Annotated in this window: 56 protein-coding genes (1 of these 56 running past the window's edge); 34 read left to right on the top strand and 22 right to left on the bottom strand. The window is 71.2% G+C overall.

Going from position 1 to position 57,233, the window contains the following annotated elements:
* The 13 genes from FHX39_RS00280 to FHX39_RS00220 all read left to right on the top strand — a co-directional run.
* Positions 1-643 carry the 3' portion of a nitrilase-related carbon-nitrogen hydrolase gene (locus tag FHX39_RS00280; RefSeq protein WP_183335804.1) on the top strand. It extends 206 nt beyond the left edge of the window, so only the last 643 of its 849 coding nucleotides appear in the window; its start codon lies beyond the left edge, outside the window; the stop codon is at positions 641-643.
* Positions 640-2,076: a dihydropyrimidinase gene (gene hydA, locus FHX39_RS00275; RefSeq protein WP_183335802.1), complete on the top strand. Its 1,437-nt coding sequence runs from the start codon at positions 640-642 to the stop codon at positions 2,074-2,076. Before FHX39_RS00280 ends, hydA begins: the two co-directional genes overlap by 4 nt.
* Positions 2,073-3,089, top strand: coding sequence for a TIGR03842 family LLM class F420-dependent oxidoreductase (locus FHX39_RS00270; protein ID WP_183335800.1), 1,017 nt, complete (start codon positions 2,073-2,075; stop codon positions 3,087-3,089). The genes hydA and FHX39_RS00270 overlap by 4 nt, the downstream gene beginning before the upstream one ends.
* Positions 3,086-3,955, top strand: coding sequence for an ABC transporter permease (locus FHX39_RS00265; RefSeq protein ID WP_183335798.1), 870 nt, complete (start codon positions 3,086-3,088; stop codon positions 3,953-3,955). Before FHX39_RS00270 ends, FHX39_RS00265 begins: the two co-directional genes overlap by 4 nt.
* On the top strand, positions 3,952-4,764 hold the full coding sequence (locus tag FHX39_RS00260) for an ABC transporter ATP-binding protein (protein WP_183335796.1): 813 nt from the start codon (positions 3,952-3,954) through the stop codon (positions 4,762-4,764). The genes FHX39_RS00265 and FHX39_RS00260 overlap by 4 nt, the downstream gene beginning before the upstream one ends.
* Complete coding sequence (locus tag FHX39_RS20775; RefSeq protein WP_198423192.1) at positions 4,761-5,567, top strand: ABC transporter permease; 807 nt, start codon at positions 4,761-4,763, stop codon at positions 5,565-5,567. Before FHX39_RS00260 ends, FHX39_RS20775 begins: the two co-directional genes overlap by 4 nt.
* Before the next feature lie 43 nt (positions 5,568-5,610).
* On the top strand, positions 5,611-6,783 hold the full coding sequence (locus FHX39_RS00250; RefSeq protein ID WP_232530549.1) for an ABC transporter substrate-binding protein: 1,173 nt from the start codon (positions 5,611-5,613) through the stop codon (positions 6,781-6,783).
* An 85-nt stretch (positions 6,784-6,868) separates the two neighbouring features.
* A complete protein-coding gene (locus FHX39_RS00245) occupies positions 6,869-7,630 on the top strand; it encodes an SDR family NAD(P)-dependent oxidoreductase (protein ID WP_183335793.1) in 762 nt (253 codons plus the stop codon).
* A 32-nt stretch (positions 7,631-7,662) separates the two neighbouring features.
* Positions 7,663-7,887 (top strand): ribbon-helix-helix domain-containing protein, encoded by a 225-nt coding sequence (locus tag FHX39_RS00240; RefSeq protein ID WP_183335792.1) that lies wholly within the window; start codon positions 7,663-7,665, stop codon positions 7,885-7,887.
* Positions 7,848-8,231 carry a type II toxin-antitoxin system PemK/MazF family toxin gene (locus tag FHX39_RS00235; protein ID WP_332836584.1) on the top strand — a complete coding sequence of 128 codons (384 nt, stop codon included), beginning with the start codon at positions 7,848-7,850 and terminating at the stop codon, positions 8,229-8,231. Before FHX39_RS00240 ends, FHX39_RS00235 begins: the two co-directional genes overlap by 40 nt.
* 81 nt (positions 8,232-8,312) lie before the next feature.
* Positions 8,313-9,719: a purine-cytosine permease family protein gene (locus FHX39_RS00230; RefSeq protein WP_183335790.1), complete on the top strand. Its 1,407-nt coding sequence runs from the start codon at positions 8,313-8,315 to the stop codon at positions 9,717-9,719.
* Positions 9,716-10,168: a nucleoside deaminase gene (locus FHX39_RS00225; RefSeq protein ID WP_183335789.1), complete on the top strand. Its 453-nt coding sequence runs from the start codon at positions 9,716-9,718 to the stop codon at positions 10,166-10,168. Before FHX39_RS00230 ends, FHX39_RS00225 begins: the two co-directional genes overlap by 4 nt.
* A 2-nt stretch (positions 10,169-10,170) precedes the next feature.
* Entirely contained in the window at positions 10,171-10,728 is a 558-nt protein-coding gene (locus FHX39_RS00220; RefSeq protein ID WP_183335788.1) for an AAA family ATPase, read from the top strand.
* Between the two features lie 13 nt (positions 10,729-10,741).
* Here the strand turns inward: FHX39_RS00220 and FHX39_RS00215 are convergent, their stop codons facing one another.
* The 4 genes from FHX39_RS00215 to FHX39_RS00200 all read right to left on the bottom strand — a co-directional run bounded on the left by FHX39_RS00215 (position 10,742) and on the right by FHX39_RS00200 (position 16,316).
* Positions 10,742-11,515: an SDR family NAD(P)-dependent oxidoreductase gene (locus FHX39_RS00215; protein ID WP_198423191.1), complete on the bottom strand. Its 774-nt coding sequence runs from the start codon at positions 11,513-11,515 to the stop codon at positions 10,742-10,744.
* Between the two features lie 9 nt (positions 11,516-11,524).
* Positions 11,525-14,374 (bottom strand): TIM-barrel domain-containing protein, encoded by a 2,850-nt coding sequence (locus FHX39_RS00210; protein ID WP_183335787.1) that lies wholly within the window; start codon positions 14,372-14,374, stop codon positions 11,525-11,527.
* A complete protein-coding gene (locus FHX39_RS00205; RefSeq protein WP_183335785.1) occupies positions 14,359-15,375 on the bottom strand; it encodes a TolB family protein in 1,017 nt (338 codons plus the stop codon). Before FHX39_RS00205 ends, FHX39_RS00210 begins: the two co-directional genes overlap by 16 nt.
* A 92-nt stretch (positions 15,376-15,467) precedes the next feature.
* Positions 15,468-16,316: a helix-turn-helix transcriptional regulator gene (locus FHX39_RS00200; protein ID WP_183335783.1), complete on the bottom strand. Its 849-nt coding sequence runs from the start codon at positions 16,314-16,316 to the stop codon at positions 15,468-15,470.
* Between the two features lie 100 nt (positions 16,317-16,416).
* Here FHX39_RS00200 and FHX39_RS00195 point away from each other — a divergent pair, with 100 nt between their 5' ends.
* Entirely contained in the window at positions 16,417-17,187 is a 771-nt protein-coding gene (locus FHX39_RS00195) for an SDR family NAD(P)-dependent oxidoreductase (protein ID WP_183335781.1), read from the top strand.
* A 39-nt stretch (positions 17,188-17,226) separates the two neighbouring features.
* Entirely contained in the window at positions 17,227-18,168 is a 942-nt protein-coding gene (locus tag FHX39_RS00190) for an NAD(P)/FAD-dependent oxidoreductase (protein ID WP_183335779.1), read from the top strand.
* Positions 18,169-18,190: 22 nt separating this feature from the next.
* On the opposite strand, the gene FHX39_RS00185 is transcribed toward FHX39_RS00190, so the two are convergent.
* The 3 genes from FHX39_RS00185 to FHX39_RS00175 form a co-directional block, all read right to left on the bottom strand.
* Entirely contained in the window at positions 18,191-19,648 is a 1,458-nt protein-coding gene (locus FHX39_RS00185) for an FG-GAP-like repeat-containing protein (RefSeq protein WP_183335777.1), read from the bottom strand.
* Between the two features lie 109 nt (positions 19,649-19,757).
* Positions 19,758-20,861: an NADH:flavin oxidoreductase/NADH oxidase gene (locus FHX39_RS00180; RefSeq protein WP_183335775.1), complete on the bottom strand. Its 1,104-nt coding sequence runs from the start codon at positions 20,859-20,861 to the stop codon at positions 19,758-19,760.
* 55 nt (positions 20,862-20,916) lie between these two features.
* Positions 20,917-21,651 carry a dienelactone hydrolase family protein gene (locus FHX39_RS00175; RefSeq protein WP_183335773.1) on the bottom strand — a complete coding sequence of 245 codons (735 nt, stop codon included), beginning with the start codon at positions 21,649-21,651 and terminating at the stop codon, positions 20,917-20,919.
* Between the two features lie 17 nt (positions 21,652-21,668).
* On the opposite strand from FHX39_RS00175, the gene FHX39_RS00170 reads away from it, so the two are divergent.
* Complete coding sequence (locus tag FHX39_RS00170; RefSeq protein ID WP_183335771.1) at positions 21,669-22,319, top strand: NAD(P)H-binding protein; 651 nt, start codon at positions 21,669-21,671, stop codon at positions 22,317-22,319.
* 1 nt (position 22,320) lies between these two features.
* Here the strand turns inward: FHX39_RS00170 and FHX39_RS00165 are convergent, their stop codons facing one another.
* From FHX39_RS00165 to FHX39_RS00155, 3 genes are all read right to left on the bottom strand, one after another.
* Complete coding sequence (locus FHX39_RS00165; protein ID WP_183335769.1) at positions 22,321-23,946, bottom strand: DHA2 family efflux MFS transporter permease subunit; 1,626 nt, start codon at positions 23,944-23,946, stop codon at positions 22,321-22,323.
* 54 nt (positions 23,947-24,000) lie between these two features.
* Positions 24,001-24,762, bottom strand: coding sequence for an HlyD family efflux transporter periplasmic adaptor subunit (locus FHX39_RS00160; RefSeq protein WP_232530548.1), 762 nt, complete (start codon positions 24,760-24,762; stop codon positions 24,001-24,003).
* An 84-nt stretch (positions 24,763-24,846) separates the two neighbouring features.
* Positions 24,847-26,427 carry an efflux RND transporter periplasmic adaptor subunit gene (locus FHX39_RS00155; protein WP_183335767.1) on the bottom strand — a complete coding sequence of 527 codons (1,581 nt, stop codon included), beginning with the start codon at positions 26,425-26,427 and terminating at the stop codon, positions 24,847-24,849.
* 68 nt (positions 26,428-26,495) lie between these two features.
* Between FHX39_RS00155 and FHX39_RS00150 the strand changes: the two genes are divergently transcribed.
* Positions 26,496-27,071, top strand: a complete 576-nt coding sequence (locus FHX39_RS00150; RefSeq protein ID WP_183335765.1) for a TetR/AcrR family transcriptional regulator — start codon at positions 26,496-26,498, stop codon at positions 27,069-27,071.
* Here FHX39_RS00150 and FHX39_RS00145 read toward each other — a convergent pair.
* The gene (locus FHX39_RS00145; protein ID WP_183335763.1) at positions 26,981-28,486 is read right to left on the bottom strand and encodes an HNH endonuclease signature motif containing protein; all 1,506 of its coding nucleotides are present in this window, start codon (positions 28,484-28,486) and stop codon (positions 26,981-26,983) included. The two genes, FHX39_RS00150 and FHX39_RS00145, sit on opposite strands and share 91 nt — an antisense overlap.
* Before the next feature lie 236 nt (positions 28,487-28,722).
* Here FHX39_RS00145 and FHX39_RS00140 point away from each other — a divergent pair, with 236 nt between their 5' ends.
* A complete protein-coding gene (locus tag FHX39_RS00140) occupies positions 28,723-30,240 on the top strand; it encodes an integrin alpha (protein ID WP_232530546.1) in 1,518 nt (505 codons plus the stop codon).
* A 16-nt stretch (positions 30,241-30,256) separates the two neighbouring features.
* On the opposite strand, the gene FHX39_RS00135 is transcribed toward FHX39_RS00140, so the two are convergent.
* Positions 30,257-30,868 (bottom strand): helix-turn-helix domain-containing protein, encoded by a 612-nt coding sequence (locus FHX39_RS00135; protein ID WP_183335760.1) that lies wholly within the window; start codon positions 30,866-30,868, stop codon positions 30,257-30,259.
* A 64-nt stretch (positions 30,869-30,932) separates the two neighbouring features.
* Between FHX39_RS00135 and FHX39_RS00130 the strand changes: the two genes are divergently transcribed.
* Positions 30,933-32,663 (top strand): FAD-dependent oxidoreductase, encoded by a 1,731-nt coding sequence (locus FHX39_RS00130; protein ID WP_183335759.1) that lies wholly within the window; start codon positions 30,933-30,935, stop codon positions 32,661-32,663.
* Here FHX39_RS00130 and FHX39_RS00125 read toward each other — a convergent pair.
* From FHX39_RS00125 to FHX39_RS00115, 3 genes are read right to left on the bottom strand one after another with little or no spacing between them, the layout of a single operon-like run.
* A complete protein-coding gene (locus tag FHX39_RS00125; protein WP_183335758.1) occupies positions 32,606-33,820 on the bottom strand; it encodes a cysteine desulfurase-like protein in 1,215 nt (404 codons plus the stop codon). The two genes, FHX39_RS00130 and FHX39_RS00125, sit on opposite strands and share 58 nt — an antisense overlap.
* A gap of 13 nt (positions 33,821-33,833) precedes the next feature.
* Positions 33,834-34,052 carry a DUF2630 family protein gene (locus tag FHX39_RS00120; RefSeq protein WP_183335757.1) on the bottom strand — a complete coding sequence of 73 codons (219 nt, stop codon included), beginning with the start codon at positions 34,050-34,052 and terminating at the stop codon, positions 33,834-33,836.
* Positions 34,053-34,066: 14 nt separating this feature from the next.
* Positions 34,067-34,720, bottom strand: a complete 654-nt coding sequence (locus tag FHX39_RS00115) for a DUF805 domain-containing protein (protein ID WP_183335756.1) — start codon at positions 34,718-34,720, stop codon at positions 34,067-34,069.
* 175 nt (positions 34,721-34,895) lie between these two features.
* Between FHX39_RS00115 and FHX39_RS00110 the strand changes: the two genes are divergently transcribed.
* From FHX39_RS00110 to FHX39_RS00090, 5 genes are all read left to right on the top strand, one after another.
* Entirely contained in the window at positions 34,896-35,120 is a 225-nt protein-coding gene (locus tag FHX39_RS00110) for a hypothetical protein (protein ID WP_183335755.1), read from the top strand.
* 28 nt (positions 35,121-35,148) lie between these two features.
* A complete protein-coding gene (locus tag FHX39_RS00105; RefSeq protein ID WP_183335753.1) occupies positions 35,149-35,598 on the top strand; it encodes a hypothetical protein in 450 nt (149 codons plus the stop codon).
* Between the two features lie 107 nt (positions 35,599-35,705).
* A complete protein-coding gene (locus FHX39_RS00100; protein WP_183335751.1) occupies positions 35,706-36,578 on the top strand; it encodes a hypothetical protein in 873 nt (290 codons plus the stop codon).
* Positions 36,575-39,139 carry an ATP-binding protein gene (locus tag FHX39_RS21890; protein ID WP_183335750.1) on the top strand — a complete coding sequence of 855 codons (2,565 nt, stop codon included), beginning with the start codon at positions 36,575-36,577 and terminating at the stop codon, positions 39,137-39,139. Before FHX39_RS00100 ends, FHX39_RS21890 begins: the two co-directional genes overlap by 4 nt.
* Complete coding sequence (locus tag FHX39_RS00090) at positions 39,136-39,858, top strand: DUF5995 family protein (protein WP_183335748.1); 723 nt, start codon at positions 39,136-39,138, stop codon at positions 39,856-39,858. The genes FHX39_RS21890 and FHX39_RS00090 overlap by 4 nt, the downstream gene beginning before the upstream one ends.
* Here FHX39_RS00090 and FHX39_RS00085 read toward each other — a convergent pair.
* Positions 39,845-40,879 (bottom strand): zinc-dependent alcohol dehydrogenase, encoded by a 1,035-nt coding sequence (locus FHX39_RS00085; RefSeq protein WP_332836583.1) that lies wholly within the window; start codon positions 40,877-40,879, stop codon positions 39,845-39,847. The genes FHX39_RS00090 and FHX39_RS00085 overlap by 14 nt on opposite strands.
* 46 nt (positions 40,880-40,925) lie before the next feature.
* Here FHX39_RS00085 and FHX39_RS00080 point away from each other — a divergent pair, with 46 nt between their 5' ends.
* Positions 40,926-42,638 (top strand): dihydroxy-acid dehydratase, encoded by a 1,713-nt coding sequence (locus FHX39_RS00080; protein ID WP_183335745.1) that lies wholly within the window; start codon positions 40,926-40,928, stop codon positions 42,636-42,638.
* A 364-nt stretch (positions 42,639-43,002) separates the two neighbouring features.
* Here the strand turns inward: FHX39_RS00080 and FHX39_RS00075 are convergent, their stop codons facing one another.
* Positions 43,003-43,566, bottom strand: a complete 564-nt coding sequence (locus FHX39_RS00075) for a hypothetical protein (RefSeq protein ID WP_183335743.1) — start codon at positions 43,564-43,566, stop codon at positions 43,003-43,005.
* Between the two features lie 153 nt (positions 43,567-43,719).
* Between FHX39_RS00075 and FHX39_RS00070 the strand changes: the two genes are divergently transcribed.
* On the top strand, positions 43,720-44,457 hold the full coding sequence (locus FHX39_RS00070) for a tyrosine-protein phosphatase (RefSeq protein WP_198423189.1): 738 nt from the start codon (positions 43,720-43,722) through the stop codon (positions 44,455-44,457).
* Between the two features lie 246 nt (positions 44,458-44,703).
* On the opposite strand, the gene FHX39_RS00065 is transcribed toward FHX39_RS00070, so the two are convergent.
* The gene (locus tag FHX39_RS00065; protein WP_183335739.1) at positions 44,704-44,940 is read right to left on the bottom strand and encodes a hypothetical protein; all 237 of its coding nucleotides are present in this window, start codon (positions 44,938-44,940) and stop codon (positions 44,704-44,706) included.
* 146 nt (positions 44,941-45,086) lie between these two features.
* Between FHX39_RS00065 and FHX39_RS00060 the strand changes: the two genes are divergently transcribed.
* From FHX39_RS00060 to FHX39_RS00050, 3 genes are all read left to right on the top strand, one after another.
* Positions 45,087-45,956 carry an aminoglycoside phosphotransferase family protein gene (locus tag FHX39_RS00060; protein WP_183335736.1) on the top strand — a complete coding sequence of 290 codons (870 nt, stop codon included), beginning with the start codon at positions 45,087-45,089 and terminating at the stop codon, positions 45,954-45,956.
* A 312-nt stretch (positions 45,957-46,268) separates the two neighbouring features.
* A complete protein-coding gene (locus FHX39_RS00055; protein WP_183335735.1) occupies positions 46,269-47,666 on the top strand; it encodes a hypothetical protein in 1,398 nt (465 codons plus the stop codon).
* A 605-nt stretch (positions 47,667-48,271) separates the two neighbouring features.
* Positions 48,272-48,685: a hypothetical protein gene (locus FHX39_RS00050; RefSeq protein ID WP_183335733.1), complete on the top strand. Its 414-nt coding sequence runs from the start codon at positions 48,272-48,274 to the stop codon at positions 48,683-48,685.
* 215 nt (positions 48,686-48,900) lie between these two features.
* On the opposite strand, the gene FHX39_RS00045 is transcribed toward FHX39_RS00050, so the two are convergent.
* Positions 48,901-49,527, bottom strand: coding sequence for a GNAT family N-acetyltransferase (locus FHX39_RS00045; protein WP_183335731.1), 627 nt, complete (start codon positions 49,525-49,527; stop codon positions 48,901-48,903).
* Between the two features lie 202 nt (positions 49,528-49,729).
* Here FHX39_RS00045 and FHX39_RS20770 point away from each other — a divergent pair, with 202 nt between their 5' ends.
* Positions 49,730-50,524, top strand: coding sequence for an aminoglycoside phosphotransferase family protein (locus tag FHX39_RS20770; RefSeq protein WP_183335729.1), 795 nt, complete (start codon positions 49,730-49,732; stop codon positions 50,522-50,524).
* A gap of 77 nt (positions 50,525-50,601) precedes the next feature.
* Here the strand turns inward: FHX39_RS20770 and FHX39_RS00035 are convergent, their stop codons facing one another.
* The gene (locus FHX39_RS00035; RefSeq protein WP_183335727.1) at positions 50,602-51,126 is read right to left on the bottom strand and encodes a hypothetical protein; all 525 of its coding nucleotides are present in this window, start codon (positions 51,124-51,126) and stop codon (positions 50,602-50,604) included.
* A 235-nt stretch (positions 51,127-51,361) separates the two neighbouring features.
* On the opposite strand from FHX39_RS00035, the gene FHX39_RS00030 reads away from it, so the two are divergent.
* From FHX39_RS00030 to FHX39_RS00020, 3 genes are all read left to right on the top strand, one after another.
* Positions 51,362-52,198 (top strand): HAD family hydrolase, encoded by an 837-nt coding sequence (locus FHX39_RS00030; RefSeq protein WP_183335725.1) that lies wholly within the window; start codon positions 51,362-51,364, stop codon positions 52,196-52,198.
* Between the two features lie 47 nt (positions 52,199-52,245).
* Positions 52,246-52,977 carry an HAD family hydrolase gene (locus tag FHX39_RS00025; RefSeq protein ID WP_183335723.1) on the top strand — a complete coding sequence of 244 codons (732 nt, stop codon included), beginning with the start codon at positions 52,246-52,248 and terminating at the stop codon, positions 52,975-52,977.
* Between the two features lie 176 nt (positions 52,978-53,153).
* Complete coding sequence (locus FHX39_RS00020) at positions 53,154-54,383, top strand: MFS transporter (protein WP_183335721.1); 1,230 nt, start codon at positions 53,154-53,156, stop codon at positions 54,381-54,383.
* Between the two features lie 5 nt (positions 54,384-54,388).
* Here the strand turns inward: FHX39_RS00020 and FHX39_RS20765 are convergent, their stop codons facing one another.
* Entirely contained in the window at positions 54,389-54,832 is a 444-nt protein-coding gene (locus FHX39_RS20765) for a GNAT family N-acetyltransferase (RefSeq protein WP_183335719.1), read from the bottom strand.
* A 267-nt stretch (positions 54,833-55,099) separates the two neighbouring features.
* On the opposite strand from FHX39_RS20765, the gene FHX39_RS00010 reads away from it, so the two are divergent.
* On the top strand, positions 55,100-55,510 hold the full coding sequence (locus FHX39_RS00010) for a hypothetical protein (RefSeq protein ID WP_183335718.1): 411 nt from the start codon (positions 55,100-55,102) through the stop codon (positions 55,508-55,510).
* A 705-nt stretch (positions 55,511-56,215) separates the two neighbouring features.
* Here the strand turns inward: FHX39_RS00010 and FHX39_RS00005 are convergent.
* A partial coding sequence (locus FHX39_RS00005; RefSeq protein WP_183335716.1) for an outer membrane protein assembly factor BamB family protein occupies positions 56,216-57,233 on the bottom strand: 1,018 nt, incomplete at its 5' end.

The following is a 57,233-nucleotide window of genomic DNA, read 5'->3' as shown; positions in this document are numbered from 1 at the left end:
CGTGCAGCGCTTCGCCGCGCTGGCGGCCGAGCTGAAGCTCGTCATGGTCCTCCCGATCTACGAGGAGGAGCTGCCCGGCGTCTACTACAACACCGCCGTGGTGGTCGACGCCGACGGGACGATCCTCGGCAAGTACCGCAAGCACCACATCCCGAACCTCGAGAAGTTCTGGGAGAAGTTCTACTTCCGCCCCGGCAACCTCGGCTACCCCGTCTTCCAGACCGCGGTCGGGCCGATCGGGGTCTACATCTGCTACGACCGGCACTTCCCGGAGGGCTGGCGCGAGCTCGGCCTCAACGGCGCCCAGATCGTCTTCAACCCGAACGCCACCAAGCCGGGCCTGTCCAACCGGCTGTGGGAGATCGAGCAGCCGGCGGCCGCCGCGGCCAACGGCTACTTCGTCGCCGCGCCCAACCGGGTCGGCCGCGAGGACAACGAGTACGGCGACGCGGCGGTCACGTTCTACGGATCCAGCCAGTTCGTGGACCCGCAGGGCAACCTGATCGGCCCGATGGGCTCCCAGGTGTCCGAGGAGGTCGTGATCCGCGACCTGGACCTCGACATGATCCGGCGTGTCCGCAACGACTGGCAGTTCTACCGCGACCGTCGGCCGGAGTCGTACACCAGCACGGTGAAGCCGTGACGACCACGCTGATCACCGGCGGGACCGTCGTCAACGCGACCGGAGCCTCTCCCGCCGACGTGCTCGTGGACGGCGAGACGATCGTCGCCGTCCTCGCGCCGGGGTCGCAGCTGCTCGGGACCGACCTGGCGGCGTCGGTCGACCGGGTCGTCGACGCGAGCGGGAAGTACGTCATCCCCGGCGGCATCGACGCCCACACCCACATGCAGATGCCGTTCGGCGGGACGGAGGCGTCGGACACGTTCGAGACCGGCACCCGGGCCGCGGCCTGGGGCGGGACGACGAGCATCATCGACTTCGCCATCCAGCGGACCGGCGAACGGGTCGAGGACGGCCTCGCAGCCTGGCACGAGAAGGCCGCCGGTGAGTGCGCGGTCGACTACGGGTTCCACCAGATCATCGGCGGCGTCGACGAGTACTCGCTCAAGGCGATGGACTCGCTGGTCGACGAGGGCATCACCAGCTTCAAGCTCTTCATGGCCTACCCCGGCGTGTTCTTCTCCGACGACGCGCAGATCCTGCGCGCCATGCAGAAGTCCCGCGAGACCGGGCTGCTGACGATGATGCACGCCGAGAACGGCCCGGCGATCGACGTCCTCGCCGAGCAGCTCTACAACCAGGGCAAGACCACCCCGTACTTCCACGGCATCGCCCGCGCCTGGCAGCTCGAGGAGGAGGCCACGCACCGCGCGATCATGCTGGCCGACCTCACCGGTGCCCCGCTCTACGTCGTCCACGTCAGCGCCAAGCAGGCCGTCGAGCAGCTCGCCGCCGCCCGCGACCGCGGCCAGAACGTGTTCGGCGAGACCTGCCCCCAGTACCTCTACCTCTCGCTGGAGGACCAGCTCGGTGCGCGGAGCGAGGAGTGGGGCGACTTCGAGGGCGCCAAGTGGGTCTGCTCGACTCCGCTGCGCTCCCGCGCGGAAGGTCACCAGGACGCGATGTGGCGGGCGCTGCGGACGAACGACCTGCAGACCGTCTCGACCGATCACTGCCCGTTCTGCATGCGCGGCCAGAAGGACCTGGGCCAGGGCGACTTCCGCGCCATCCCGAACGGGATCGGCTCGATCGAGCACCGCGTCGACCTGCTCTACCAGGGCGTCGTGACCGGCGAGATCACTCTGTCGCGCTGGGTGGAGCTCATCGCCACGACCCCGGCCCGGATGTTCGGGCTGTACGGGCGCAAGGGCGTCGTCCAGCCCGGCGCCGACGCGGACCTCGTGATCTACGACCCGCAGGGCCACACTTCCATCGGACTCGGGAAGAGCCACCACATGAACATGGACTACTCCGCCTGGGAGGGCTACGAGGTGGACGGTCACGTCGACTGGGTCATGTCCCGCGGCTCCGTGCTGGTCGACGAGACCGGCTACGTCGGCACCAAGTCGCACGGCAAGTTCCTGAAGCGCGACCTGACGCAGTACCTCGTATGAAGTTCGGAGTCGTCCTCCAGACCAACCCGCCCGCGTGGCGCACGGTGCAGCTCGCGGAGCTGGCCGAGGCGCACGGGTTCGAGTACGTGTGGACCTTCGACAGCCACCTGCTGTGGCAGGAGCCGTACGTCATCTACAGCCAGATCCTCAGCCGGACGAACCGCATCATCGTCGGCCCCATGGTCACCAACCCGGCGACCCGCGACTGGACCGTCACGGCGTCGATCTTCGCGACGCTGAACGAGATGTTCGGCAACCGGACCGTCTGCGGCATCGGCCGCGGCGACTCGGCCGTCCGCGTGACGAACGGCAAGCCGACGACCGTGCGCGACATGCGCGAGGCGACACACGTCATCCGCGAGCTCGCGAACTGCCGTGCGGTCGACTACAACGGCTCGACGATCCGCTTCCCGTGGGCGAGCACGTCGGAGCTCGAGGTGTGGATCGCGGCGTACGGGCCCCTCGCGCTCAAGGCGGCCGGGGAGGTCGGCGACGGCTTCATCCTGCAGCTGGCCGACGTCGACATCGCGCGCTGGATGATCGAGGCGGTCCGGACGGCCGCGAGCAACGCCGGCCGGGACCCCGACGCCCTGACCTTCTGCGTCGCCGCCCCCGCGTACGTGGGCACCGACCTGCCGCACATGCGCGACCAGAGCCGCTGGTTCGGCGGGATGGTCGGCAACCACGTGGCCGACATCGTCGCGAAGTACGGGGCCGACAGCTCCGTCCCGCACGCCCTGACCGACTACATCAAGGCGCGCGAGGGCTACGACTACAACGAGCACGGGCGCGCGGGGAACACGCACACGTCGTTCGTGCCCGACGAGATCGTCGACCGCTTCTGCCTGCTCGGCACGGCCGAGGAGCACATCGCCAAGCTGCACGAGCTGAAGGCGCTCGGTGTCGACCAGTTCTCGGTCTACCTCCAGCACGACAACAAGGAGGAGACGCTGCGCGCGTACGGCGAGACGATCATCCCGGCCCTGCGCGACTCCGTGACCGCCCGCTCGTGAGCACCCGCATCCGCGCGTGGGGCCTCGGCCTGCTCGGGCTCGTCGTCCTCGGCGTGGTGTGGGAGGTCTACAAGGCCCTCGGGCCGGCGGCCGGCGTCGAGCTCGGCGGCCGCGTCGTCCTGCCCCGGACCAGCGACCGCGCGATGCCGCACCTCTGGGACATCGCCGGGCGGCTGGTCGAGCCGGCGCTCGGACGTTCCGGGGACCCGCTCTGGCAGGTCGTCGGGCACGCGTGCCTGTTCTCGCTCAAGATCGCCGCGATCGGCTGGTTCGTCGGCGTCGTGGTCGGGCTGGCGCTGGCGCTGCTCATGCAGCGCTTCCGGCTCGCCGAGTCGGCCGTCCTCCCCTGGGTCGTCCTGAGCCAGACCGTCCCGCTCATCGCCATCGCCCCGCTCGTCCGGCGCTGGGGGTCGCAGGTGCGGATCGGCAGCTTCGCCTGGGACAGCCAGGACTCCGTGGCCGTGATCGCCGCGTACCTCGCGTTCTTCCCCGTCGCGGTCGGCATGCTGCGCGGGCTCAAGGCCCCCGACGCCACGCACCTCGACCTGATGCGGACGTACGGCACCGGCTGGCGCACGACGCTGCTCCGGCTGCGGCTGCCGGCGAGCGTGCCCTACCTGCTGCCCGCCCTCCGGCTGGCCGCCGCGGCGGCGGTCATCGGGACCGTCGTGGCCGAGGTCTCGATCGGGCTGCGCGGCGGCATCGGCCGGCTCGTCCTCGAGTACGCCCAGGCCGCCGGCGGCGACCCCGCCAAGCCGTGGGCCCCGATCATCGGCGCGATCGTCGTCGGCCTCGTCGCCGCCGGGTTCGTCACGCTGCTCGGGGTCTTCCTCAAGCCCTACCGACGTTCGGAGGTGGCCGCGTGAGCTCCTCGGACACATCAGCGGTGCACGTGGAGGGCCTCGACCGGGTCTTCACCAGCAAGCAGGGCAGCGTCACGGCGCTGACCGGGGTCGACCTCGACGTCGCGCCGGGTGAGTTCGTGTCGCTGATCGGCCCGAGCGGGTGCGGCAAGAGCACGCTGCTGCGGCTGGTCGCCGACCTCGACGAACCCACGTCGGGCACCCTCGAGGTGTTCGGCAAGAGCGCGCGGCAGGCCCGCCTCGACCAGGACTACGGCATCGCCTTCCAGCAGGCGGGGCTGCTCCCCTGGCGCACCGTCGCCCGGAACATCGAGCTCCCGCTCGCGCTCCACAAGGTCGGCAAGGCCGAGCGCCAGGCCCGGGTCGAGGAGCTGATCGAGCTGATCGGCCTGACCGAGTTCGCCGGGTCCTACCCCGACCAGCTCTCCGGCGGCATGCAGCAGCGCGTCGCCATCGCTCGCGCCCTGGCCGAACGGCCCCGGCTGCTGCTCATGGACGAGCCGTTCGGCGCGCTGGACGAGATGACCCGCGAGCGCATGCAGAACGAGCTCGCCCGGATCTGCGGCGAGACCGGCGCCGCGGTCGTCTTCGTCACGCACTCGATCCCGGAGGCCGTGTTCCTGTCCGACCGGGTGGTCGTCATGTCGCCGCGGCCGGGCCGGATCGTCGACGTCGTGCCCGTACGCCTGCCCGGAACGACCCGCGACGACGCCCTGCGCGAGGACGCCGCGTTCTTCGACGCGGTCGCGAAGGTGCGCGAGGCGCTGCACGGCGAGGCACCCGTCGGGACCCGCGGGGTGGAGAACCGGTGAGCGTCCCGACCGGCGCCGCCACCGTCCCGGCCCGGGTGCTGGCCCCGGGTGGCTCCGCCCGGACCGTCGTCGCCCCGATCGCCTTCGGTGTCGTCTTCGTCGGCCTGTGGCAGGGACTCGTCTCCGGCCTGGGGATCGACCCGTACGTCGTCCCCGCCCCCTCGGCGATCCTCGCCGAGGTCGTCGACAACGCGGGGTCGGTGGCCTCCGGCGCCGCCCACACCGGCCTGAACGCGCTGCTCGGGCTGGTGATCGGCACCGTCGTCGCGATCGTCTTCGCCGTGCTGGCCAGCGTCGTCCGCGTCCTCGACCAGCTCGCCGCCCCGGTCGTCGCCGCGCTCTCGGTGATGCCGATCGTCGCCCTCGCCCCGGTGCTCTACACGCTCTACGGCGCGGCGGTGGAGACCGCGCGCGTGCTCGTCGCCGCCCTGGCCGTGCTCATCCCCGTGTACGTGAACACGCTGCGCGGACTGCGCCAGACCAAGCCGGTGCACCGCGATCTGATGCGCGCGTACGCGGCCACGTCGTTCCAGCAGCAGTGGGCCCTGACCCTGCCGACGGCCGCGCCGTACCTCTTCACCGGCCTGCGGATCGCCTCGTCGCTCGCCGTGATCTCGGCCCTGGTCGCGGAGTACTTCGGCGGCCCGATCGGCGGCCTCGGCAAGTCGATCACCTCGGCCGCGTCGTCGAGCAACTACCCGCTGGCCTGGGCGTACGTGCTCGGCGCCATCGTGCTCGGCCTCGTCTTCTACGTCGTCGCCCTGCTCGCCGAGGTCGTCGCGACCCGGCACCGCCCCACCTGATCCAGCGCACCACCCCACCCCAGACCGAGAGATGGAGAAGCCCATGGGCTCACCGAAGATCAGCCGACGGACCATGCTGGGCCAGACCGGCCTGGCCGCCGCTGCGGTCGGGCTCACGCTCGCCGGGTGCGGCAGCTCGTCCGACTCCGCCCCCGAGGCCGGCGGCAGCGCCTCGTCGGCGCCGCTCACGCCGGTCAAGCTGCAGCTGCAGTGGGTGGCGCAGGCGCAGTTCGCGGGCTACTACGCCGCGGTCGACCAGAAGTTCTACGAGGCCGAGGGTCTGGCCGTGGAGATCGTCGAGGGCGGTCCGGACATCGTCCCGCAGGACGTGCTGTCGGCCGGCGACGTCGACTACGCCATCTCGTGGGTGCCGAAGGTCCTCGGCTCGATCGAGAAGGGCGCCAAGATCACGAACGTCGCCCAGATCTTCGAGCGCAGCGGGACGACGCAGATCTCGTTCAAGGACAAGAACATCGTCGCGCCGGGCGACCTGGCCGGCAAGAACGTCGGCAGCTGGGGCTACGGCAACGAGTGGGAGCTGTTCGCCGGGATGCAGAAGGCGGGGATCTCCACCGGCGACATCAAGCTCGTGCAGCAGGCGTTCGACATGAACGGCTTCCTCGCCGGCGACATCGACGCGGCCCAGGCGATGACCTACAACGAGTACGCGCAGGTCCTCGAGTCGGAGAACCCGGCGACCGGACAGCTGTTCCAGCCGAGCGAGCTCAACGTCATCAGCTGGAACGACGTCGGCACGAACATGCTGCAAGACGCGATCTGGGCCAACTCGGAGAAGCTGAGCAGCGACGCCGCCTACCAGGACACGACGACGAAGTTCATCAAGGCCTCGATCAAGGGCTGGATCTTCGCCCGCGACAACGCCGAGGCGGCCGCGTCGATCGTCACGACGGCGGGCTCCCAGCTGGGCGTCAGCCACCAGCAGTGGCAGACCAACGAGGTGAACAAGCTGATCTGGCCGTCCACCAGCGGCGGCATCGGCTCGATCTCCGACGTGGCGTGGGAGCGCACGGTCGGCATCGCCAAGGGCACCAAGAACGAGACCGGCGCGACGATCATCACCGCCGACCCGCCGCAGACGGCCAAGAACACGGCCTACGTGACCAAGGCGCTCGAGGAGCTCAAGGCCGAGGGCGTCGACGTCGAGGGCAAGGCCTTCACGCCCCTGACGGTGACGCTGCAGAAGGGCGGCGCCTGACGGCAGCGCCGAACTTCTGTGCGGTTGACGACCTCTGAGGTCGTCAACCGCGCGGAAGTTTGTGGCCTCTGGCCAGGATGGGGCCATGGCCACCATCTGCATCACCGGCGCGACCGACGGCATCGGGCTCGCGACCGCCGAACGGCTCCTCGCCGCCGGGCACCGCGTCCTCGTCCACGCCCGCAACCCCGCGCGCGGGCAGGCCGTCGTCGACCGCCTCGAGGGTGACGCCGTGCTCGTCACCGGCGACCTCGCCTCGCTCGCCGAGGTCGAGTCCCTCGCGAACCAGATCGCCGAGCACGCCCCGATCGACGTGCTGGTCCAGAACGCCGGCGTCTGGGTACGCGGAGACGTCCCGCCGACGAGCGTCGACGGCTTCGAGACGACGTTCGCCGTCAACGTCCTCGCGCCCCACCTCCTCACCGCCCGCCTCGCCGAGCACCTCACCGGCCGGCTGATCTGGCTGGGCTCCGGGATGGCCGGCAGCGGCCACCCCGACGCCGAGGACCCGGGCGCGAAGACCGACCCGAGCCGGGCGTACTCCGACAGCAAGGCGAGCGACGTCCTGCTGGCGAGCGCCTGGGGCCGCCGGCTGCCGCAGGTCTCTTCCGTCGCGGTCGACCCGGGCTGGGTCAAGACCAAGCTCGCCTCGAACGGCGCACCCGGAACGGTCGACACCTCGGCCGAGTCTCTGACGTTCCTCAGCACGGAGGCCGATCTCGGCCAAGGCCTCTACTGGCGCGGCCGCCGGACGATCACCGTCCCCAAGCACCTGCGCGACGAGGCGTACGCCGACGCGCTCGCGGCGACCTGCGACCGATACGTGGCGGAGACCTCGGGCCGGTAGTACCTTTTCGTCGATTCGGTAGCATCACCGGTGTGAAGATCAGCGTGAGCCTGCCGATGGTCGACGTCGAGCTGTTGGACACGTACGCCCACAATCACGCGTTCGCGTCCCGATCAGCCGCCCTGCAGCACGCGATCGACCTGCTGCGGCAGGCCGAGCTCGCCGACGCGTACGAGGAGGCGTGGGACGAGTGGGACAGCAGCGGTGAAGCCGCGTTGTGGGAGACGGTCAGCGCCGACGGTCTGCCGGTGACGTGAGGCGCGGGGAGATCCGGGTGGCGGACCTCGAGCCGGTACGAGGATCCGAGGCCGACAAGCGCCGCCCGGTCGTCGTCGTCAGCAACGACGCGGCCAACCGCCGGGCCGAGAGCCTGGGTCGCGGGGTGATCACGGTCGTGCCGCTGACGTCCAACGTCACCCGGGTGCTGCCGTTCCAGGTGCTCGTCGAGGCGGGGTCCGCCGGGTTGACTCGAGCCTCGAAGGTCCAGGCCGAGCAGGTCCGGTCGATCGCCGTCGAGCGGCTGGGTGCACGCGTCGGCCGGCTGGGACCCGAGACGATGCTCGAGGTCGACCGGGCACTCCGTCTGCACCTCGCGCTCTGAACCAGAAGCAGAGCGAGGCTTAACAATCCGTAACCGGGGCGTGGTGGCTGCGGAGGGCGTGCAGGCAGCAGAATGCGGACCATGGCGACCGTCACGGATCCCGACATCACGCAGGCCCAGCTCGCGTACGGGACGAAGGTCGTCGCCGTCGAACCCGGTGGCGTCGAGGCCATCCCGGAGGGCGAGCGGCACGGGCGCCCGCTGCAGCTGCTGTGGACGTGGGCCTCGCCGAACTTCGAGTTCGCCACCATCGCCGTCGGCATCCTCAGCGTGCTCGCCTTCGGGCTGACGTTCTGGCAGGCGGTCGCCGCGATCGTCCTCGGCACCCTGCTCGGCTCGGTGTCGCTCGGCGTCCTGTCGACCTGGGGCCCGCGCGACGGGCTCGCGCAGATGGTGCTCAGCCGGACAGCCTTCGGCTACCGCGGGAACATCCTCCCGGCGGGGCTCAACGCCCTCACCGCCGGCATCGGGTGGTTCGCGGTCAACAGCATCAGCGGCGCACTCGCCCTGTCGGTCCTCACCACGCTGCCCGCGTTCGTCTGCCTGGTCGTCGTCGTCCTGGCCCAGCTGGTCATCGCCTTCTTCGGGCACAACCTGGTGCACGCGTTCGAGCGCTACGCGTTCCCGGTGCTGGCGATCATCTTCGTCGTGGCGGCCGTCATCGTGCTGTCGCAGGCGAACCCCTCGGCCCCCGTGCTGAGCGGCGGACCGCCGCCGGTCGGCGGCTTCCTCATCACCGCCGGGGCAGCGTTCGGCTACGCCGCCGGCTGGAACCCGTACTCGTCGGACTACACGCGCTACCTGCCCAAGGGCACCCGCAAGCTGCCCATCGGGCTGTTCGCCGGGCTCGGCTGCTTCGTGTCCTGCTGCCTGCTGGAGATCGCCGGCGCGGCCGTCGTCACCGCGGGGCAGACCGCGGTGAGCCCGGCCTCGTTCACCAACCTGCTGCCGAGCGTCGTCGGGAAGGCCACGCTGCTGGCGATCTGCCTGGGCGCCGTCTCGGCGAACGTGATCAACGTCTACTCGGGCGCGATGTCGTTCATGGCCCTGGGCTTCAAGGTCCCGCTCGCCCGCGCCCGGGCGATCGTCGCCGTGGTCTTCGGGCTGCTCGGCCTGCTCGTCGCCAGCTTCGGGCTGCGCAACGCCGGCCAGAGCTACGAGGCGTTCCTGCTGATCATCGCGTACTGGGTCGCGCCGTGGCTCGGCGTCGTCTTCACCGACCGCTACCTGCGCCGCGGCCAGGACGTCGGCGTCCTCGCGCAGAGCACGACGCACGTCAACCTCGCCGGGCCGATCGCCATGGCCGTCGGCCTCCTGGTCTCGATCCCCCTCTTCGCCAACCAGACGCTCTACACCGGGCCCGTCCCCCGTGCGATCCCGAGCGTCGGCGACCTGACCGCCGTCGTCGGCCTCGTGGTCGCCGCCGTCGTGTACGCGGTCCTCCACCGCACGCTCGGGCGCGGGGCCCGGGACGGGGTCGTCGCGTGAGCCGGCCGGCGGACCGCGAACTGCTGGCCGTCGCGCTCGAGGAGGCCCGGGCCGGCCTCGCCGAGGGCGGCATCCCGATCGGCGCCGCGCTCTTCGCCGCGGACGGGACGTTGCTCGGCCGCGGCCACAACCGGCGCGTCCAGGACGACGACCCCTCGGTGCACGGGGAGACCGACGCGTTCCGCCGCGCCGGGCGTCAGCGCACCTACCGCGGCACGACCATGGTCACGACGCTGTCGCCGTGCTGGTTCTGCAGCGGGCTTGTGCGACAGTTCGGCATCACCCGGCTCGTCGTCGGCGAGGCCCGGACGTTCCACGGCGGGCACGACTGGCTCGCCGAGAACGGCGTCGAGGTCGTCGTGCTCGACGACGAGACCTGCGTGGCGATGATGACCGACTTCATCGCCGCGAACCCGGCCCTCTGGAACGAGGACATCGGGGTCGACTGACCGTGACCGTCCATCTCGTCGTCGGCCTACCCGGAGCCGGGAAGACGACGAGGGCCCAGGAGCTAGAGGTCAGCGAGTCGGCTCTTCGCCTGACACCGGACGACTGGCTGATGACAATGTTCCACCTCGACAGCCCGACGCAGTGGCGCTCGCCGGAGCGGGCCAGCCAGCGCGACCGGATCGAGGGCAAGCTCGTCGAGGTCGGGATGCGAGCAGCACAGCTTGGTGTCGACGTCGTCCTCGACTTCGGCTTCTGGGCGAAGGACGAGCGATCTGCACTTCGGTGGATCGCCGAGTCGCTGGGTGTGCGGACACAGGTCGTCTACCTGTCGGTCGACCTCGACGAGCAGCGCCGACGCGTCAGTCACCGCTACGAGTCCGGCCCGAGTCACTTCCGCTTGAGCGACGCCGAGCTGGAGCAGTGGCAGGAACAGTTTCAAGCGCCGGACCAGGAGGAGCTGCAGGGCGGCGCAATCCCCTCGCCCCCGCCGCCGCACGCGAGCTGGTGGTCGTGGGCGTGCGAACGCTGGCCGTCGTTGCCGAAGGAGCGATCCGTCTGAGTTCGCCGGGGGACTAGTGGATCTGCCCCGTGGCCGCCGTCGTCCCACCGTCCACCGGCAGCAGGGCGCCGGTGATGTACGCCGCGTCCGGGCTGGCCAGGAACAGGACCGCCCGGGCGATGTCCTCCGGCTGACCGGGACGCCCGAGGGTGACGCGGTTGGCCAGGGCCTCGTCGAAGCCCGGCGTCTTCGTCATGCCCTCGGTGATGCGCGTGACGGTGAGGGCGGGCGCGACCATGTTCACCCGGACGCCGTCGGGGCCGAGGTCCAGGGCGAGGGACTGCAGCATCGTCACGCCGGCGCCCTTGGTGGCGTTGTAGGCGAACTGGCCCCAGTCCCCGCGCATCCCCGACACCGACGAGATCGCCACGACGTTGCCGCGCGATGCCTTGAGGTGCGGGACGGTCGCCCGGAGGACGTAGAAGAGCCCATCGACGTTGACGCCCTGCATCAGGTGCCACTGCTCGTCGGTGAGGTCCTCGAGGTCCGCGGTCTCGAAGACCGCCGCGTTGGGCACGACCACGTCGAGCCTCCCGAAGCGCTCGACGGCGGCGGCCACGGCGCCCTCGACGTCCGTACGCGAGGAGACGTCGGCCTGCAGCGCGAGCGTCTTGCCCGCGTCGAAGCCGGACAGCGCGTCGGTGACCGTCTCGACGTGGCGGCCGAGCCCGACGACGGACGCCCCCTGCTCGGCGAACGCCTGCGCGACGGCTCGACCGATGCCGTCCCCGGCGCCGGTCACGAGGACGACGGTGTCGTCGTACGGGTACTTCACGGAGCTGATCACCGCTCCAAACTAGTCCCGGACGTCCCCGCCACGCTGCTCGACCACGTGGGCCTCGGCGGTCGCCAGGGGCGCCGTCCGCACGCGCAGCGTCCGGGCCGCGTCGTCGTACGACCAGCCCACCGCGTCCCCGCCCGGGGCGACCTCGGTCAGCGTGACCCCGTCCACCCGCACCCGGTCGGGACGCGACAGCGCGCGCAGGTCGACGGCGTACGCACGTTCGGCGACCGCTCCCGGGAACGTCCCGCTCGCGGCCCCCACGGTGAGCCGGCTCGAGGGACGGCGCCACCACCACGGCCCGCGGTCGGACGCGTACGTGAACGTCGTGTCCGCCGACTCCCCGGTCGTGTAGCCGAGCCCGTCCCCCGCGTCCGTGTGCAGCACGGACGAGGTCACCGACCCCGCCACGCTGCTGGCGACGGCGAGCGAGACCGCGGCCGGGCTCGGCTCGACCCGCTGCGCCCCCGGGACCTGCGTGACGATGCCGCCCGCCCGCAGGAACACGGGCATCTGGTCCAGCGGAACCGTCACGGTCTGCGTCGACGGCCCCGTGTACGTGCGGCCGTCGAACCACCCGACCCACCGCCCCGGCGGGAACCAGACCTCCCGGCTCGCGCTCGCCCCCGCCGTCACGACCGGCGCGACCAGCAGGTCGTGGCCGAAGCGGTACTCGTCGGGGTGCGCGTACGCCTCGGGCGACTCCGGGTCGTCGAGGTAGAGCGGGCGGCAGATCGGCTGGCCGGTCCGCGTCGCCTCCCACCCGGCCGAGTAGGTGTACGGGCTGAGCGCCTCCCGCAGCCGCAGGAAGTCGGCCGCCGGCCCGTCGCCCGCGTCGTACTGCCAGGGCAGCCGGTCGCCGTGGTAGGAGTGCAGCCGCAGGACCGGCTGGAACGTCCCCAGCTGCACCCACCGCGCGTAGAGGTCGTCGGGCAGGTGCCGGCCGAGGAAGCTGCCGATGTCGTGGCTGACCCACGGCTGGCCGATCGCGGCCTCGTCGGGCGTCAGCCGCGCGGCGAGCGCGAGCGTCTCCCAGGTCGCGGCGGTGTCGCCGGTGAAGTGGACCGTGCTGCGGTGCTCGCCCCACGGCCCGCTCGGGTACGACCCGCGGAAGTCCTGCAACGAGGCGCCGAGCCGCGACAGCACCACGCCGCGCTGGCCGGCGTCGGTCAGCCGCCGCGCGTACTGCTCGTTGAGCCAGCTGTCCGGCGTCGCGCCGGGCACGTCGACCGTCGAGCTCGTGCAGCACCAGTCCATCCACCACTGCCGCACGCCCTCGCGCTCGTACGGGGTGTGCAGCGCGAACCAGGCCTCCGCCTGCGCCCGGTCGCCGAAGTCGAGGGCGTGGCAGTCGGGCGAGAAGCACTGCCCGGCCCGCACGAGGTCGGCCCCGCTCTCGCGCTCGACGGTGCGCAGCGCCGCGTCCCGCCCCGACAGCCCGGCGTGCACGTTGAGCACGACGGCGAGCTGCTGGGACCGCGCCCAGGCGAAGAACGCGTCCGGGTCGGGGAAGAGGTCCGCGTTCCACTCCCAGCCGTCCCAGCGGACCGGCGCCTTCCAGTCGGTGTCGACGCTCAGCCCGTCGACCGGGACGTCGTGCTGGGCGAAGGCCGGCAGGAGCTCGCGCTCGTACGTCCGGGCCGCGATGGCGTCGTAGACCGAGTACCAGACCCCGGTCATCCACTGCGGCGGCAGCGCCGCGGCACCGGTCAGCACGCGCAGGTCGGCGAGCGCCGTCGCGTAGTCGTGGCCGTAGCCGAAGAACCACCCGTCCTGAAAGGTCGGGTCGCCGGTCGGCCGGCCCGTGATCCAGCCGTCCGCGGTCCGCACCGCCGCCCAGCTGTCGTCCAGCAGCCACGAGCCCTGCCGGTTGAGCACGCCCGGGTGCAGGGCCACCGCGTCGACGTCCGGCCCGGCCTGGTCCGGGTACACGTCGAGGCCGCGGGTCCAGCCGCCGAGCTGCCCGGGCTCGTCGGTGGCCGGCGGCTGGGTCGTCACGTCGGTCGGGTAGCGCGCGCCCGGCTCGGTCACCGCGACGGCGTCGAGGTCGACGCGGCACGAGACGTCGTCGGAGCACCGGGTGGCGACCACCGAGTCGCCGGCCCCGAGGTCCACGTCGACCGTCGTCGTGCGCCAGGTGGACCACCCGCCGCTCGGCGGGGCGTCCAGCCGGCCGACGCGACGCCCGCCCACCAGCACGTCGAGCGTGCGCGTGGACGACGAGCCGTTCGCGTACGCGACCTGCAGGGCGTGGCGCCCCGCGCGTGGCACGCCGGTGATCGTCCAGGCGTCGGTCGAGCCGTGCTGGCCGAGGTCGGAGGCGTAGCCGCGACCCGACGCACCCTCGTGGGTGTGGTGCACGCTCTGCCCGCCCGAGAGCCGGCCGTCCTCGGCCTCGCAGCGGGTACCGTACGCGCACGTGCCCGGCGGGCGCCGCCAGGTCGGCCGCGCGGTGGTCGGGGTGCCGGCGACGTCGAGGTCGACCGCCAGGTTCTCCGGGGTGAACGTCCCCGAGCCCTCGCGGTAGCGCAGCGTCAGCCGGTCGGTCCTCAGCAGGAGCCAGCCGTCGACGTGGTCCACCGAGTACGCCGGCGGGGCGGCGTCCCGAGGAGCATCTCCCGTCGGCACCGTCGTCGTGGGCCGGTCGTCGAACCGCCCGCCCGCCGCGTGCTGCACCCGCAGGAGCGTGGGCGTCACGACCTCGAAGCGCGCGTCCCCGCTGACCACGACCCCGGTCGTCGGACCCGGCGACGGGGCCGCGGCGGCCGGACCGACGACGAGGACGGGCAGCAGCAGCGCCAGCGCGAGGGCGAGCCCTCCGACACGGCGCGTCCTGCCCGTCCGCGAGGTCAGCGGGCGGTCCACACGGGCGCGTTGACCGCGCCCGAGCTGCGCACGACCCGGGTCGCCCCGCTGCCGTCCGACTTCATGATGAACAGGTGCGGCTCGTCGGCACCGCGGCGGAACGCGAGCCGCGCGCCGTTCGGCGACCACGACGGGTCCTGGTCGTACGCCGAGCCGGTCGTCAGCGCCCGGGTCCCGCCGCCGCGCCCGTCGGCCCCGACCCGGACGATGCCGATGCTGCGGCGCTTGCCGTCCAGGCGCACGTACGCGACCTCGTCGGCCGTGGGTGACCAGACCGGGTTGACGTTCGTCCCGGCGAGGACGCGGACCGGCGAGCTCGACCCGTCGGTCGGGGCCGAGAAGAGCGCACCGCCGAGCTTGTAGGGCAGGTACGGGTCCCGCGCGTAGACGACCCGCGAGCCGTCGGGGCTGAAGGTGGCGTCGCCGAGCTGGCCGTGGTCGAGCTGCTTCACCAGCGTGCCGTCGGTGTTCATGATGTTGAGGACGTCCTCGCCGCCCTCGTCGAAGGGCGAGCACACGATCGCGAGGGTGCCGTTCACCCCGACCGCCGGCCGGCGGAGCTTCGGGCAGTCCGTCGAGCCGTCAGCGAAGAGCCGGGTGTCGGACTGGCCGTCCGCCGAGACCGCGCGGAGCGAGGCCCGGTCGTCGGCCTCCCGACGGATGTAGACGATGGTCCGCCGGTCGGGGGACAGCGAGGCGGCCACGTTCTTCTCCCCGACCACCAGGTCGGCCCCGGTCAGGCCGTTGGTGCTCACGGTGGAGATCGTCCGGTTGCTGCCGGCGGAGTAGCGCCACACCATCTCGTCGTCCGGCAGCGGCGCCGCGGACTGCGGCAGGGCCGGTGCGGACGGGGTCGCGCTCGGCGCGGCGCTCGAGGGCACCGCGGCCGGGGCGTCAGCGGGAGCGTCGGCGGGCGCGCCGCCACCCGCCGTGCAGGCGGCGACCGAGAGACCCACCGCCGTCACCAGCGCGCAGCGGAGCAGGAAGGGGGTGCGGGTCATCGAGAGCTCCGTGTCGGGGCGTGGTGCGTCAGCGTGGGCGGCGGTCACGCTAGCGCCTCCGGAACGTTCCCGGAGGAGAAACCGAGAGACTCTCAGTCGGACGCCGCGAACTCCTCCGTCCCCACCACCGCGAGCATCGCGAGCCGCTCGGCCGTGCCCGTTCCCGGTCGGGCCCGGAAGAGGACGAGGTGCTGCCCGGACGGGGGGCTGACGACGACGTCGCACTCGAGGTCGAGGCGTCCGACCTGCTCGTGCTGGAGGACCTTACGGGTGGCGCGCTTGGTCGCCACCTCCTGCAGCGCCCACACCGCGCGGAACTCCTCGCTCGCGGCCAGCAGCGCGTCGACCAGCGCCGTCGCCTCGGCGTCGGGGCCCCGCCGGGCGACCGCGGCGCGGAAGTCGGCCACGTACCCGCGGGTGAGCTGCTCGCGGTCGTTCTCGGCGTAGAGGCGCCGGAACCGGTCGTCGGTGAACCAGCGCCACAGGAAGCTGGGCTCGAAGCCGCCGAGGTCGGTCAGCCGGCCGAGCAGGGCGACGTTCAGCGGGTTCTGCGCGAGGACGCCCTCGAGGTCGTCGGTGATCATGGCCGGCACGGTGGGCGCGAGCGCGTCGAGGATGGTCATCAGGCCCGGGTCGGCGTAGCCGAGGGACACGTACGCCGCCGGTGGCAGCTGCCCGGCGAGCACGTACACGTGGTCCCGCTCGTCGCGGGTGAGCCGCAGCGCCCGGGCGATCGCGCCGAGCATCGCCGGGGACGGCTGCGGTCCGCGGGCCTGCTCGATGCGCTCGTAGTAGTCGGTCGACATCGCGGCGAGCAGCGCCACCTCGTCGCGGCGCAGCCCGGGCGTACGCCGGCGCGGGCCGGGCACCATGCCGACGTCCTCGGGCCGCAGCCGTTCGCGGCGGGAGCGCAGGAAGTCCCCGAGCGCATGGCGGTCCATGCCCCCAGCCTGCCCTGCCGCCGCACGCCGATCCCCGCCCTGCCGGTCCGGGGATGAGCCGGGCGTGGTGCGGCGTCCACGGCGGACGCACGATCGATCCATGGACACGACCACCACGAACAAGATCGCCGTCATCACCGGAGCGAGTCGCGGCCTGGGCCGCAGCATGGCCGAGCACCTCAGCCGCCGCGGCTGGGGCGTCATCGGGACCTACCAGAGCCGCCGCGACGCCGCCGACGCGATCGTCGCCGAGATCGAGGGCGCGGGCGGGAAGGCCGCGTTCCTGCCGTTCGACGCCGCCGACCCCTCCTCCACCACCACGTTCGCCGACGCGCTGCGGGAGCAGCTCCAGACGACCTTCGGGCGGTCGGACTTCGACGCGCTCGTGAACAACGCCGGCGTCGGCCTGAGCAAGCCCTTCGTCGACACCACCGAGGCCGAGCTCGACGCGATCCTCGACATCCACGTCAAGACGCCGTTCCTGCTTACCCAGCGGCTGCTCCCGATGCTCGTCGACGGCGGGCAGGTCCTCAACGTCTCCTCCGGCCTCGCGACCTTCGTCGGCCCCGGGATGTCGGCGTACGCGTCGGCCAAGGGCGCGATCGAGGTCCTGAGCCGCTACCAGGCCCAGGAGCTCGGCGCCCGGCGGATCCGCGTGAACGTGCTCCGCCCCGGGGCCATCGCCACCGACTTCGGCGGCGGGGCCGTGCGCGACAACGCGCAGTACAACGCGGCCGTGTCGTCGATGATCGCGCTCGGCCGACCGGGCGAGGCCGACGACATCGGCGCCGGCGTCGCCGCGATCCTGTCCGACGACCTGGCCTGGGCGAACGGCACCGTCATCGAGCTGTCCGGCGGGCAGCGCCTGTAGCCGCACTCCCCGATTGGCCCGGTGCGTCACGATGGGGCCGTGGATCCAGTCGTCGTCGTCGGTGCCGGCATCTCAGGGATCGCGGCCGCCCGCGCCCTGACCGAGGGGGGCCGGGAGGTCGTCGTGCTCGACCGGGGCCGGCGGATCGGCGGGCGGATGGCCAGCCGGAAGACCGACGGCCGCATGGTCGACACGGGGGCGTCGTACTTCACCGTCTCCGACGACACGTTCCGGGGCGTCGTCGAGGCCTGGCGCGACCAGGGCCTGGCGCGGGAGTGGACCGACACCTTCTCGGTGTCGGCCGACGGCGAGCTGTCGCCCAAGAGCGGCCCGGTCCGCTGGGCCGCTCCCGGCGGGCTGCGCAGCCTCGTCGAGCACCTGGCGACCGGCCTCGACGTGCGGGAGACGACCGTCGAGCACGTCGGCCCCGGCCCGGTCGTCGACGGGCTGGCGGCCTCGGCCGTCGTCCTCGCCATGCCCGACCCGCAGGCCGTCCGGCTGCTCGACCCGGCGTACGCGTCGGTCGTCGCGGCGCTGGACGACCCGTTCGACCCCGTGCTCGCCCTGACGGCGACCTGGGACGCACGTTCCTGGGCGGACGTCGACGGCGCGTTCGTCGCGGACGACCCGATCCTCAGCTGGGTCGCCGACGACGGTCGCCGACGCGGCGACGGCGCCCCGGTGCTCGTCGCCCACTCGACCCCGGACTTCGCGGCCGAGCACCTCGTCGCCCCCGACGAGGCCGCCGGCCCGATGACCGCGGCGCTCCGCGACGCGCTGCACATCGACGCGGAGCCGACGTCGACCCACGTGCACCGCTGGACGTTCGGGAAGCCGGCCGGGAAGCGCGAGCAGCACTACTTCCTGGACGAGAACCTCGTCGGGGTCTGCGGCGACGCCTGGTCGGACAAGCCGCGCGTCGAGTCGGCGTACCTCTCCGGCCGCGCCCTGGGCCAGGCGCTGCTCGAGCGCCTGGCCTGACTCAGCGACCCTCGCTGAGCGATCAGCTGCCCAGGACGGAACCGAGGCCGGCCCCGTACGGGGTCGGGTAGGCGAGGCCGCCGAGCCCGAAGCTCTTCGAGTCCTTCGTGGTGAAGCTCTTCCCGGAGCCCTTCAGCGTCGTGATCCCGCCGCCGTCGTTCTCCCCCGGCGCTCCGACGGTGAGGTCCAGCCGACCGTCGGCGTCGTGGTCGAGCAGAGCGACGGCACCGCCGAAGCTGTCCTCGGTCTCGACGGCGCCCGGCACGCCCTTGGTACCCTGGTCGAAGGCCTGGTTGCCGCTGGTCCGGTACCCCTTCTTGCCGCCGTGGACCACCGTCACCCGGCCGGCCTCGTTCCGGCCGCTGATGGTCTCGCCCGGCGAACCGACGACCAGGTCGGCGTAGCCGTCCCGGTCCAGGTCGCCCAGGGCGACCGCGAACCCGAACTCGTCGTTCCTCTCGTTGCTGCCCGGGACGCCCTTGGTCCCCTGGGTGAGCTCGGCGGTCTTCGCCTTCAGCGCCGAGCCCGTCCCGGTCAACGACAGCGTGTAGACCACGCCGGGCTCGTCGCCCTCGGTGCCGTTCTCCGGCTGACCCACGACGATCTCGTCCCGCGCGTCGCCCTTCACGTTCCCGACCGCCAGCGCCGTGGAACCGGTGTTGTAGCCGAAGGCCACCTGGCGGCAGGGGCCGGGGCCCGCGGCGGCGGTGGTGCACACGCTCACCGACCCGCCGTGCCCCTCCCCGTCGTCGTAGGGGAGACCCAGCGAGCCCACCACGAGGTCCGGCCTGGCGTCGCCGTCCACGTCGCCGACGGCGAGCGAGGACCCGAAGAGCAGGTCATACTTCTTTCCGCTCCGCTGCCCGTGCAGGACGGTCGACCGCTGCGGGGAGAAGGTCTTCTGCCCGCCCTCGAGGACGACGACGGAGCCGTTGGGGTAGTACTCCGGACCCTCGACCCGGTCGGCGGTGATCGCACCGACCGCGAGGTCGGCGTACCCGTCCCCGTCGAAGTCCGCCGAGACGAGTGACGTGCCGAACCGGTCGTGGTCCGGCGCGCCCGGGCGGGCGACCGTGTAGCCGCCCGACGTCGCCAACCCGGCCGCCGAGCCGCGCAGCACGATCACGCGCCCGCCCTGGCCGTCCGGCAGGCCGGGCACCCCGACGGCGAGGTCGGCGTACCCGTCGTGGTCGAAGTCGGCGCTGGCGAAGGCGGCGCCGAAGTTCTGGTTCTCGCCGGCGGCGCCAGGGACACCGGCCGAGTCCTGGGTGAGGACCGTGCCGGCCGTGGACACGCCCGCCGCGGAGGCCGGGTAGACCACGACCCCACCGGCGAACGTGTCCGACCCGACCTGCAGCTCGGGGGCGCCGACCACCAGCTCGGGGAAGCCGTCGCCGTTGAAGTCGTACGGCTTGGCCACCGCGGCGGCGGAGGCCGGCGGAGCGAGGAGCAGGAGCGGCGCGGCTAGCGCGAGACTCACCACACCGGCGAAGGGACGACGACAGGGCACAGCACTCCTCGGGGAAGACGGGCCCTCACCCTGACCCGCGCCCGTCCCCGACGCAATGGGGAGAACTCCCCCGCGCCGATCAGCCGGCGCGGGCCTCGCTCGGCCAGTGCCCCCGGGCGTACGCGTCGGGGTAGGCGGCCTCGTGCCAGTCGACGCCGAGCTCGGCGGCCGCGCGCTGCGGCCAGGCCGGCTCGCGGAGGGCGGCCCGCGCGAGCAGCACGACGTCGGCGTCGCCGGAGGTCAGGACCGTCTCGGCCTGCTGCGGCGAGGTGATGAGGCCGACCGCCCCGGACGGCAGCCCAGAACCCTCGCGGACGGACCGGGCGAACGGCACCTGGTAGCCGGGGCCGACCGGGATCTCGGCCAGCACGGCCCCGCCCGAGGACACGTCGACCAGGTCGACGCCGTGGTCCTTGAGCACCGCCGACACCGCGACGGTCTGATCGGCGTCCCAGCCGCCCTCGGTCCAGTCGGTCGCCGAGAGGCGGACGAGGACGGGCATGGTCTCGGGAACGTTCGCGCGGACGGCGTCGACGATCTCGACGAGCAGCCGCGTACGCCCCTCGAAGCTGCCGCCGTACGCGTCGGTGCGGTGGTTGGCCAGCGGGCTGAGGAACTGGTGCACGAGGTAGCCGTGCGCGCCGTGGACCTCGACGGTGTCGAAGCCCGCCTCGACCGCACGCCGGGCGGCCGCGCCGAAGGCGGACACGACGTCGGCGATGTCGTCGACGGTCATCTCGCGCGGGGCGTCGTAGCCGGGGAACGCCTCCGGCGACGCGGAGACGGTCGGCCAGCCGCCGTCCTCGGCGGGGACGCTGCCGTTCTGCGGCTCGTCGGAGAAGCCGCGGTACGTCGACGCCTTCCGGCCGGCGTGCGCCAGCTGGACGCCGATCGCGGCCCCCTGGGCGTGGACGAAGTCGACGATCCGGGCCCAGGCGTCGCGCTGGACGTCGTTCCAGAGGCCGGTGTCCTGCGGGCTGATCCGCCCGTCCGCGGTGACGGCGCTCGCCTCGGTGAGCAGCAGTCCGAAGCCGCCCTGCGCACGCGCCCCGAGGTTGACCAGGTGCCAGTCGGTCGGGACGCCGTCGCGGCGCTCCACCGAGTACTGGCACATCGGCGCCAGCCAGATGCGGTTGCGCACGGTCAGGCCGCGCAGGGTCAGGGTCTCGAAGAGCTTGCTCACGAGGGTGGCAACGAGACCGGACCCACCAGGCTTCCGACGCCGCGCGTCGGCTAGGTCACAGGAGCTCGGCGCGGAAGAACTCGAGCACCCGGTCGACCGCCACCTGCTGGCGGTGCGCGGTCAGCGTCGAGTGCTTCTTGCCCGGCAGCTCGACCCGGACGAAGGCGTCCCCGATCTCGGCGGTGAGGGTCTCGAAGCGGGTGCCCACGGTCGGGTCGTCGGCGTACTTCAGACCCAGGACCGAGCAGCCCGCCGCCGCGCGCCGCTTGACCACCGCGAGGTCCGCCGGGGAGAGGTTGAGGTCGGCGCCCCGGGCCCGGCCGATCGCGAAGGGCAGGGACGGCTGCGCGAGGACCGGGGCCACGACCACGTCGTCGACCATCATCGCCAGCGCGAAGCCGCCGGTGAAGCACATCCCCAGCGCCCCGACGCCCGGTCCGCCGAGCTCGGCGTGCAGCGTCCGGGCGAGGGACCGGAGCCACGTCGCGACCGGCGAGGTCTCGCCCACCCGGAGCTTGTTGAACTCCCGGTTCACGCAGACCTGCGCCAGCGTCCGTACGGCCGCACCCGGCCCGGACGGGCTGGGCACCGCCCCGAAGAGGTGGGGCAGGACGACGGTGAAGCCCTCCGCGACGACCTCCTCGGCGAAGGTGAGGACCTCGGCGGTGATCCCCGGGATCTCGGAGACGACCACGACGCCGGGTCCGCTCCCCCGGCGGTACGTCGGGTGGCTCACCCCGGTCGACGGGTCCGTGTGCTCGCCCTCGGTCCAGCCCTCCAGCGCGGTCATGAGGGGATAGTAGGTGCGTGAAGACACTCGTGATCGGTGGCGCAGGTGGGGTGGGGCGGCGGCTGACGACGCTGCTGACGCAGGACGGCGGCGAGGTGAGCGGCCTGCACCGCAGCGCCGCGCAGTCCGCGGCCGTGGAGGAGGCGGGCGGGACGTCCGTCCTGTTCGACCTCGTGCAGGGGACGACCGAGGAGCTGGCCTCGCTGCTCGAGGGCCACGACGCGGTCGTGTTCTCGGCCGGCGCGCACGGCACCGGGCGGGACCAGACGACGGCGATCGACGGGAAGGGTCTCGAGAAGGCCGTGGACGCGGCCCGCCAGGCCGGCGTCGCCCGCTTCGTGCTCGTCTCGGTGTTCCCCGACGCGGGCCGGGACCTGGAGACGAACGAGGGCTTCGAGCACTACATGCGGGTCAAGAAGGCCGCCGACGTCTACCTGACGTCGTCCGACCTCGACTGGGTCGTCGTCAGACCCGGGACCCTGACCGACGGCCCCGGCACCGGGAACGTGCGCGCCGGCTGGGCCGTCCCGTACGGCGACGTGCCTCGCGACGACGTCGCCGCCGTCATCGCCGCCGCGCTGCGCGAGCCGCGGCTGCACCGCGTGGTCGTGGAGCTGACGGAGGGCGAGACCCCGGTCGACGAGGCTGTCGCCGCCCTGGTCGGCTAGCTCACTCCATCATCGCCGCGCCCGGGCCGCCCGCGTGCGGGTTGCCCCCGCTGCGCAGCCCGAGGCAGAGCACGGCCGCGATGAGCGTGAGGATGCCGGTCACCAGGAACACGTTCGAGTAGGAGGCCGCGAGCACGTCGAGCTGGGTCTGACGGTAGACGGCCATCACCTCGCCCGGCGGCATGCTGCCCGCCGGGACCAGCGCTGAGCGGGCGGACATCAGACCACCCTGCTGGTTGGTCACCACCGCGGTGAGAGCAGCCAGCCCGAGGGCCGCGCTGACCCGCTGGGAGACGGTGTTGATGGCGCTGCCGCTGGTCGTCAGGAACCCCGGCAACGAGGAGAGCCCACCGGTCATGATCGGCATCATCGCCAGGCCGGTGCCGAGCGCGCGGACGCACATCCACCAGACGAGCTCGCTGCGGGTCATGTCGGGGCTGATCCCGGTCAGCAGGAACGTCCCGGCCGCGGCGATCAGCAGCCCGAAGAAGGCCAGGTACCGGGGCCCGATCTTGTCGTAGAGCCGACCGGCGATCGGCATGCACACGCCCATCACCAGCGCCTGGGGCAGGACCAGCAGACCAGCCGTCAGCGCCGGGTAACCCAGCCCCTCCTGGAGGAACAGCGGGATGTAGAACAGGGTCGCGAACAGCCCGGTCATCATCACGCTCATCGCGATCAGCGACGTCGAGTACAGGCGGTTCCGGAAGACGCGGAGGTTGAGCAGCGGGTACTCCACCTCGAGCTCGATGACGACGAACGCGGCGAGGCTCAGCGCGCCGAGGGCGATCAGGCCGAGCACTCGGTAGCCGGTCCAACCCCACGACGGGCCCTCCGAGAAGGCGAGCAGCAGGCAGACCAGCGCCGTGGCGATGGTCAGGAAGCCGGCGAAGTCGAAGCGGCGCGTCTGCGCCTGGGCGAACTTCGGCAGCCAGATCACGGCCGCGACCACACCGAGGATCCCGACCGGGATGTTGATGTAGAAGACGAGGCGCCAGCTCACGTACTCGACCAGGTAGCCGCCGAGGGCCGGGCCGATCGCCGGGGCGACGATGATGCCGAGCCCGTAGATGCCCATCGCCGCGCCGATCTTGGCGGGCGGCACGAGGCGGTAGACCATCGTGAGGCAGAGCGCCGGCAGCAGGCCTCCGGGGATCGCCTGGACCACGCGGAAGGCGATCAGGCTGTCGAGGTTCCAGGCCAGCCCGCACAGCGCGGAGCTCACCGCGAACGCAGCGAGCGACACGACGTAGACGCGGCTCATGCCGAGCCGGTCGCCCAACCAGGCGCTCGCGGGGACCACCACCCCGAGCACGAGGCTGTAGGCCGTCGAGATCCAGGCGACGTCGGCGGTGCTCCCGCCGAAGTCGGTCTGGATGGCGGAGATGGCCACGTTGACGATGCTGGTGTCGAGGACCGACATGAACATGCCGACGACGAGGACGAGCAGCGGGACGAGCCACTTGTCGCTGCGCTCGGAGGTGGCCTGGTCGACCTCGCGGGGGGCGGGGGGCGACGCCGGTCGCTGGACGGTCGGGGTGGCCCGGTCGGCCGGAAGCGCCTTCGACGCGACCGGGGCGTCCTCGAGGTCGACCGCGGAGACCCGCGGGGCGGTGTCGGTGCTCATCGGGAAGCTCCCTGCGACGGCGTGACGGTGGACCTGGACGTAGTCAGACCTCGATCACGGCTTGTGGATCTTGGCGGTGACGTTCATGCCCGGCGCCAGTGCCAGGCCCAACGTGTCGTCGATCGTGATGCGCACCGGGATCACCTGGGTGACCTTCTGGAAGTTGCCCGAGGAGTTGGACTGCGGGAAGGCCGAGAACACGCCTGCCGAGCCCGTCTGGATCTCCGACACGTGCCCGGTCAGGTCGGCGTCCGGGAACGCGTCGACGTCCAGCTTGACGGGGGCGCCGACCCGGACGTCGCCGACCGAGGTCTCGTCGACCCGGGCCGTCACGAACACGCCCTGCTTGTCGTAGGCGACGGCGAGCTGCGTGCCGGCGGTCACGTAGGTGCCGGGAACGCCGTTGTCGACGGCCACGGTTCCGTCCGCAGGCGCCCGGATCACCATCTGCGGCTGCACGTACGCGCCCTGCTCCTTGATGCGGCCGACCGACGCGTTCGCCCGGAGCGACGCACCGACCTGTCCTCTCCAGTCGACCAGCGTGCCGGAGATCGGGGCGTTGATCGAGATCTGGTTGCCGTCGACCTGCGCGTTGTCGGTGGTCGTGTAGTTCGAGGTGTCGATGAGGTAGCGGGCCAGGAACGCCAGCCCGACCAGCACGGCGAGACCCAGGATCACGAACAACCGGATCCGGCCCTTGCGGGACATGCCCTTCTTGGGCGCGTCGGGCTCCGGCTGGCCGTCGGTGGTGGTCGGCTGGCCCTCGGGCGGGGCCACGACCTCGTCAGAGGCCGCGGTGGTCGCCGTGTCAGACATAGGTGTCCCGTTCGTCCAGAGCGCCGATCGCGCTGCGCTCGTTGTCATTCAGGATAGGCGTCCTATACGGACGCGTGGGGGCGTTCACGGACGGCTCGGCACGACGACGCGGTCGCCCTCGTTCAGGCCCGAGACGACCTCGGTGCGGTCCGGGCCGACCAGGCCGGCCTCGAAGCTGACCGTGCGCTGGTCCCCGCTCGGCTCGTACACGACGACGGTGTCGGCGCCGCCCTGCTGCCGCACGGCGGCGTTCGGCACGGTCAGGACCGCGGTGCGCTCCTGGGTGAGCACCGTGGCGTTGGCGGTCTGCCCGTCGCGCTCACGCGGGTCACGGCTGTCGAGGGTCACCGTCGCGTAGTAGCTGACGACGCCCGAGATCGGCGTGGCGGACGGGGCGATGGACTCGACGGTGCCCTTGGCCACCAGGTCCGGGATCGCGTCGAGCTGGACGTCGACGGACTGACCCTTCTTGATCTGAGCCGCGTCGGACTCCTCGAACGGGAGCACGACCTGCAGCTGGTCCAGACCGGACAGCACGATGAACTGCGTGCCTCCCGGTCGGGTCGGGGAGGCAGCACCGGCGGCCGAGGCCGCACCGGCACCCGAGGCCCCGGGGATCGCCGCGCTGCTACCCGGGGCGAGCGCGCTCGTACCGGAGCTGGCCGAGAGGTACTCGCCCTTGCTGCCGTTGACCGCGGAGATCGTGCCCGCCGACGGGGCCTTGAGGGTGGTGTCGTCGAGCGTCTTCTGCGCGGCGTCGACCTGGGCCTGCGCGGCGTCGACGAGGGCCTGCTGCTGGTCGAGCGTGTGCGGCCGGGCGGCGACCGCGGAGTTGTAGACGCCCTGGGCGCTGGCGACGCCCGCGTTCGCGTTGGCCTCAGCCACGTCGAGCGCGGCGTCGTCGACCCGCTTGCGCTGCTCCGCCGTGACGATCGCCGTCTCGTCGGCGGCGATGCGCTGCTTGGCCGCGGTGACGCCGGCCTCGGCGCTGCCCACGGCACCGCACGCGGTGGTCGCGCCGGTGGCGGCCGAGGCGGCGATGGTCGCGGCCGCGTTGTTCGTGGGGTCGGCCGCGGCGGCCTCGCCGGCCTTCTCCGCGAGGTCCTTCGCGTCGTCGCAGGCGTCGTTGGCACGGTCGACCGCGTCCTCGGCGTCGTCCTTCGCGTCCTCGTCGGTGCTCTTCTGCTTCTTCGCCCGCGAGACGGCCTTCGAGTCGGCCCGCGAGGAGGCGGCGCCCTGCTGCTCGTTCTCGAGGACCACGTGGCGCGCCCGGGCCAACGACTCCGCCGCGTTCTGCACGGCGGGGTTGTCCGAGCTGCCGGCCAGGACGGCGGACTGCGCCTCCACGTTCGCCTCGGCCTGCTTCAGGGTCGCCTCGGCGGCCCGCGAGTCGATCGTGGCGAGCACGTCGCCCGCCTCGACCTTCTGGCCGACCTTGACGTCGACCGAGGTCAGCTTGCCGCCGACGGCGAAGCCGAGCTGCTCGCTGGTCTTGGCCGCCAGCGCGCCGCTGGCCGAGACGCCGGTGGACACGTCGCCCCGGGAGACGGTGTCGAAGGTCGGGGCGCCGGCCTGACTGCCGGAGCAGGACGTGAGCGCCCAGGTGAGACCCAGGACGACGGTGCCCGCGCCGATGGTGCGCAGGCGGGTGGGGAGGGAAGACAACGAGACTCCTCGAGAAGGCGAAACCCCCGGAACAATACCGAACGGTTATTCTTTTTGCCATGCCCCGCGTGAGTGATGCACATCGCGCTGCCCGACGCGAGCAGATCGCCGAGGCAGCGCTCCAGGTCCTGGCGCGAAAAGGCTCCGACACCTCGATCGCGGAGATCGTCGCGGAGTGCGGCCTCTCGGCCGGCGCGATCTACGGCAACTTCGAGAACAAGGCCGACCTCGCCCGCTACATCGCGGGCCAGCTGCTACATCGTCGCATCGGAACGCTGGACGACGCGGTGGCCGACGGGGCCGTACGGACGCCAGCCGAGGTGCTGCGCCTGTTCATGACCCTGCGTCGTCAACCACCCGACCTGTCGGTGCTGCTCCAGTTCTGGGGCGAGGCCACCGTCGACCCCGAGCTCAAGGCCGTGCTGGAGACGCGCGCGACCGAGTTCCGCGACGCGGTCGTCCGCGCGCTCCGACCGTGGGCGGCGACCCAGCCGGAGGACACGGAGCCCCTCGCCCTGCGGACCGCGGAGGTCTGCATGGCCATGGTGCAGGGCTACTTCGTCAACACCGCGCTCTTCGGGTGGATGACCGGCGCCGAGTACCTCGACGGCGCGGAGCGCGCGTTCGGCTCACCCCTGCACTGAGCCCATAACGCGTCCGTGAACGCGGTGCGACCCAGGTTGAGGGTGCCCTGGTTCGTCACGACGAACACGTGCCCGTTCGGTGACCGGAAGACGTACGTGCCCGCGTCGGGTTGTCGTCGGCGCCACCCGCCGAACGTCACCGCACGGTGGTGGCTGCGGGTCAGGGGACCGAGGTTGTCCACGCTGGTCTGGCCCGGTGGACCACCGCGGGCGAGGGGCACGTACGGGACGGTGTGGTCGAGGTCGAGGGTCCGACTGGTCGCCTGGCCGAAGGGGAAGACGTCGACCGGGTTGCGCAGGAACAGGGCGTCGCGCAGCCGGTAGGGGATCTCGTACGCGTCGACCGGCGCGGTCTCGACCGGGTCGACAACGGGTCGCACCGTGACGTGGCAGCCGGTGTCGGCGAGCCACTCCCGGGCCTGGTCGAGGGTGAGCGGGTCGCCGTGCTCGGGCCGGACCAACCCGTCCCCGGCGCGGAGTGCGCCGTCGGTCAGGTGCAGGTGCAGCACGACCCGCGAGCGTGCACGACGCAGGTCCGCCCCAGAGATGCCTCTCGCCGTCAGGTCGAACGACCGGTCGCGCTGACCAGGCTCGTGATTACCAGCCTCGGCGGGCTCCTCGGCCTCTGGCGGCTCCTGCCCGCGCGGGTCGCCGTCGTCGGCGTGCTCCAGCAGCAGCGCGAGCGCCCGCGCCGGGTCGGCGAGGATTCCCACCGCCTTCGCCCGCCGCGCGTCGACCGGGTCGAGGTCGCCGTTCAACCGGAGGACCTCGGCGACGCGTTCCACCGCGGCCATGAACCAGCGCACGTCACCCGACGCCGCCTTCGCCACGATCGTGCGTAACCCGTCCTCGCCGGCGTAGGACCACACCCCGCGCTCGACGCGTGCGGCTTCCTCACGCGCCCGCCGCGCATCGGGGTCGGCCTCCAGCACCGCCGCCGTCAGCAGACGCTGGAACCGCGGCCAGGCCAGCATCGGCAGGAAGCCGCTCAACGTCTGGTCGACCTCCGCACACGCCTCCCACGACAGCGCGTGCGTCGCCTGCGCCACCGCCCGCGCCTGCCACGCCCGCACCACCCCCGTCGTCACCAGCACCCACAACCGCGGCAACCGGTGACGCAGATCGAGCGCGTCGGCGATGAGCATTCGCGCTGCCACCGAGCCCGTCCCTCGCAAAGCTCCGAGCTCGTGCGCGCAGTGCTCCGCGACCTGCGGGCACCCGTCACCACCCCACGCCCGCGCCCGCTGGACCAGCGGGCGGTAGTCGTCCGCCCCCGCGTCGAGGTAGTGCACGTCGGCCCACGCGGCGGCGAGGACGAGCTCCTCGCACTCGGTCTCGCGCAGCAGCGCGTGGGTCGCGGCGATCCGGTCAGCGAGCTGGGAGGCGGTCGCCACCGTCACCGTCGGATCGAACATACGAACGATTCTGCCGCATCCCACCGACAGTTCGCGCACCCCGATGTTGTCCGTCGGCGGCACGGTGTCGACCAGAACCCTTCCTCCGGATGAACATCGCTGGCCCATCTGGTTGACGTCCGTCAAGCCGTCCCACCGACGGCTAACGTCCGGCGGAAAGCTGATTCAGAGGGGGAACACCGATGACCGTTGTCGTCCGAGGTCGTCGGCGCGACAGGTGGGCGGTACTCGCCTGCGTGCTGAGCGTCGCCGGCACGTTCGGGATGCCTTTGCAGCACGCCCACGCCGTCTACGGAGGTGGCTGCGGAGCCGACGGCGACCTTGGAGCAGGCCGTGGCCCCGAGGTAGTCGTCGGCCTCCCGAACACGAACGCCGACGCCGGCGCGATCGACGTCTGGGCCACCGATCGCTACGCCACGTTGACGCTCGCCTCGCTCAGCGGGACGGCCTCCGCAGCCGGGGACCGCTTCGGCGCAGCCGTCACCGTGATGGACGTCAACTGCGACCGCGCGAACGACCTCGTGGTGGGTGCGCCGGGGGCCGACCACGGGCGCGGCCGCGTGTACGTGGTGCTGGACCCGTTGAGCGACCAGAAGCCGGCCACCGTCTTCGTGGTGGGCCGTGGACAAAACGAAGGCGCGCACTTCGGAGCCGCGATCGCGGCCGCGGGCCCGGTGGGGCCGGACCAGGGTCCTTTGATCTCGGACCTGTGGATCGGCGCACCCGGGACCGACCTCAGCTCGGCCTACCAGCAGGAGGGCGCGGTGAACCACTACACGTCCACCAGGGGCGGCCAAGGCACCTGGCTCGGCCTGGACCTGGTCGAGACCTTGAGGCCCGAGACGCCTGGGGTCGACTCGGTCCTCGTCGACGGCCACTACGGGGCTGCCCTGGCCACCTCTCCCGGCCGCGTCCTGATCGGGGCGCCGGACGCCGGCTGGCGTGAGGCCAGCCACGCGGGCTTCGTCAAGGAACGTCGCCGCGTCGACGGAGGTGCGACCTTCGAGCACCCGTTCCTCTGGAGCCGTGAGACTCCGGGCGTTCCCGGCAACCCGACGACCGGCGACCGGTTCGGGGCCTCGCTTGCCAGCTCGCGCGAGATCTCGCTCATCGGCGCCCCGGGGGTCGACGTGGGCAAGGCCGACGACGCCGGCTCGGTCCTGATGACGACCGACGTCGGCTCATGGTCCCTGCCGGACAGGACCTTCACCTACGGCCAAGAGGGCATCCCGGGGAAGCCCCGCTCGGGTGATCACCTCGGTCAGGCCGTCGCGCTCGGGGACAACCTCGGATGTGCCGGCCTCTTCCAGATGCAGGCGGCGTTCGGTGCTCCCGGGCGCGACGTCAAGCACAAGGGCCGTCAGCGCGACGACGCCGGAGCCGTCGTGGTCGTACCGACCACGAACCTCTACGGCGAGTGCAAGGACGCCACGATCCTCGACCAGTCGCACGAGCTCGCGGGGACACCGGAAGCCGGTGACCACGTCGGCGCAGCACTGGGTGTCCTCCGCTACACCGAGGACGTGCCGGGCAACGGTCTCGGGGACCGGGTCCTGGTCGGTGCTCCCGGAGAGGACTGGCAGGGCAAGAAGAACGCAGGGATCGTCCAGGCCGGTGCGGCGGTGCCACCTGGGATCGTCGACCCCCGGGCGATCCCAGTGAGCCACTCCTACCGCACCTCTCTCACCAACAGCCACGGTCCACGGAAGAACCTCCGGTACGGCGCAGTCCTGGCCGGCGAGCTGGGAATCTGACCTCGCCGACGGCCGGTCAGCCCTGCTTCGGCCGCGCCCGGACGTGCATGCGTTCCCCCTGCGGTCCGAGCAGGGAGAGGAGCTCGGCCTCCTCGGGCCCCGGGTTGCCGAACCAGTGCGGCGTACGGGTGTCGAACTCCACGACCTCGCCGGCCTCGAGCAGGAGGTCGTGCGGCCCGAGGAGGAGGCGGACGCGCCCAGAGAGGACGTACAGCCACTCGTAACCCTCGTGCGTCCGCTGCTCCGGCTGCCGCTCGGGCGGGTTCGGCGGCATGATCATCTTGTACGCCTGCAGCCCGCCGGGGCGCCGCGTGAGCGCCATCATCGTCATCCCGTGGCGCTGGACGGCCTTGAGCCGGACCCGCGGGTCGCCCGTCTCGGGCGCGTCGACCAGCTCGTCGAGCGCGACCTGGTGCGCGCGGGCCAGCGGGAGCAGCAGCTCGAGCGTCGGCTTGCGGCCGCCGGACTCCAGCCGCGACAGCGTGCTCACCGAGATGCCGGTCGTCTCGGAGAGCTCGGCGAGCGTCGTGCCCCGCTCGACCCGGAGCGCCCGGAGCCGTGGGCCCACCGCGTCCAGCACCGGACCGAGGTCCTCGGGCTCGTCGTGCGCCTGTCCCTCGTCGTCCATGGTCCTATTTGCCGTTCCAGCAAGGTCGTTTGTCAAGTCAGCCCGATCGAGCCACTATCGGAGCATGACCACGGAACCCGCTCAGAGCAGCCCCGACGCCCACGGCTCGACCTACGACGTCCTCGTCGTCGGGGGCGGTCCCGCCGGTCTCTCCGCCGCCGTCGCGCTCGCCCGTTCGCTGCGCTCCGTCCTCGTCGTTGACGCGGGCGCGCCCCGCAACGCGACCGCGGCCGGCGTGCACAACTACCTCGGCCGCGAGAACGTCTCCCCCGCCGACCTCCTGGCCGACGGCCGGTCGGCGCTCACCTCGTACGGGGGTCGGGTCGAGACCGGCGAGGTCGTCCGCCTCGAGCCCCTCGGCCAGGAACCGTCCCGCCCATGGTTCGGCGCGGACCTCGCCGACGGGCGCCGGGTCGAGGCCCGCCGCGTGGTCGTCGCCACCGGGCTGACCGACGAGCTGCCGGCGATCCCCGGGCTCGCGCCGCGCTGGGGACGCGACGTCCTGCACTGCCCGTACTGCCACGGCTACGAGGCGCGCGACACCGCGATCGGCATCCTCTCCAGCACCCCGATGACCGCGCACCAGGCGCTGATGTTCCGCCAGCTGAGCCCCGACGTCACCGTCCTCACGCACACCGGTCCCGCGCTCTCCGCCGAGGACCGCGAACGTCTCGAGTCCCGCGGCGTCCGCTTCGCCGACGGCGAGGTCGTCGAGGTCCTCACGACCGACGACGCGCTGTCCGGTGTACGGCTGGCCGACGGCACCGTCGTCCCGCTGCAGAACCTCGCCATCGCCGCCCCGGCCGTCGCGCACTCCGCGCTGCTGGCCGACCTCGGCGTCGAGGTCGCCGACTTCGCCATGGGCGACTTCGTCTTCGGCAGCTACGCGGTCGCGGAGCCGACCGGCGTCACCTCGGTCCCTGGCGTCTACACCGCCGGGAACGTCTCGACCATCCAGGCCCAGGTCTCCACCTCGGCGGCTGGCGGCCTCATGACCGGCGCCCTGGTCAACGCCCACCTGATCGAGGAGGAGGCGACGCAGGCGGTCGCCGAACGGCGCCGGACCGAGGCCTTCTGGGACGAGCGCTACCGCGAGGGCCGCATGCACCCGCGCGAGGCGAACCCGACCCTCGTCGAGACGACCGGCACCCTCCCGGCGGGCACCGCGCTCGACCTGGGCAGCGGGTACGGCGACGACGCGGTCTGGCTGGCCCGGCAGGGCTGGCGGGTGCTCGGGATCGACGTGTCCGGCACCGCCGTCGAGCACGCGCGGACCGCGGCGGAGCAGGCCGGGGTGGCCGGGCGGGCGACGTTCGAGCGGCACGACCTGGCGCTGACCTTCCCCACCGGCACGTTCGACCTGGTCACCACGCACTACCTGCACGCGCCCGACGGGCTCCCCCGCGACGAGGTGCTCCGTCGGGCCGCCGCAGCCGTCGCCCCCGGCGGCACCCTGCTGGTCGTCGGCCACGCCTCCCTGCCGCCGTGGTCGTGGGAGGAGCTCGACACCGACCAGCACGCGCACGACCAGGAGCACGGGCACGGGCAGCACGGGCACGGCCACGGACCGGGCGAGCTGCCGTCACCCGAGGAGGTCTGGGCCGGGCTGGCGCTCGATGACGAGTGGGAGGCCGTACGCCTCGAGGTCGCGCCGCGGGCGGTGACCGGACCGACCGGCGAGCACGGCGCCATGGACGACAGCGTCGTGGTCGCCCGCCGTCGGGCCGAGACCGAGGCTCAGACCAGCGCGGCGAGCCCGTCGAGCAGCCGGTCGACCTCGTCGGTCTCGGTGTAGGCGGCGAGCCCGACCCGGACGCCCGCGTCGTCGTCGAGCGCGAGCGCCCGGAACGGCTCGACGGCGTAGAACGACCCGGCCGGCGCGAGCACGTCGCGCGCGAGCAGGCCCTGCGCGACGTCCGCGCTGCGTCGGCCCGGGAACGTGAGGAACAGGGTCGGCGTGCGGTCGGCCGCCCGGGAGTGGACGACGACGCGGTCGCCGAGCGCGGCCAGGCCCGACTCGAGCCGGTCGCGCAGGGCGGCCTCGTGCTCGGCGATCGCCGCGTGCGTGTGCTCCAGCCGGTCACGGCGCGAGCCGACTGCCGCGCCCGGCTCCACGCCGGGCAGGTCGGCGAGGAAGTCCACCGCGGCCGTGGCCCCAGCGAGGACCTCGTACGGCAGGGTGCCGAGCTCGAAGCGTTCCGGGACCTGGTCGGTCGACGGGAGCAGCTTGTCCGGGTGGATCGTCGCGAGCAGCGCCGGGTCGCCGGCGAGCACGCCGCAGTGCGGCCCGAAGAACTTGTAGGGCGAGCACACGAGCAGGTCGGCCCCGAGCGTGGCCAGGTCGGGCAGCCGGTGGGCCGTGAGGTGCACCGCGTCGACGTAGAGCAGGGCGCCGACGGCGTGCGCGCGGTCGGCGATCGTCCGCAGCGGCGGGATGGTGCCGACCAGGTTGGACGCACCGGTCACCGCGACGAGCCGGGTGCGGTCGTCGACCGTGGTCGCCAGCGGACCGAGGTCCAGCTCGGCCGTCGCCGGGTCGACCTCCAGCCAGCGGACCTCGATGCCCCGGTGCTCGGCGGCCTGCACCCAGGGGCGCACGTTCGCGTCGTGGTCGAGCCGGCTGACCACGACGTTGTCGCCCACGACCCAGGTGCGCGCCAACGCGCGGGAGAAGTCGTACGTGAGCTGGGTCGCGCTGCGCCCGTGCACGATCCCCTCGGGGACGCCGCCGAGCAGGTCGGCGTACGCGGCGCGGAACGCCCGCACGACCGCGTCGGCGTTCCGCTGCGAGGCCGAGCCGGTCCCGCGGTTCGAGAGCGGGCCCGTGAGCGTGCGCGCGATCGCCTCGCCGACGACGGTCGGGGTCTGCGTGCCGCCCGGGCCGTCGAAGTAGGCGGTCGGTCCGTCGAGCGCGGGGAACGCGGCGCGCAGGGCACCGACGTCGAGGGTCATCGGGTGCTCCTGCTTACTGCAGGTAGCCCTCGACCTCGTCCGCCGGGCGTTCCTTGGCCTCGTCCGGGTTCTTGCCGGCGTCGCGCAGACCCTCGCGCTGACGCAGCAGGTCCCACGCCTGGTCGAGCGCCACCTCGACGCGGGCGCGCCGAGCCGGGTCCTGGTGGTTGGTGGCGTCGCGCTCCTGCGCCACCAGGTCGTGGATCTTGGCCAGGATCTCGTCGTCATTCATGGCGCCATCCTGACTCACGCGGTCGCGCGGTCGTACCGCTGGCCCTCCGGCTTCGGCGCCGAGGCCCAGAACACGATGAGGATGATGAAGCCGACGATGGGCACCAGGATGATCAGGTACCACCACCCGGACCGGTTCGTGTCGTGGAGGCGTCGAGCGGAGAGCGCCAGCAGTCCGACGAATGTCGCCAGCGAGAAGATGATCGAGGCGATCGACGACTTCATCGAATAGGCGAACGAGTCCATGAAGTACCGGCTGACGTCGGCCTCGGTCGTCAGGTCTCCGGGTAGCGGCGCTGGGCCCGCCAGTGCACGGTTGATGAGGTTGAGCACGAGCGAGACCACGACGGCGATCAGGTACCACCACCAGAACTCGCTCCGGCTCGCTCGGCCGCTGAAGGTCGCGTACTTCTTGAAGAACCGGACGGCGGACTGCTTGATCGTCGCGCCGTAGAGCGGTTGCGACAGCGGGACCTCGCCCACCTGGCCGTAGGGCTGCTGCCCGTACGGCTGCTGCGGCTGCCCGTAGGGCTGGGGCTGCTGGCCGTAGGGGTCCTGCTGGGGCTGCTGCCCGTACGGCTGCTGCGGGGGCTGCTGGCCGTACGGCTGCTGCGGCGGCTGCTGGCCGTAGGGGTCCTGCGGGGGCTGCTGGCCGTACGGATCAGACATCTGCGGAGGCACCTTCACAAGACGGGGAGGGCGGACGCGGGAAACCCTAGGGGCTGGACGGGTCCCTGGGGGGCAGGAACGCCGAGCCCGTGAGGTTCTCGCCCCGGAGCGCAACCGTGCACGGGGCTAGCGTCCGAAGCGTCACGGACAGCAAGCCCACGATCGAGGAGCGACCATGAGCGCAGAGCACGTCGAGAGCCAGAGCACCGAGCCGCAGTCCTGGACCGAGCTCGGCAAGGAGCTGTGGTCGTACCTCACGGGCCGCGGCGCGGCGATCAACTACAAGATGATCGACATGATCGTCGAGGTCCCCCGCGACACCGGTGCCGACGCCCCGCGTGCGGTGTGGCGCCTCGACGGCACCCTGCAGATCACGACCTCCGACAACCAGCACTCCTGAGCCGGAGGGCTTCCCGACCGTGAGGATCGTGGCCGACCTGACCTTCGAGGTCCTCCTCGACGAGGTCGGCCCGGTCCCCACGACCGGGACGGTGCGGGCGGACGGGTCCGACGTGACCGTCGACTTCTCGCGCACTCCGTCGCTGGCGGGCTCGGGGACCCGCCCGCTCGTCCGGCCCTTCGCCCAGGCCCTCGAGGACAACGGGCTGACCGTCCACCTCACCGGGCCGTCGGGTCCGCTGCTGCACGCCGGCCACGGCGTCCGCGCCCCGTGGTGGCAGGTGCCGGCGACCGGAAGCCGCTTCATCCGCGTCGACGTGCCGCTCGCCGTGCGCTCGCTGCGCGGGCCCCGGCTGTTCGAGGTCGCGCTCCCCCCGCTCGTCGTCCAGCCCGGGATGGCGCTCACCCGGAGCCGGCGGGAGCGCCTGCTGGTGATCGCCCGCCAGCTGGTGCGCCGGGTCACCCGCCGGCGCCGCTGACCCGGACGCCAACCTCGAACGATTCAGTCACGTTGTGCCCGCTCGGGACCTTGGTCCCTTAACGGCGTCCGCCGCCCTCGTCATGCTCGGGACGACGGAGGGCGTCCATGACTGCTTTGCACGACCACGCCACCGTGCGCACCACCCGACCGGGCGGGCTCCAGACCCTGACCCGGGTGATGCTGGTGGCGTTCATCTGCCTCACCCTGGTCGCGACCAACCAGCTCTTCGTCCTCGCGCGGCACACGGAGACACGCTTCTCCTGGACGATCCAGCCGCCGCTGTCCGCGGCCTTCCTCGGCGCGAGCTACGCGGCCGGCTGCGTGCTGTCGGTGCTGGCGCTGCGGTCCCGTTCCTGGGCCGGCGCCCGGACCGCCCTGGTCACCGTGCTGGTCTTCGCCGTGCTGACCCTGCTGGCCACGCTGCTGCACCTGGACAAGTTCCACTTCGGCGTCGCCGCGCTCGTCCCGCGGGCCGCGGCCTGGATCTGGCTCGGCGTCTACCTCGTGGTTCCGCTGGCCCTGCTCGTCGTGGTCCTCCGGCAGCGTCGCGCCGGACCGACCGACCTCACCGGCGGCTCGACGCTGCCGCGCTGGCTCGTGCTGCTGCTCCGGCTGCAGGGTCTCGTGCTGGGGATCGCCGCGGTGGGCCTGTTCCTGGCGCCCGCGGTCGTCGCCCGGTGGTGGCCGTGGACCCTGACCCCGTTGACCGCGCGGATGATCGCCGCGTGGCTGGCCGCGCTGGCGCTCGCCGCTGCGCTCGGGGCTCGGGAACGTGACGTCAGCCGCGTCGTGACGCCCGCGGTCGCGTACGTCGTCTTCGGCGTGCTGCAGCTCCTCGCCCTCGTCCTCTACGGCGAGGCGGTCCGGTGGGGATCGGTCGCGGCGGGGCTCTACGTCGCCGCGCTCGTCCTGGCGATCGGGACCGGCGCGGCCGGCCTCGCGGTCGCCCTCCGGCACCGATCGGCGGCCCGCCCGTGACGGCCGTCGCCGAGGCGGGCACCGCCTCGCCCATCAGCACCCCCGACCGGCGGCTGCGCATCTTCGTCTCCTCGACGCTCCAGGAGCTGGCCGACGAACGACGGGCCGTCCAGGGCGTCATCACCCAGCTCCGGCTGACCCCGGTCATGTTCGAGCTGGGCGCCCGGCCGCACCCGCCGCGCGACCTCTACCGCGCCTACCTCGCGCAGAGCGACGTGTTCGTCGGCGTGTACGCCGGCAGCTACGGCTGGGTGGCCCCCGACGAGGAGGTGTCGGGCCTCGAGGACGAGTACCGGCTGTCGGGCGACCTGCCCAAGCTGATCTACGTGAAGTCCGGGGTCGAGCAGCAACCGCGGCTCAAGGAGCTGCTGAACCGGATCCGTGGGGACGACGACGCCTCGTACAAGCGGTTCACCACGGCCGACGAGCTGGCCGGGCTCCTCGGCGACGACCTCGCGGTGCTGCTGACCGAACGCTTCACCGCGAGCCGCCTCGCCGCCGACCCCGTCGTGGAGCCGCTCCGTCCGGGTCGGGTCCCCGTGCCGCCCACCCCGCTGGTGGGCCGGGCGGACGAGGTGCAGGAGGTGCTCGACCTCCTCGCCGACCCCGGGGTCCGGCTGGTGTCGCTCGTCGGACCGGGCGGGATCGGGAAGACCCGGATGGCCCTCCAGGCCGGGCTCCTGGCGCCCGGCATCCACGAGGACGCCGTCTGGTTCGTCGACCTCGCGTCCGTCCACGACCGGGCGGGGGTCGTCGACGCGGTCGCCGCGGCCTTCGGGGTCCGCCGTGAGGGGACCCGGCCGCTGCTCGACGTGCTCGTCGACCGCCTGGTCGACCGCGACGTCCTGCTGATTCTCGACAATTTCGAGCAGGTCCTCGACGCAGCCCCGGACCTGGCGCGGCTGCTGGATGGCTGTGCCCGGCTCAAGGTCCTGGTGACCACCCGGACGGTCCTCGGCCTGCGCGGCGAGCACGTGGTGAGCGTCGCTCCCCTGGTCCTCACCGCCGCCGTCGAGCTCTTCGTCGCCCGGGCCCGGCAGGTGCGCCCCGGCTTCCGGCTGACCCCTGCCAACGAGGGCGCGGTCGCCGACCTCTGCCTGCTGCTCGACGGCATCCCGCTCGCCCTCGAGCTGGCGGCGGCCCAGCTGCGCGTCCGGACACCGGCCGCGCTGCTGGAGCGGTTGCGGCAGCGTCTCGACCGGTCGCTCGACCTCAGCGTGGACCTGGCCGACCTGCCCTCGCGGCAGCGGACGCTGCGCGCGACGCTCGACTGGAGCCACAGCCTCCTCGGCGAGTCGCAGCGCACCCTCCTCGCGCGGCTCTCCGTCTTCTCCGCCCGCTGGACGCTCGAGGGGGCCGAGGCGGTCGGCGTCAGCGACGAGGACGTCGACGTGGACGAGACGCTGGCGGCCCTGGTCGCCGCGAGCCTCGTCGTGCTCGACGAGTCCGACGCCGAGCAGCTGCGCTTCCGGCTGCTGTCCCCGGTCCGCAGCTTCGCCGCGGGACGTCTGCTCGAGAGCGGCGAGCGCGACGCGACGCTGGGTCGCCTCACGACCTACCTGGTCGACCTCGTCGAGACCGCCGGACCCGGGCTGCTCGGCCCGGACAACCGCGCGTGGGCCGAGCAGATCGACGCCTGCCGCGACGACCTCCTGGCGGCCACCGCGCGGGCCGTGGACGCGGACGACGCCGAGACCGTCGTCCGCATCGCAGCGCCGCTGTTCCCGTACTGGTGGAGCCGGGGGATGCTGCTCCAGCTCAGCGAGGTCGCCGAGCGCGCGGCGGCCCTGCCGTCGGCCGCCGGGCTCGCGATGCTGCCCCATGCGTCGCTGCTGTGGGCCCGCGGCATGTTCCGGATCAGCAAGGGTCAGCTCGCCGACGCGGAGCCGCTGCTCGACGCGCTCCTCGAACGCCTGCAGGGTCCCGGCGTCGAGCGCCTGCGGGCCTTTGCCCTGGCCGGTCTGGCCCTCGCCCGGGTCCGGACGACCCCCACGGAGCGCAGCGCCCTCGTCGGGACCGCGGTCGGCACGTTCCGCGACCTGGACGACGGGTGGGGGCTGACCTTCGCGCTCTCCGTGCAGGGCCAGCTGGCCCTGGCCTCCGGCGACCTCGCGGGCGCCACCCGGATCCACACCGAGGCGCTCGGCGTGGCCCGCCGGATCGGGTCCGACTACCTCGAGGTGCAGCTGCTCGACCTGCTGGGGGTCGGTGCGCTCGTCGCCGGCGACCCCGTCGCCGCACGGGTGAGCCTGGTCGCGGCAGCCCGGCTCCATCAGCGGCTGGCCGACTCGGAAGGTTCCGCGAACTGCCTCGGCGGCTTCGCGGCGGTGGCCCTGATGCAGGGACGCTCGCAGGTGGCGGCCGAGCTGATGGGCGTTGCCGCCCGCACCCGCGAGCTGGTCGGGGTGACGATATGGCCGGCCCTGCAGCCCAGCGCGGCCCAGCTGGAGCTGGCGATCACGAGCGCGCTCCCGGGCGCCGACCTCGACGCGGCCCTGGCCCGGGGTCGGGCGATGCCGATGCTGCAGGGACTCGCGTACGCGGTCGACGCCACGGCGTGACGGACCCCGAGATCGCCGAGGTCGTCGCCGGGCTCCGGCGACGGCTCGACGCCCTGCCGCCGGCCTCGGCCGCGCGGCGGACGTTCCTCGAGACGTACGGGCGCATCACCACGGCGGTCGGTGAGGCCGTCGCCGCGGGCGTCTTCGAGGACGACGCCTGGGTGCGGCGCTGGGACGTCACGTTCGCGGGGCTCTTCCTCGCCGCGAACGACGCCGACGCCGCCAGTGCTCCGGTCCCGCGGCCCTGGCGGCTGGCCTTCGCCGCCGCACCCGCGCTGCCGCCGCTGGTGCACCTGCTCGTGGAGCTGAACGCCCACGTGAACTGGGACCTCCCCCAGGCCCTGCTCGCGGTGATCGACGACGAGGACCTCGCGTCACCACCGCTGCTCGCCTCCCGGCTGCGGGACCACGACCGCATCAACGAGGTCCTGGCCGCGCAGACCGTGGACGAGGGGCGCCGCCTCGGCGGCCGGTTCCTGGGGCGGCTGCTGCTGCCGCTGAACACCTGGCTCACCCACCGCTTCCTCCCCCGCTCCCGCGAGCAGGCGTGGCACAACGTGCTCGCCCTCGCGGCCGCGCGCCAGGAGGGGTCCGACGCGTACGCGGCCCGGCTGCACGACCTCGACGCGCTCGCCTCCGCCCGGGTCACGGAGCTGCTGGAGCCGCGGTGGGCGCTGCTGCGGGTCAGCGTCCGGGGGTTCGGCGTCAGCCTGCCGTGAGCCGGGGGTCGACGTGGACCTTCGGCCCGGGCCCCGCACCGACCGGTCGACGACCGGCCAGGACCTCCCCGACCTGGTCGAGCCCGACCGTGGCGGCGACGAGGGGTCGCGGGTCGACGAGACCGCTCGCGTACGCGGCGACGGTGCGGTCGAGCCCGGGCGAGGCGGACAGGACCCCGACGACGGTGACGTCCTTGAGGACCGCCGTCCGGGTGTCGACCAGGCTCGGACGGCCCGCGATCCCGATGCAGACGACCCGCCCCGCGGGCTCCACCAGGTCGAGGGCCCGGGCGGGGAGGTCGGCGGCGTTCGACGCGTCGACGACCGCGTCGAAGGCCACGTCGGGCAGGGACTCCTCGGTCCAGGCCTGCTCGAACCCCAGCGAACGGGCGAAGCCCAGTGCCGGCCCCTCGAGCCCCAGCAGGTGCACCTCGGCCCCGCCCGCGCGCAGGAACATCGCCGTGAGCAGGCCGATGGTCCCGGGTCCGAGGACCAGCGCGCGGTCACCCGCCCCGACCTGAGCGGCCTCGGCCGCGCGCAGCGCGTTCCCACCGGGCTCCACGAGGGCCCCGAGGAGCACGTCGACGGAGTCCGGGAGCGCGTGCAGCGACGACGTCGGCACGGCCAGCCGCTTGGCGAGCGCACCCGGCATGCCGCCGCGCACCCCGACCTCCCGGCGGTCCTCGCAGACGTGCTGGTGGCCCCGCACGCAGCGCCGGCAGGTCCCGTCGCCGATCATCGTGTCGCCCATGACGCGGCGCCCGACCCAGCCGGCGTCGACGTCCGGGCCCACGGTGGACACGGTCCCGGCCCACTCGTGACCCAGGCGCAGGGGGAAGGCCGCGTGGCCGGAGTGCAGGTACGACATCTCGCCGGTGAAGAACTCGACGTCGGTGCCGCAGAGGCCCACCCGCTCGACGTCGACCACGACCTCGCCGGTCCCGGCGACCGGGAGCGGGACCTCCTGGACGCCGCCCTCGCCGGGGGCCGTCAGGACGTACGCCCGCATACTGTCCAGCACGTCCCACAAGTTAGACCGTCGTCCCCGTCGTCAGGAGTTGGTCCTCGTGGAACTCCGGAGCGACCAGTGGTACGCCGGGCAGGACCGCAACGCGTACATCCACCGGGCCTGGATGCGGCGCGGGGTCCCCGACGACGCGTTCACGGGGCGGCCCCAGATCGCCATCGCGAACACCGCGTCGGACCTCACACCGTGCAACGCGCACCTGACCGAGGTGGCACAGTCCGTCAAGAACGGCGTGTACGAGGCGGGCGGCATCCCGCTCGAGCTGCCGGTGGTGTCGCTCGGCGAGACCAACGTGCGACCGACGGCGATGCTCTGGCGCAACATGGCGGCGATGGCGACCGAGGAGATGCTCCGGGCCAACGCGATCGACGGCGTCGTGCTCCTCGGGGGGTGCGACAAGACCATCCCGTCGCTGCTGATGGCCGCGTCGTCGGTGGACCTGCCAGCCGTCGTGGTGCCGGGCGGTCCGATGCTGACCGGGACGTTCCAGGGCGTGCCGCTGGGCTGCGGCACGGACATGTGGCGGCTGTCCGAAGAGGTCCGGGCGGGGACGCTGTCGCAGGCCGACTTCGTCCGCTCGGAGTCGGCCACCATCCGCAGCCGCGGCCACTGCAACACCATGGGCACCGCCTCGACCATGGCCCTGGTGGCCGAGGCGCTCGGCACCGTCCTCCCCGGGACCGCCGGCACCCCGGCCCCGGACAGCCGGCTGCTGCAGGCCGCCCACGCCACCGGACGGCTGGCCGTGGAGATGGTCGCGGCCGACCGGCGCCCCAGCACGTTCCTGACCACCGGGTCCTTCGCGAACGCGATCGTGGCGCTGGCCGCGGTCGGCGGTTCCACCAACGCCGTGGTCCACCTGCTCGCGATCGCCGGTCGCCTCGGGATCGACCTGACGCTGGACGACTTCGACCGGATCGGGTCGCGGGTGCCGGTGCTGGTCGACCTGCAGCCGGCCGGGCGGTTCCTGATGGAGGACTTCCACCGGGCCGGCGGCCTGCTCGCCGTTCTCCGCGAGGTGCGCGACCTGCTCGACCCGACCGCCCTGACCGTGACCGGCCGGCCCCTGGTCGAGTCCCTGACCGACGCCCCGGTCTGGGACGCCGAGGTGATCCGGCCCCGCTCGGCGCCGCTGGTGGCCGAGGGCGGCATCGCCGTCCTGCGCGGCAACCTCGCCCCCGACGGCGCGCTGATCAAGCCCGCGGCCGCGTCACCCCACCTGCTGCGGCACCGGGGGCGGGCCGTCGTCTTCGACAGCATCGAGGACTTCCAGGCCCGCATCGACGACCCGGACCTCGACGTCGACGCGGACTCGGTGATGGTCCTGCGCGGCTGCGGGCCCCGGGGCTACCCCGGGATGCCCGAGGTGGCCAACCTCCCGCTGCCGAAGAAGCTCCTCGCGTTGGGGGTCCGCGACATGGTCCGGGTCTGCGACGGGCGGATGAGCGGCACCGCGTACGGGACGGTGGTCCTGCACGTGGCTCCCGAGGCCGCCGCGGGCGGGCCGCTGGCTCTGGTCCGGACCGGCGACGTGATCAGCCTCGACGTCGGGGCCCGGAGGCTCGACCTGGAGGTTCCGGAGGACGAGCTGGCCGCGCGGGTCCCGGACCCGGCGACGGTCGCCGCCTTCGCGGATCCGCGTCGCGGCTGGGAACGGCTCTACGTCGACCACGTCCAGCAGGCCGACACCGGCGCTGACCTGGACTTCCTCGTCGGCTCCAGCGGATCGGGCGTGATCCGCGAGTCCCACTGAACGGCTCTGACGAGCGGTCAAGCTGGCGCACCCGGAGAGACTCGAACTCCCAACCTTCTGATCCGTAGATCGATCTGAGATCGTTGAGATCTGGCGAAATACCTAGTCAGAATGGGTTTCGTTTCCGGGTGGACTACCTCAGATACGGTGAAATCCAGCTGCGTTGCTGTCAGCGTTGCTGTCAAAACTGCCCTGCAGGCCGTTGCTGTCGGGGGAGCCGTCACTGATGGCGACCGCCCATCTGGCCTAGGCGAGTCGAGTCCGAGCGGCCCGTCAACACCAGGTGCGCTGAGTGCATAGAGCGGCCGTTCTGCGGAGCACGCACGAGGCGGCCATCGGACAGGGCAGCGGGCAGGTGAGACCGTCAGTAGGACATGAAGGGCCGGATCGGCTCGTCTGTCCATAGCTGAATTTCGACGTAGCGGTCGAGAAGCCGCTGCTGGTAGCCCTCGTAGCTCTGCCCGCTCGCGGAGGGCAGAGATGAGGCGAACGTGAGGTCAAGCTGGTCAAGTCGGTAGAGCTTGCGCTTCCAGGGTTCGGCTGGCTGAGGTACGCCTAGGTCAACTCCGAGGCCGAGGGCGGTGATGCTGTCGGTCCAGGTGAAGCTGGTCGCTTCCGGAGGTAGGTCGCCCAGCAGGATCTTCACCTCGCGGGGTGGGTCGTACAAGCCAGCGAACCAGGGGCTACTGCCGAGTACGAAGTAGTGCGGGTAGCGACGGACCGGCTTCCCGCCGGCTTGGACAAAGAGGTCGCGAGCTCTGACTTCGGTGGCTCGGCGGAGCGGCAGGTATCGAGGCCCGAAGCGTCTGCGTGAGCCGTCGGCAAGGGTGGCAAGGACTGCGTCAAGGTCGCCGTCGTCGACCTCGCTCAAGTTCCGGAACGGCTGTCGGTCCCCTCGGTAGTAGTGGGTCACGTAGGCCTCGCTCATGGGCACCTACCTCAGCACATCGGCTGCCCGCTCGAGGGGACTGGCTGTCCACCGGCCAAACCTCGTACGGGACGCACCGCATGCCGACCTTGCCGCGAAGAACGTTGAAGCAGGTCGGGAACTGGCGTGGTCACAACGCGTAGCGTCGGCGTGGTGGTGCAGCCGCGCAAGGTTCAGGTCGACGGCCTACTCAATGGTCGTGACCTGGGCGGCTTGCCGCGCAGCCGGGGAGGAGACACCCCGCGCGGTGTTTTCTTTCGCTCTGAGTCGGTCGACCGCGTCTCCACGAGGGGCTGGAACAGCCTTCATGCGCTGGGCGTGCGGACAGTGGTCGACCTGCGACAAGACGCTGAACGTCGCCTCGACGCCAGCCGCCGGCCAGCGTGGCTCGAGACGGTGCAGGTGGACCACGACGGCCTGGAGAACACAACCTTCTGGGCCGACCATTGGAGCAACGGCCGATCGGGCACCGCTCTCTACTACCTGCCCCACCTGCACGCGATGCCCGAGCGCACCGTCGCGGTCCTGCACGCTCTGGCCGCTGCGCCGCCTGGCGGGGTGCTGTTTCACTGCGCCGCCGGCCGGGACCGCACCGGCCTAATCGCCGCGATCCTGCTCAAGGTGGCCGATGTCGAGCTAGAGCCCATCGTCTCCGATTACCTCATCACCACCACGATGGACGTCCGGGCCACGGAGGAGGTCACAGCGGGGGCGGTGTGCTCGTCGTTCGGCACCACCACTGAGCAGGCCTTCCGCGCCGCTGTAGCTGGCCTCGACGTGCAGCCGTTGCTGACGGCCCTATCCCCTGAAGTTCGGACCGCCATACTCACCTGGCGCGGCACCCTTGCCCCCGAGAAGGGTCAGCGAAAGCCTGGTGCAGAAGCGCCGTAAGGCGCCTGTGCGGCGAAGTCGGCTCTCGCTGCTTCCCTCGCTACCGGTCGAGGTCTGCAGTGGCTCTGGTGATGAGTTGGCTGGCCGTCGAGACGCGGTCAGAGCCAGTCCGGTCCGTCCTCATCGGTGTGTTCGTAGGAACCCCGTTGACCGGAGATTTTTTGCGGGCGGGTCTTGCGAGAATCACGCCCAGCGCGGCAACGGGCTACCCGGCTGGGGCCTGTTCGTTCTCGTTGGAGGGACGGCTTACGAACGGGGCCGGGGTTGGTCGTGAGGCGAGCGGTCCAGGCCTCGCACTCCGCGATAGAGCACGACGGTGAGGGTGACCACGACGGCTCCGAGGATGCAGAAGAACCAGGTGGGGATCCACGGCAGGCCGAGCTTGTAGAGGACGAAGGCGATCACGGTTGCGACCGGCACGCTGACCGCCCAGAGGCTGGCGCTCCTAGTTGGACGTTCCTGCTTCTTGCCGACTTCAGTCACGCGAGAAGCGTCGCACCTGACTTCCTGCGGCGCGGGCCTCGATGCAAGTTCCGCACGAGAGTCGGCTTGCGTGCTCCGCACGACGATCGGCTGCGCTACTGGAGTCTGAGTCCCCGCTACAGCTGAGTTAGCAAGAAGATGGGGCCGTGACGATCGAGGCGGGTCAAGCGGTTCTGCACCGCTGTCTCCGGGCTTGGGACCTTGAACTGCTGGGGGGCTCCTGGACGACCCCCAGCAGCTGCCTAGCTCGCGTCCGTCGTCGCGTCGACGACACGCTCGCGATCGTGAAGGTGCCGCTCGTCGAGGAGGAGCGAGTCGGATCTGGCGTGCTCGCCTGGTGGTCGGGTGACGGCGCTGCACTCGTCCACGCCATCGACGACGACGGCGCCGTCCTGATCGAGCTCGCCGAAGACTCCGACACCACGCTCGCCGACCTCGCCCGCCACGCATCACCGCCCGCCTGGGCCTCGGACCAGCACGCGACGCGGACGCTCGTGAGCGCGGCGCGTCGCCTTCACCAGCACCCGCAGGCCGACCCACCCGCCGGCGTCGTCCCACTGAGGCGCTGGTTCCGCGATCTGTTCAGCCGAGCCGAGGAGGTCGGCGGCTTCTTCGCCCGCGCAGCCGCCCTCGCTGACGAGTTGCTTGAGGATCAGCGCGACCTACGGGTCCTGCACGGAGACATCCACCACGGCAACGTCTTGTGGTTCGGACGCGCACGCGGCTGGCTGGCGATCGACCCCAAGGGACTCCTGGGGGAGTCGACGTTCGACTACGTCAACATCCTCACGAACCCCGATCGGGCCACGATGCTGCGACCTCACCGCCTGATCGAGCATGCGACGCTCATCTCGGAGGTGTCCGGCGTCGACCGCAACCGGCTCCTGCACTGGACGATTGCCTGGACCGGATTGTCCGCCGCTTGGTACCACTCGGAGCACGGCCTCGATGGCTTCGCGGCAGACATGATGCGGGTCGGGTTGCAGGCCGAACAAGCCCTCCGCGAGAGCACCTGATTCACATGCTGTTGAAGCGTCAGCTCACGTGTCCCGCGCGACGCTCGGGTTGCGTGCTCCGCACGACGGTCGGCTCACGTCGACGGCCCCCGTAGGACGGGCGGCTTGCGGCGCACTGGATCAGGCTCGACGGTGACCGCCCTGATTTACTGAGCTCATGCCGTCCGATCAGCGGGTTGGCCAGCAATGCTTCCCACTCTCGGTGGTCCAGGCTTTGGCCACGACGAACCTTGTGATAGCTGGCGCGCTCGTACTTCTCGATCTCCGGCTGCAGCTGCAGCCGCCCGTCAAGCGGACCGCAGAGTCGTCTCGGTGACCCTGCCGATCGAGGGTCGGGTCCGCGTGGTCGTCGACGTCGACACCGTCTTCACCGACGACGACCAAGCACGCTTCCTGTTCGCCCTGCTCGCCCAGGACCAAGTCGAGACCTTCAAGTATTCCGACCAGGGGCCGCCGCCCGAACAGCCGCGGCGCTCGGTCGAGCCGCTGCGCCTTTCCGTCACTCCAGGTTGGTTGACGTTCGCGCCGGCCCGCGAGCCGACCTGGGACGACCAGGGCCGGGTCACCTACACGACAGGCGGAGATTCCTGGCACGCGAGCAACGTCATGGGAGGTGGCGACTTCCTCGAATGGGGGGCCTTCCTGGCCACCGAGCGGCTTGGAGACCGCGCGCCCGACGGCCAGCAAATCCGTAGCGACCTCACCACTCTGCTCGCCGTAAGCGCAGCGAAGGCTCACCTCTTCGTGACCAACCGGCCAGTGCTGCTCGAACCGAACCTGCCCCGGTCCGCATACTCGTGTACGGCGGCTGACGTCGAGGACTCGCTCGCGACGATCAGTCTGTGGCTGCGCGCCAAGGGCGTCTACATCGTGCTCGCCGAAGGACGCGGAAAGGCGCTCGTCGAGCGCCACACGTTTTACATGATCGCCCTGCGGAACCTGCTTCACGAGAGCTGGCGCTGGGGTCACGGCTGCACCGCGAGCGGCGACCCCGTGCTGCACGATCTCTCCATCTCCTTGCACCGCCGGCTCGTCACCGCGCTAAAGGCACGCGATCGCATCCGTACAGCCGGCTTCTTCATGGCCCAAGCAGCGTCCCGCGACGAGGTGCTCGAGTGCGTCGACGTCATAGCCCTGAATGTGATGGCAGCGTTCGACGTCGTCGCGCGCGCGGCGAACCGCGTCCTTCGTGTCGTGCCCAAGGACAAGAACGCGTCCTGGCTCTACCCCAACTGGTCGGACAACCTGCCCAGGCCCGGACTCGGCTCCATCATCGACCGGCACCGCGAGGTGGTGCTGTTGATCAGCCGACTGCGCAACACCATTCACGAGAAGGCCATGCACCTCGGCACGATCCACCAGCCGCAAGAAGGCGACGCCGACTACTACGTCGTCCTTCCCGCTGACCAGTCCGAAGACCTCCGTGCTTCCTTCGAAACTTTAGGCGGGCTGGAAGCTTGGGGAATCCGAGAATTGGGACCCGAACGTCTGTGGGCAGAGCCCTTCCGTCTGTCCGAGCAGATGCTCCGCTACGGCATCTACGCCCTTGATGCACTTCTCGCAGACATCCCAATCGAGCACCTCGCGGTAGGCACCGCGCTAGAAACCGGACCTCCCGTCGACGACTGGGTCTGGAGCGCCACCGCCCGACGTAACGTGGCCTGGCAGGTCGCGTTGCGAGAGCACGAGCCTGCGGATCGATCCTGCTGACGACGAATCCGGCCCCGGCGCGGCTGATCTTCTGCACCTTGGCGATGGCCCTACCCGCTGCTTTCGCGACGGTCTGTCTGGACGGGCGCACAACCAGGGACTTCGCGCGGACCGCTCGGCCAGGCACAACGCTGAGCTAGTCGCGCTTTCCGCACGACGGCCGGGCTGTCCGTGCTCCGCACGACGGTCTGCTTGCGAAACTACTTCTGAACCCAGCGAATGGCGTGTCCGTCGGCCATGCTGATGACGTCCAAGAGAACGGACTTCGACCATGACCCGCAGCCGCATCTGGCTCGTCGTCGCTCTTGTGATCGTCCTTCTCACGCTGGCTGGCCTGGTTGTGCGCCTTCTCGTTTGGGACGCCACCAGGCCATCGCCCGGAGTCGAGGGATCGGCAGCTAGTCCGGAGGCAGCAGCATCACGGACCCTTTCCCCGCCATCGGCGTGAAATTGGCTGTGCAGCCGTAGAGGTGGCGTAGACCGGTCACCCAGCGTGCTCCCCACGACGGTCGGCTTGCGCGTTGCCGTAGAACACCCGTTCTGCCTGTGAGGCAGCACGGGTGGCGCAAGGGCGCGTTGGTCTGCCGTCGCCCTAAGGTGACGACGTGTCCAGAGACGTCCTCCACCTGGTCGTGGACGTACCGGTCGTTGTCGGAAGGCACGACGCACCCGTCCTCGTGCTCACCCTTCGCACACTGCGGCCGGCAGATACCGAGGCCCTCGGCGCTCTTCTGTGGAACGCCTACCGCGGCACCGTCGACGAGGACGACTACGACGAGCCAAGCGACGCAATGGAAGACGCCGAGCGGACGCTCGCTGGCTGGTGGGGCCCGCTGATCGACGAGGCCAGCCTTGCTGCCACCGCGAAGGACGCCCTGGTTGCTGCGGCCGTGACGGTGCGCGATGCCGCGCACGACACGATTCCGCTGCTGGCCTTCGTGCTCACCGATCCCGCATGGCAGCGGCGCAGGATTGGAGCTGGCTCATCGGCGAGAGCGTCGCCGCCCTTGCCGGCCTGAAGAATCCCTAGCTCCACCTTGCCGTCACTCGCGGGAACCCCGCTCAGCACCTCTACGAGCGCCTGGGGTTTCGCAACGTCGACTAGCGCTCGACGTCCTTCACCCTGGGTCTCGTCACCGAGCTCCGCAAGACGGTCGGTTTGCGGTGCCGAACGGTGCCTCAAAGACGGACGGCTTCCGGCCAGTCGGGGACCACCGGTGAGCTGCACCATCGGTCAAGTTAAGAGGGCTCGGCCAGGAGTACGGCTTGGCCACTCAGATGGCAGTGCCGCGAACCACAGGACGTCACGGCGACGCCCTTGCCAGACAGCGTGCGACCGCATGGTTCCTTCGTGGACGAAGCCAGCACGACGGGCCACCGCAGCCGAGCTCTCGTTGCCAGCAACGACCGTAAGAACCACTCGCGCGGCGCCCAGCACGAACAACCATGTGGTGAGCAGCACGACCGCTCGAGTGGCGTGACCGCGTCCTCGGCCGCCGGGTACGAGCCAATAGCCGATCTGCGCCACGTCCTCACCGGTCCAGCTGTCCACTCCGCAGCAACCAATTGGATCACCGCTCTCGGCGTCTTCGATGAGGAAGACGACGCCGGTAGGGATGCCGCTGACCGTGAAGACGTCCAAGTGCTCCCTGAACTTCGCGATCATCGCTTGAGCCTGGGCGGTCGACGGCGGTGGCACTGGTCGCCCCTGCCGATCGTGGTCCCCGTTGTACTCACGGATCGCAGGGTCGGCGCTCGCCTCGACCAAAAACCGCGCGTCCTCACGAGTCCAGGGCCGCAAGACGACCTGGGCGTCAGAGAGCACCTGACTAGCAGTGCTCTCGTCAGCAGCGCCGGTCATGCGGGCCTCCAACGACTCATGCAGCCACACTGGCACTCGCAGTCGGGCGAAACCACCGGTTAGGCCGTAGGTCTGCATCGCAAGATGGCTTGCACATCTTGCCCGCGGCGCCGGCGCAACTCACCTGACGGCTGCTCTGCGCCAAGCCACTTGCAGTTCAACGCACCAGGCTGCGCGGCGCCCGGGCTGGGACGATGGCCACGTGCAGAAGCATGACGAGAACAGCGAGGCAGAAGTCGTCTTAGCGGGCGGCAATATGAGTCAGGTGGTCCGCCGAGGCCAGGCTGTGCACCGCACCGCTGGGCCCTGGACGTCAACCATCCACCGCCTGCTCGACCACCTTCACGCGAACGGCGTCACTTGGCTGCCTCGCGCCCTCGGCGTTGACGAGCAGGGACGCGAGGTCCTCACGTATCTCCCCGGAACCGTTCCCAGCTACCCGATGCCCTCCTGGGTGTGGTCGCAAGACGTGCTTGTCGACGCTGGTCGTCGACTCGCACAGGTGCACCAGGCCAGCGCCGGCTTCGACACCGCCGGTGCCACGTGGCAGCTCCCTTCCCACGAGCCAGCAGAGGTAATCTGCCTCAACGACGTCGCGCCGTACAACATGGTCTTCGACGACGTCCACCAGCTCGCCGGGTTCATCGACATCGACACGGCCTCTCCCGGACCGCGAGCGTGGGACCTGGCCTATTTGGCCTACCGGCTTGCGCCGTTGAGCCAGTTTGAGGACACCGGCGCCGGCCCGCCAGACATGGCCGTCCGCCGAGGCCGCCTGGAACTGCTCTGCCGGTCCTACGCCGAAGCAGGGGATGGTGTAGCCGTCGCACCGTCAGAGGTGCTGCGCAGTACAGTCACCCGGCTCGGGGATCTCGCCGAGTTCACCGCAGCACGGGCAGCCGCTGGCGCCGCTCACGTCGCAGACCACGTCAAGGGCTACAGGTCAGACACCCGCTGGGTGAGTGAGAACCTCGAGGCGTTGTTGCCGACGGTCTGAGGACGCACGTGTCTCGACGCAGGGTCGGCTTATGTGCTTCGCACGACGGTCGGCTTGTGGCTGCTCCGAATCAACCGTCAGTTCGACGTAAGGCGCCCGCCGTAGGACAAGGAGTCGCGTCGAACTGTCAGTTGGTTGGGTAGGAGGAGCCATTTCGGTGGAAGCAGTGGCCATCCCGAGACCGACACGCCTATTTCTTCTCCTCCGCTCGTTTGCTTGACGACGGTTCGGATATGCCGCCCTCTCCACCAGGTTTCCTCGATCGCGTACGTGCTGGTGAGGAGTACCGCGAGGTCGTCGAGCGCGTCCTGCTCGACCGAGAGGTCGCCTCGAAGCTGGTAGTACTCCTCGTGCCCGAGTGGGTTGAACATGCCGCCAAGGTCCTCGCTGTAGTGGAGATCGACGTCGAGCCAGTCCTTCCCGCTGACGTGGTGCAGGTCGATCTGGGCGGACGTGTCGTCGAAGCGAGCGATACTGCGAAGGCGATCGAGCGCTGCGGGTTGCAGAGCGGTCAGCAGTCGATCGAGCTTCTCGAAGGCTGCGCGGGCGAAGGCGGAGTCGGCCACCGTCACGCTGCCGAGCCAGTCTGAGTGCGCCGTCACGTTGATCGTTCTCCTCGGACTCACTGTTCGGCGGGCCCGCCACCCCAGGATTTCGTACTGTCAGCTGCCATGCGTCCAATAGCTCTATCGAGCGCGCGTGCCGCCTCCAGCCGATGATCGCAGGCAGGTCGGCTTGCGTGCTCCGCGCTGGGGTCGTGCTGCGCTCTGCACGATGGTGCGAGCGCATGGGAGGCTCGCGGGTGTGACTGGGGCCGGCGCGTCGCGGACGTTGTACGTGTCCGATCTGGACGGGACCTTGCTCGGCGCCAATAGTGCGATCAGTCCGACATCGGTGCGCCTCCTCAACGAGGCTGTCGCGGCTGGCGCGTTGTTCACGTACGCGACGGCCCGCTCGTTCACCTCCTCGTCTCGGGTAACCGAGGGACTGCACCTGTCGATACCCGTGGTCACGTGCGGCGGCACGATCACGGCCGACCCGGACGACGGGGCTCCACGGCACGTCCAGCTGCTCGACGAGTCGGTGGCCAGGATTATTTCCGCGGAGTGCGGTCGGACCGGGGCGGTCGAGCCGGTCTGGTTCACGTTCGAGGACGGGCGCGATTGGGTGCGGTGGCGGCCCGATCGGATGACCGCCGGGGTCGAGACCTTCACCGCGCACCGGGCTGGAGATCGCCGCCTGCGCCCGATAACGGTCGACGACCCCCTGGACCACGCCAGCGTCTTCTACATCACGATCATCGCCGCACGTCCATCGCTCGTCACGCTGCGCGAAGCGCTGGCCGGGCCCTTGAGGTCCACCGCGCACTTCCTGAACGAGGATCCGAACACCCCTGGCCTGGACTGGCTTGAGGTCCACAACCAGGACGGCACCAAGGCACAGGCGGTTCAACGGCTGATGAGCGACCTCCGCGCGGGGCGGTTGGTGGTGTTCGGGGACAACCACAATGACGTTCCGATGTTCGCTGTAGCTGATCAAGGGTTTGCGGTCGCCAACGCCGTGACCGAGCTGAAGGCAGTCGCCACCGCCGTGATCGGGCGTCACGACACGGATGCCGTCGCCCGACATATCGCGGCCGACCACCAGGCGCACGTCGAAGCCCGGGCCGGCTGACGGAGCCCGCTCGGCGCCAGGACAGCAGCGATTGACGTGGCGGGTGCATGACGCTGGCCTACCGTTCCGGGGTGGGCGTGCTGCTGGTTGACCTCGACGACACGCTCATCCCGGACGGGGCCGCGCGCGACTCCGCGATGATGTCGACCCTTGCGACGTTCGGGGAGCTCCCAGCCCTGTCTCCTACCGAGATTCGGGTGTGGCCGGTCGTGCGTGAGGAGTGGCGCGCCACCGGGCTGCGGTTGGTCCCAGGGCTATTGGGAGTGAGCTCGTGGGAGGCGCTGTGGACGGACTTCGACGCCGCGCTCGCCGATCCGGAAGCTCGGGCGGCCGGTCGGGCGTACCAGTCCCGGGTGTGGCGGCGGCTGCTGCACGAGAGCGACGCGGCTCCGGCCGAGGCCGTCTTTCGGCAGGCTCGTGAGGAGCTGGTCCGCCCGTTCGGGTGGGTTCGCGAAGGCTTGGCCGACTGGGCTTCGGTACATGACCTGTGGTGCGTGACGAACGGGTCTTCGTGGCTGCAACGTCGCAAGCTCGACCTTGCCGGGCTGAAGCCGTACTTCGGTGAGGTGGTGGTGTCGGGCGAGGTGGGGGCGGAGAAGTCCGATGCCAAGTTCGGAGCGCAGGTGGCGGAACGTCTGGCGCGGACCGGCTCCGAGCCGGTGGCCGTTGTCGGCGACTCCGACGCCTCGGACGGGGCCCTGGCCTCGTTCCTCGGGGTCCGACACGTGCGCGTCCATCGAGGGACACAGCCCCGGTTGAACATCAGCCTCGACAGTTAGGTCTTGCCCTACGGTGCAGATGTGCGCCATAGGTGCGATCGCGATGGCTCGGACTCGCTGGACGAGAACGTGAAGGTCGGGCCGCGGCGGGTTCGGCGACGTGAAGTGGTCCCTCAGCGGTACGGCCGCGGAGTCCGCTGGTGACCCCCGGTCAGAGGGCAGTCTCAAAGCGAAGCTTGGCCCGTGTCTGGTCGCATCGCGGATACCGGGGAATCCTGATCAGCCTGGTGCTGTCAGGAATTTCGGTCTCGTCCTACGTGCCGTTGATGTCGCTGTACCTCGTGCAGACGTTGCGAGTCAGCGAGGGCGTGGTCGGGCTGTTCGCACTGACCTCGCTGGCCTCGCCGCTCGTGGGAATCCTGGTCGGAAGGTTCTCAGACCGGCTCAGCAGCCGGCTGCGGCTGCTGGTCGTGGTCGGCGCCTGGCTCGCCCTCGGCCGCGTCGCGATGGGCCTGGCTCCGACGTTCGGAGTCGCTGTCGTCGTGGGGATCGCGTTCGGGGCTTTCGCCGGAATTTCCGCGGCACAGGTGTTCGCCCTGCTCCGAGAGCTCCTCGAGCGCGAGGGAGAGCCACGACAGGCCACGGTCACGAGCACCGTCCGAACCGGTTACTCGCTCGGCTGGGCCGTCGGCCCGGTCCTTGGCAGCCTGCTCGCGGCGGGGCTCGGCTATCGCACGGCCCTCGCGGTGTCCGGCGTCTTCGTGCTGCTCCCGCTGATTCCGCTTCTTCAGCTGCGCCAAGTCGAGAAGGGGAGCGCGTGGGCCAGCTCTAACGCCCAGACGAACGCGGAAACGGGTGCCAGCACGAGTACCCAGGCTGGGGGGCGGGAGCGTGGGTCGTGGGGGTCGAGGCCGCTGTGGCTCTTCGCGGTGGTCTGCTTCCTGGCCCTGACCGGCGAATCCTTGCGGCTCACCTATCTGCCAATCCTTGCCGTGGACCGCTTGGGGATTCCTCTTTGGTTCTTCGGAGTCCTGGTCTCGGTGGCACCGGTGGTCGAGCTGGTGGCGATGCCAGCGGCGGGTGCGCTCGCCGACCGGTTCGGACTGAAGCGGGTGCTTCTTGGCGGGCTGCTCCTAGGGGCTGGCGGGTTCGCTGCGTTCGCCACCAGCTCCAGCTTCGTCGGTCTCCTCGTCGGGCAGTTCTGCAACGCCTGCTTCATCGCTGTGCTGCTCGGCCTTGGCGTGAGCTACGCGCAGCGCCTGCACCCCAACGGCGCCGGCTTCGCCGCCTCCGTCTTCTTCGCCGCCCAGAGCCTGACCATCGCCTCTGCCGGCCTCCTCGGAGCGGCCCTGGCCGATCGACCGGCCGGGCTGCCCGAGCTGTTCTTCACCGCCCTCGTGTTGAACGTCTGCGCAGCCGTCTTGTTGCCCTTCACCTCGCGCGCCGCAGCTCCGTCTGAGCTGTAGCCATCTCAGTGCGGGCCAGGGAGGCCAGGGCGGGCAAAGTAGGCCGTCTTGACGTCGCCGACGAATCCACAAGCGCGGTAGAAGGCGTGGGTGCTCGCCCTGCTCGAGCCCGTCATGAGCATCGCCTTGTACGCACCGGCTTCCCAAGCGGCGTGCAAGGTGCCGGCCATCACGGCCTTCCCCAGACCCACGCCCCGGTAGGACTCCTCGACCACCACGTTCTCGGTGACGGCGTAAGGACGCCCACCACGGGTCAGGTTGGGGATGATGTTCAAGTAGGTGGTCGCGACCACCTCACTGCGCCGCTCGAGCACGAACAGGCGCAGTCCATTGACGGTCAATATCGTAGCGAACAAGGCACGGTCGACGACGGGCGGGTCGTCTGGGTTGAGCTGGCCGTAGAGCCTGGCGATCGCCGCGAGATCTCCTGACCGCGCTTCACGGAACACACCAAGACGGTATCGCCCGTCGCTGGAAGTTGGTGCCTCGCGTACGCGCCAAGAACCCTTGCTGCCAGGCACTGACCGACGTGCTCGCGCAAGGCGCCCGCCCAACGTTTAAGCCATAGGAAGTTCCGACACGATCGTCTTGCGTGCTTCGCTCGACGGTCGGCTTGCGGCGACGAGCGACGCCCGCAGGACGGAAGGCTTACGGAGCAGACCGGGCGTTCACGAAAGTCGATGTTCCGGGCGGCTAGTAAGCCGGACAATTGGCCGATGCAACGAGACCTGGTCACGCTTAAACGCTGGGCGAGTGCCGTCGAACGTGACGCAGGCCGGTCGCTCGGCGGAAGCTGGGAAGTGGACGTCGATGACTCGTATGTCATGACCGTGAGGTTCGATGACCTTCGCGAGGAGGTTCTCCTTGGCGAGGTCGTCGATGAGGATGCTTGGCCGCCGCACACCTGGGGGCCGCAGTTCCTGAAGACCGCTCTGGACGACGAGGCAGCTGAGACCGTCGCGGACGAGTTCTTAGAGGTTCTCCGCCTCTGGGATGTCGAGTGGATGTCCTGCTCCAAACACGATCGGCCGATCTGGCACTGCAGTTCGGTCTGGATCTGTGCGGGTCCGACGACGACCCACGACGTCGCCTTGATGGGGGAGCTACCTCCGCCCGGCACGTACTGACCATTATCTGCGGGACCGACCGGACCGCGAGAACCGCGGCTCGGGGTAGGCCGCGGTGAGCTTGCAAGTGTTCGCACGAGTGTCCTCATCGGCGGCGGTCAGCTGGCGAGACGAGCCGCTCGAGTGCGAGCGCCAAGTCGGCTGCCTCCTGCCACTTCGACGCGTAGGAGTGGCGCGCGCCGGCGACCTTGAAGGAGATCCTGCCCGCCCGCCCGGCGTGACTGCGGTCCAACGCGCTTCGCTGATGTCGCTGAGTAGGTACTTGTCGATGACGCGATCGGGAAGTAGAGCCCAGCCCTGCTGGACGCGACAAGCCGCCTGTCCGTCAGCACCAGGACCTGGATGCCGTTAAACCCATACCAAGGACCGTTACTCACATGAGCCGCCAGGCGCGCGGGCCGTTGCCCGACGATGTCGCCAAGCCGAGACAGCTCTGATGCCGTGAACTCGCGTCGGCGCACGCTGATCATGGTGCCTCGCCAGCGAAGTCCCTGCTGCCCGTCCGCAACTTCGCGTTAGACGCGGGCTGAGCGCGTCTTGTGAGAACGCGGCCGCGGTCTGCTACCCGCCCGCAAGCCGGTCGGCTTGCGGGCTCCGCACGACGGTCGGCCCACGAGACGATCGGCGCTCAGCTGTTGCCGTTGGCCGCGGCCCATGTCCCTGGACTTGCTCAAAGTCGTCGGATGTTGCTCGCTAGAAGGCCGATCACCTCGCCTTGAAGGTCTGTAAGCCACAGGTACTAGGGACGAACAGGCGGTGCTGCGCGACGCCAAGCGTGCCGAACGCAGCGCCGTCGGAGTGGTGACCCCTGAGACGGCAGGCCAGCGAGGTCGAGCTTTCCTGCTGGCCGGTCACCTCGTCGAGTGCGACCAGTATCGAGCGGTCACCGGCGGGATCGTCCAGGTTGAACCACACCAAGCCGTTCTCGATAACTGGCGGCGTCAACAGGCTCATCCGTCCCTCTGGGTTTTGCGCAACGTAGGTCTTGGTCCAGTACACGTGTGAGTCGTCGAGATCTACGGCTTGCACGCTCACCCGGTCGTTGTCGGGCCAGTGCTTCTGCGTGAAGATTGCGACGGGGCCGTCAAAGGCCAGCGGCTGCGCTGTGAACGGCAACTCGCCCAGCTTCACCCCGGTGGCGGCGTCCAGGACGAGGGTGGGCTTTTCGTCGGCAGTGGCCTCACGGACGTAGATCCTGCCGGCGTGGTACTGCACAAGAGACTCTCCTTCGCCCGGGCCCTCGAAGTGCTCGCCGGTCTTGGTGTAGAGCCAGAGCAACGTGCCCTTGGCCGACCACGCGCCGACCTCTGCGTTGGTGTTGCGGTACAGGCGGCCGCCCACCACGAGGGTGTATGGGTCGTTGCTCGTCTCGCCGGTGGGCTCGGGAAGGTAGTACTTCAGCTTCCCGCTCTTGGCATCGAGAACCTGGGAGCCGTTGACGACGACGCCCGACCCGACCACAAGGTTGCGTGGGCTGGAGGACGCTCGGTGGCGCCACTGCCGCTTGCCGTTGCTGATCCTTCGGGCCTCGATGTTGTTGTTGCCGTTGACGTCCTCGGTGTAGGCGTAGACGAACGTGCCGTCCGAGACGATGCTGCTCACCTCGAAGAACGCCTTGCGCCAGACCTTCTTCCCCGTCGACGTCCGGTAGACACTGATCCGACTGCAAGTCGCGGTCGACAGCACAGTTGTGTACTTGCCATTCGTGGCCGTGGTCCTCGTG

The organism is Microlunatus antarcticus, assembly GCF_014193425.1.
Taxonomy (GTDB): Bacteria; Actinomycetota; Actinomycetes; order Propionibacteriales; family Propionibacteriaceae; genus Microlunatus; species Microlunatus antarcticus.
Note: the sequence above shows the minus strand (reverse complement) of the source record. Positions and strands in the feature narration are given on the sequence as shown.

Coding starts and splice junctions, on each gene's coding strand:
- FHX39_RS00270 (WP_183335800.1), top strand. CDS start 2,073: ATGAAGTTCGGAGTCGTCCTCCAGACCAACCCGCCCGCGTGGCGCACG.
- FHX39_RS00250 (WP_232530549.1), top strand. CDS start 5,611: ATGGGCTCACCGAAGATCAGCCGACGGACCATGCTGGGCCAGACCGGC.
- FHX39_RS00245 (WP_183335793.1), top strand. CDS start 6,869: ATGGCCACCATCTGCATCACCGGCGCGACCGACGGCATCGGGCTCGCG.
- FHX39_RS00230 (WP_183335790.1), top strand. CDS start 8,313: ATGGCGACCGTCACGGATCCCGACATCACGCAGGCCCAGCTCGCGTAC.
- FHX39_RS00205 (WP_183335785.1), bottom strand. CDS start 15,375: ATGACCCGCACCCCCTTCCTGCTCCGCTGCGCGCTGGTGACGGCGGTG.
- FHX39_RS00200 (WP_183335783.1), bottom strand. CDS start 16,316: ATGGACCGCCATGCGCTCGGGGACTTCCTGCGCTCCCGCCGCGAACGG.
- FHX39_RS00195 (WP_183335781.1), top strand. CDS start 16,417: ATGGACACGACCACCACGAACAAGATCGCCGTCATCACCGGAGCGAGT.
- FHX39_RS00175 (WP_183335773.1), bottom strand. CDS start 21,651: ATGACCGCGCTGGAGGGCTGGACCGAGGGCGAGCACACGGACCCGTCG.
- FHX39_RS00165 (WP_183335769.1), bottom strand. CDS start 23,946: ATGAGCACCGACACCGCCCCGCGGGTCTCCGCGGTCGACCTCGAGGAC.
- FHX39_RS00160 (WP_232530548.1), bottom strand. CDS start 24,762: ATGTCTGACACGGCGACCACCGCGGCCTCTGACGAGGTCGTGGCCCCG.
- FHX39_RS00145 (WP_183335763.1), bottom strand. CDS start 28,486: ATGTTCGATCCGACGGTGACGGTGGCGACCGCCTCCCAGCTCGCTGAC.
- FHX39_RS00135 (WP_183335760.1), bottom strand. CDS start 30,868: ATGGACGACGAGGGACAGGCGCACGACGAGCCCGAGGACCTCGGTCCG.
- FHX39_RS00130 (WP_183335759.1), top strand. CDS start 30,933: ATGACCACGGAACCCGCTCAGAGCAGCCCCGACGCCCACGGCTCGACC.
- FHX39_RS00125 (WP_183335758.1), bottom strand. CDS start 33,820: ATGACCCTCGACGTCGGTGCCCTGCGCGCCGCGTTCCCCGCGCTCGAC.
- FHX39_RS00120 (WP_183335757.1), bottom strand. CDS start 34,052: ATGAATGACGACGAGATCCTGGCCAAGATCCACGACCTGGTGGCGCAG.
- FHX39_RS00115 (WP_183335756.1), bottom strand. CDS start 34,720: ATGTCTGATCCGTACGGCCAGCAGCCCCCGCAGGACCCCTACGGCCAG.
- FHX39_RS00110 (WP_183335755.1), top strand. CDS start 34,896: ATGAGCGCAGAGCACGTCGAGAGCCAGAGCACCGAGCCGCAGTCCTGG.
- FHX39_RS00100 (WP_183335751.1), top strand. CDS start 35,706: ATGACTGCTTTGCACGACCACGCCACCGTGCGCACCACCCGACCGGGC.
- FHX39_RS00075 (WP_183335743.1), bottom strand. CDS start 43,566: ATGAGCGAGGCCTACGTGACCCACTACTACCGAGGGGACCGACAGCCG.
- FHX39_RS00045 (WP_183335731.1), bottom strand. CDS start 49,527: ATGACCGGCGCTGCTGACGAGAGCACTGCTAGTCAGGTGCTCTCTGAC.
- FHX39_RS00025 (WP_183335723.1), top strand. CDS start 52,246: ATGACGCTGGCCTACCGTTCCGGGGTGGGCGTGCTGCTGGTTGACCTC.
- FHX39_RS00010 (WP_183335718.1), top strand. CDS start 55,100: ATGCAACGAGACCTGGTCACGCTTAAACGCTGGGCGAGTGCCGTCGAA.